Genomic DNA, 56,543 nt, shown 5'->3' with positions numbered 1-56,543 from the left:
GCCTCGGTGACTCGATCATGTCCGGGCGCATCGGCATCGCAGGCGGCGACGGCGCAGGCCCGCAACCGCAGGCTCCGCGCGGCGAACGGCCGGCGTTGTCTCGCGGGATGGCGCGTTGCGCCTATCTACGGATTTTAATTTTCGTTAAAAGATAATCGACTTTGTCGCCCGACTTTCAAAGGTAAATCTGATCCGAACTACTGGAAACATCTACAGTCAGGTTACGTTCGAATGAACCCCGGACAATATATCGACGCACACGAAGGATATTCAATCAAACTGAAACAAGATTATCCGAATCGTAAGTGTTTACTCGTCTTGCCCGATCCTCCACCATTAAGCAACATGGAAACTAAGCTACGACTTAAATGTAATGGAGGGCAACCAACGATGACTCCGCTCAATCGCTTCACGCATTGGTTGAAATCGTTCGCCGCGCCATCGATCACGCCGACGACTGAGAGTGCTTCATCGCTCGCTTTCGATCGCGCCTGGCATGGCGATCACTGGCAGAACCTTCTCTCATCGCCCATGGATGCACGGCACTACGTGATGGAGGACTGGGCGACGCCGCTCGACGGCGACCTCGTGGCGGCCGAAGGCGCCCAGACGCGGTAACGCGACGGGGCAAAAAAAAGCGCGACCGGGAAGTCGCGCTGACAAAGTTTGGAGATCTTTTTCCGTCAACGAAAAAGTCTGCTTCGGAAAGCAGAAATGACAGTATAGCGATACGGCCCGCATTAATTACCTGCAAAAGCCGCAAACTTCTGTTTCAGAAATCTCAACAATCGATTTTCTGAAATTTTCAACGCGAATCATGTCGCGCATGCGCAACGTCATTTGGTTGACACCACTGCCCTTACGAGTTTATTCCCAGATAAATCATTGTATATAAAGAAAAATATACGTTGAGACGATCATTGTCACATCAACAATGGTTTATTGCGGAAATTGGAACGCCCTGCCTGTAACACCGTCTTTACACTTCGTCTGGTCCGGAAACAAATGTGTCGCATCGCCGGCGCATTGCTCCTCCGCCCGCGCCTCTCGCAGCGCGCCGGAGCGAGGTTTCCCTCAAAGCCTGGGTCCCCGGCCCAATCTGCTCTCGGAGTTACAAAGATGAAAAAGACTCTCGTGGTCGCCGCCCTGTCGGGCGTTTTTGCTACCGCCGCTCACGCGCAAAGCAGCGTCACGCTGTACGGCCTGATCGATGCCGGCATCACCTACACGAACAACCAGCAAGGCCATAGCAACTGGAAGGCGACGAGCGGTTCCGTCAACGGCAGCCGTTGGGGCCTGCGTGGTTCGGAAGACCTCGGCGGCGGCCTGAAGGCGATCTTCACGTTGGAGAACGGCTTCAACATCATGAACGGCACGAATGGCCAAGGTGGTCGCGAGTTCGGCCGTCAGGCATTCGTCGGTCTGTCGAGCAACCAGTTCGGCGCCGTGACCCTCGGCCGTCAATATGACTCCGTGGTCGACTTCCTCGGGCCTCTCGCTCTGACGGGCACGCAATACGGCGGCACGCAGTTCGCCCACCCGTTCGACAACGACAACCTCGACAACACGTTCCGCGTCAACAACTCGGTCAAGTACACGAGCGCGAACTACGCCGGCTTCAAGCTGGGCGCGATGTACGGCTTCTCGAACGAGGCAGGCGGCTTTGCGGATAACCGCGCTTACAGCGTCGGCGCATCGTACAACTACGGTCCGTTGAACGTTGCGGCCGCGTACATGCAACTGAACAACGTCGGCTCGCCGACGAACAACGTCAACGGCGCGATCACGACCGACAACACGCCGTTCGTCGCTGGCCGTCAGCGCATCTTCGGCGGCGGCGTGAACTACGCGTTCGGCGCGGCAACCGTCGGCTTCGTGTTCACCCAAACGATGCTGGACAACGCTTCGTCGATCACCAACGTCGGCTCGCAAGGCGCTGGTTCGATCAACCTGACCGACGGCCACGTTCGCTTCACCAACTACGAAGTCAACGGCCGTTACAACCTGACGCCGGCTCTGTCGCTCGCGGGTGCTTACACCTACACCGACAGCCGTATCGACGGCGAAAAGCCGAAGTTCCACCAGTTCAGCCTGCAAACGGCGTACGCGCTGTCGAAGCGTACCGACGTGTACCTGCAAGGCGAATACCAGCACATGACCGACCAGGAAGGCCTGCCGTTCGGTGCGGTGATCAACGGTGTGGGCATGTCGTCGAACGGCAACCAGGTTTCGGCGACGGTCGGCATGCGTCACCGTTTCTAAGCTTTACAGGCAGTCTTGTTGTAGAAAAGCCGCTCTTCGGAGCGGCTTTTTTTCGTCTGTACGGCGACGTTCGATCAGTCCGGATAGCGCACGTCCAGAATGTCGATCTGCTGCACGCCCGCCGGCGTATGCAGCGCGACCGTGTCGCCGGTCTTCGCCTTCAACAGCGCCCGCGCGACCGGCGAAATCCAGCTCACGTAGCCGATGTCCAGATTCACCTCGTCCACGCCGACGATGGTCACCGTCTTCGTATCGCCGTCTTCGCCCGCGTAGTCCACCGTCGCGCCGAAGAACACCTGATCGACGTTCTCCTGCTTGCTGCTGTCCACCACTTCCGCGAGATCCAGGCGCTTCGTCAGAAAGCGGATACGGCGGTCGATTTCGCGCAGCCGCCGCTTACCGTAGATATAGTCGCCGTTCTCCGAGCGATCCCCGTTGGAAGCGGCCCAGGAGACGAGCTTGACCACTTCTGGGCGCTCCGTATCCAGAAGCTGCAGAAGTTCGTCACGCAGCCGCTTGTGGCCCGCCGGCGTGATGTAATTCTTCGTGCCGGCCGGGACATCGGGATGGCCGAGCTCGAGGTCGTCGTCGGTGTCATCCGACTCTTTGACAAATGCCTTGTTCATGATGCGGGTCGATGCCGAGTGAAGTCCGATTGCGTGGGGTACTTGCGTGCCAGATACCAACTTACCACGCCGGAAGCCCCTTTCGTCGAACGCTTTCTGATGGAAAATTCGATAGTCTGGCCAAAACCCCTTCCTTTTCGGAATGGACTTGGCTATAATTCCGCTTCTGCGTGCGGCTGTAGCTCAGTTGGATAGAGTACTTGGCTACGAACCAAGGGGTCGTGGGTTCGAATCCTGCCAGCCGCGCCACCTATTCTGATGTTTTCACGCCCGGCGGTCGCGCCGCTCGATGAAAAGATCAAGCGCTTAACCAGAAGCGCAGTGCTGTATAAGCAGTACCGTTTTGCGTGCGGCTGTAGCTCAGTTGGATAGAGTACTTGGCTACGAACCAAGGGGTCGTGGGTTCGAATCCTGCCAGCCGCGCCATCTTTCGAAGGGCCTTCCATACGGAAGGCCCTTTTTGTTTCCGGCGGCCCTGAAGCGTCGTCTATTGACGCGGCACCGAGCCGATATCGCCGATGTGCAATTCCGGCCTCGGCACGTCCTCCACCGACGCCACCGCGCTCGACTCCCCGATCGCCTCCGCGCGCGCACCGAGCAAGGTCTGCGATCGGCGCGGGAACTCATCATCGACGTTATCGCCGAATGTGTGCCGCACGAAGGCGCGCAGCAATGCGATCCGCAGCGACGCGCCCCGCCCTTCCATCGGCTGGCCGTCCTTGCCGAAGCTCACGGTGCAGACTACCTCGCCGCGCCCGTGATCGTGCATCTCGAGCTTGCAGGCACGCTCCAGAACGACCGCTGCCGCCTCCCACGAGGTCGACGGCAGGAAACGTCCGTCCCAGGGCTTGCCGCGGTCGTTGCCGCGTATGGAGAGCGTCTCTCCGCTGTCGGTGAAGTGAATCTCTCGGATGAATTCGTGCAGTCCGCGCGCGACCCAGTAGTCGAGCGTGGCGCCTTCGAGATCGGAAGTGTTCATTGCGGCGCGTTCTCCTGTTCGTCGATCGACGACAGGCATGCACGCCGCATACCACGCCGCGTCAGTAGTCGGCGCGCTCGCGGTCGATGCGCATGCCGCCGTCCTGATTGCGGTGATGCGGTTCGTCGCTCGGACGCTCGCGCGCGATGCGCATCACGTCCGGATTGGTGCGCACGCGGCGCATGACATTCGCCAGGTGCACACGATCGCTCACCTGGATCACGAAGCGCAAGAGCTTCGCTTCCTGCGACACGTCTTCGTCCATCGCGATATGCACGATGTTCGCGTCCGCCGATGTGATATCCGCCGCGACGCGCGCGAACACGCCCTTCGTGTTTTTCACGAGCACCTTCACGGCGACATCGAAGAGACGTCCCGGCTGCGGCGCCCACGCGACATCGATCCAGCGGCCCGGATCGCGCCGATGAATCCGTTGCGCGACGCGGCATTCGGTCGTGTGAATCGCCATGCCGAGGCCGATGCCGATATAGCCCATGATGTCGTCGCCGGGAATCGGCCGGCAGCACGGCGACAATTGCACCGACATGCCTTCCGTGCCCGTGATGACCACCGGCGGCGCGGTATTGGTGTTGTGATGCTCGCGCGGATGCTCGTCGTCATCTGCGATGCCGTTCATCAACACCTCGATGCGCTTGGCCATCACCGCGGCCACGCGACGGCCGAGACCGATATCCGCGAAAATTTCCTGCCGCGTCTTGTTGCCGGTCCACTGCACGAGTCTTTCCCAGACTTCCGGCGTGACGTCCGACAGCGCGAGCCCGTAGCCCTTGAGACTCTGATCGACGAGCCGCTCGCCGAGTTGAACGGACTCGTTCAGACGCATCGTCTTCAGGTAATGGCGGATCGCCGAGCGCGCCTTGCCGGTGCGCACGAAGCCGAGCCACGCGGGATTCGGCTTCGAATACGGCGCGGTGATCACTTCGACGATATCGCCGCTCTTCAGCTCCGTGCGCAGCGGCAGGAGCTCGTTGTTGATCTTCACCGCGACGCATTGATTGCCGAGGTCGCTGTGGATCGAATACGCGAAGTCGAGCGCGGTCGCGCCGCGTGGCAGCGGCATGATCTTCGACTTCGGCGTGAATACATAGACCGCGTCCGGGAACAGATCGATCTTGACGTGTTCGAGGAATTCGCTCGAATCGCCTGCTTCGCTTTGAATATCGAGCAGCGATTTGAGCCATTGATGCGCGCGCTTCTGGACATCGTTCAGGTCCGCGCCGCCATTCTTGTATAGCCAGTGCGCCGCGACGCCGGCCTCGGCGATCTCGTGCATCTTGCGCGTGCGGATCTGGAACTCGATCGGCGCGCCGAACGGACCGACGAGCGTGGTATGCAGGGACTGATAGCCGTTCACCTTCGGAATGGCGATGTAGTCCTTGAACTTGCCCGGCACGGGCTTGTAAAGCGCGTGCAGCGCGCCGATGCACGTATAGCATTCCAGCGCGCTCTCGACGACGACGCGAAAGCCGTAGACGTCGAGCACCTGCGAGAACGACAACTGCTTGTCGCGCATCTTCTTGTAGATGCTGTAGATCGTTTTCTCGCGGCCGGTGACTTCCGCATTGATCTTGGCATCCGCGATGGTGCGTTGCACCGCTTCGAGAATCTTGCCGACCACTTCGCGCCGGTTCCCGCGCGCGGCCTTCACCGCTTTTTCGAGCGTGGCGTACCGGTTCGGATTGAAGTTCGCGAACGACAGGTCCTGCAGCTCGCGATACGTATTGTTCAGCCCGAGCCGATGCGCGATGGGCGCGTAGATATCCAGCGTCTCGCGCGCCACGCGCCGGCGCTTCTCCGGCGGCACCGCGCCGAGCGTGCGCATGTTGTGCAGCCGGTCGGCGAGCTTGACGAGAATGACGCGCACGTCGCGCGCCATCGCGAGCAGCATCTTGCGGAAGTTTTCCGCCTGCGCTTCTTCGCGATTGCGGAATTCCATCTTGTCCAGTTTGGACAAACCGTCGACCAGTTCCGCGACCTTCGCGCCGAAGCGCTCCGCGATCTCGGTCTTGGTCACGCCCTGATCTTCGATCACGTCGTGCAGCAAGGCCGCCATGATCGATTGGGCGTCGAGCTTCCAGCCCGCGCAGATTTCCGCGACCGCGACCGGATGCGTGATGTACGGCTCACCGCTCTGACGATACTGCCCGAGGTGCGCTTCGTCGCTGAAGTGGAAAGCCGCCTTGACTTCCTTGATCTCTTCCGGAGTGATGTAGCTCGCGAGCCCGTTCGTCAGTTTCGCGATGGAAACGACGTCGTGCTTGCGCGGCTGCTCCGGCGTGGCGGTCGGGCCGAACAGATGGCGGAAGGACTGTTCGAGGACCGCGTCGATGTATTTGCGCGCCGCATGCGGCTTGTCGGCATCGAGCAGGGAATCCTGATCGATTTCGAGGTCGGGGTCCACGGCGGCGGAGATGGGCAACGGTGTCTGACTCATCTTCCCCTCCGTGGTGGTGTGACGCGCTGGGTTGTCGGTTGCAAAAAGACCGGGCGATACGGCAGCCCTTAGACGGGCACCTTCTTCAACATTTCGATGCCAACCTGGCCGGCGGCGATCTCGCGCAGCGCGACGACGGTCGGCTTGTCGCGGCTCTCGATTTTCGGCGTGTGGCCCTGCGCGAGCTGGCGCGCGCGATACGTTGCCGCAAGCGCGAGCTCGAAGCGATTCGGGATTTGTTTCAGGCAGTCTTCGACGGTGATGCGGGCCATGTTTGTTTCCTTCTCAATATGGGTTTTATTCTACCTTATGTGACCGAACGACCCGGCCACTGCAGTGCGTCATGCTTGCGGCGTCGAGTGGATGCCGAGGTCCACGAAAAGCTGCGTGTTGCGCGCGTATTGCGACGTGAAGCGCAGGCGCGTCGCGGCGACGAGACAGCGCAGTTCGTTGAGCGCTCGATCGAAGTTCTCGTTGATGACGACATACTCCGCTTCCGACGCATGCGCCATCTCGCTGCCGGCCGCGAGCAGGCGTCGCACGATCACCTTTTCGGAATCCTGGCCGCGTTTCTTGAGGCGGTCTTCGAGCGCATCGAGCGACGGCGGCAGAATGAAAATCTCCACTGCGTTGCGGAACTGCTTCTTCACCTGCTGCGCGCCCTGCCAGTCGATTTCGAGCAGCACGTCGTGGCCCTGCTTCATCTGGTCCGCGATCCACAGCTTCGACGTCGCGTAGTAGTTGCCATGAACCTCGGCGCTTTCGAGAAACTCGCCCTTTTCGCGCCGCTCCATGAATTCGTCGACGGACACGAAGTGATATTGCACGCCGTTGGTTTCCTTCGAACGCGCCTCGCGCGTCGTGTACGAAACCGACAGGAGAATGTCCCGGTCCTCGGCGAGCAGTGCGTTCACGAGCGTGGACTTGCCCGCGCCCGAGGGCGCGACGACCATGAACAGATTGCCCGGATAGATGCCCGTATAATGACTATGCGAGCGGTGCGTGGTATTCGGCATGATGGTGCGTTACTCCAGATTCTGTACTTGCTCGCGCATTTGCTCGATGAGCAGCTTGAGCGTCATCGATGCGTCCGCGAGTTCCTTCGCGGCCGCCTTCGAGCCGAGCGTGTTCGCCTCGCGGTTCAGCTCCTGCATCATGAAGTCGAGCCGCTTGCCGACCTTGCCGCCCTTTTGCAGCACGTGGCGCGTCTCGGCGAGATGCGCGGTGAGGCGCTGCAATTCTTCCGCGATATCGATGCGGATGCCGTACATCGTCACTTCCTGACGGATGCGTTCGGCGATTTCCTCGCGCGGCACGTTCGTCGTGACCGTCGCGCCGCCTTCGGTGGTCGCGATGCCGAGCGCGTCCTGAAGCCGCTCGACGATCTTCTGCTGATGCTTCGCGATGAGCTCCGGCACGAGCGGCGTGATGCGCGCGACGATCGCTTCCATCTCCGTCACGTTGTCGATGAGCACACGGCCGAGCGCCGCGCCTTCACGCGCGCGCACTTCGATGAGATCGGCGATCGCCTGCTTGCCGCACGCGAGCACCGCTTCGCGCAGCGTTTCCTGCGACACCGCGCTTTCCGCGAGCACGCCGGGCCAGCGCAGGATTTCGCCGGTGCGCATGCGCTCGGCGCCGTCGAAGACATCGAGCACGGCGCGTTCGAGCGTGGCGAGCTGCGTGAGCGCCTCGCGATTGAGCGCGCCCGCGTTCGCGGTCTGCTCGACGCGATTCAGGTTGATGCGGATATCGACCTTGCCGCGCGAGAGCTTCGTCATCAGCATTTCGCGCAATTGCGGCTCGGTCGCGCGCACGTCTTCGGGCATACGGAAATTCAGGTCGAGAAAGCGCGAATTCACCGTGCGCAATTCCACCGATACACCGACGCCCGAACCGCCCGCGCCATTGGGTCCCGCGCCATTCGCGACGACTTCGCGCGTCGCGCTGGCATAGCCTGTCATGCTGTAGATCATGGTACGTCTCGCGATGTGCGCCTTCATTGCGAAGGCCGATTCAACGATACGCCCGGCGCTCTCGAAAGTGCTTTGGGATTGGCACGCGTTGGCTGCCGGGCGAAGAATCCGCATTATCCCATTTTTGGCGCGAAGCCCGCCCAGACGCCGGGTGCGCGACCGACGCCCGATGGTGAATGACGATAAAATCGTCGGGTTCCGCCGGGTATTCCCGTCCAATTCTCTCGAACTCGACCCATGACCGACTCTCCCTTGCTCAAGCCTTCTCCCCCGCGCCCGAGCGGCCGCCGCGCGAATCAGTTGCGCGACGTGCGCATCACGCGCAATTACACGAAGCACGCGGAAGGCTCGGTGCTCGTCGAATTCGGCGATACCAAGGTGATCTGCACGGCGAGCGTCGCCGAGCGCGTGCCCGAGTTTTTGCGCGGACGCGAGCAAGGCTGGCTCACCGCCGAATACGGCATGCTGCCGCGCGCCACGCATACGCGCAGCGACCGCGAAGCCGCGCGCGGCAAGCAGACCGGCCGCACGCAGGAAATCCAGCGGCTGATCGGCCGCGCGCTGCGTTCGGTGTTCGACCTGAACGCGCTCGGCGCGCGCACGCTGCATATCGATTGCGATGTGATCCAGGCCGACGGCGGCACGCGCACGGCGAGCATCACGGGCGCGTTCGTCGCCGCGCACGACGCCATCGGCAAACTGCTCGCGGCGGGCAAGATCGCGAAGACGCCGGTCAAGGAATTCGTCGCGGCGATCTCGGTCGGCATCTTCGAAGGCTCGCCCGTGCTCGATCTCGACTACGACGAAGACTCCCAATGCGACACCGACATGAACGTCGTGATGACGGGCGCGGGCGGCTTCGTCGAAGTGCAGGGCACGGCGGAGGGCGCGCCCTTCACGCGCGACGAGATGAACGAGCTGATCGCGCTCGCCGACAGCGGCATCAAGGCGCTGATCCTGAAGCAGAAGGAAGCATTGGGGATTCACGGTGTCTGACGCATTGGGTCTGGGCCGCGTGGTGCTCGCGTCGAACAACGCGGGCAAGCTGCGCGAATTCGCATCGCTCTTGGATGCGGCGGGCATCGAACTGATCGCGCAAGGCGAGCTCGGCGTGCCCGAAGCGCCCGAGCCGCATGAGACCTTCGTCGAGAATGCGCTGGCGAAGGCGCGACATGCGTCGACGCTCACCGGACTGCCCGCGCTCGCCGACGACTCCGGCCTTTGCGTGCGCGCGCTGAACGGCGCGCCGGGGGTGTATTCGGCGCGCTATGCGTCGATGGACGGCGGCGAGAAAAGCGATGCCGCAAACAACGCGCGCCTCGTCGCCGATCTCGCCGGTGCAACCGATCGTCGCGCGTACTACTTCTGCGTGCTCGTGCTCGTGCGTCACGCGGACGATCCCGAGCCGCTCATCGCGGAAGGACGCTGGCATGGCGAAGTGATCGACGTTCCGCGCGGCGCGAACGGCTTCGGCTACGATCCGCACTTCTTCCTGCCGACGCTCAACGCGAGCGCCGCCGAGCTCGATCCGGCGCGCAAGAACGCGCTGAGCCATCGCGCGCTCGCGCTGCGCGATCTGCTGCAACGACTGAAGGAACTCGCGTGAGCGCCGGACCCAAGACCATCAACGTGGTGCAGGCTTTCACGTCGCCGGGAAGCATCCGACTGACGTCGTTGCCGCCGCTCTCGCTGTACGTGCATTTCCCGTGGTGCGTGCGCAAATGCCCTTATTGCGACTTCAATTCGCATGAATCGAAGGACGACACGTTCCCCGAGGAACGCTATCTCGACGCCTTGCGCGCCGATCTCGAAAGCGCGTTGCCGCTCGTGTGGGGACGGCAGGTGCATACGATCTTCATCGGCGGCGGCACGCCATCGCTCTTGTCGGCCAAAGGTCTGGACCGGCTTCTCTCCGATGCGCGCGCGTTGCTGCCCATCGACGCCGATGCCGAGATCACGCTCGAAGCCAATCCCGGCACGTTCGAAGCCGCGAAATTCGCATCGTTTCGCGCGAGCGGCGTGAACCGTCTGTCGATCGGAATCCAGAGTTTCAACGAAGCGCATCTGAAGGCGCTCGGCCGCATCCACGACGCGACGCAAGCGCGCAAAGCCGTCGAGATCGCCGCGAAGCACTTCGACAACTTCAATCTCGATCTGATGTTCGCGCTGCCGCAGCAATCGCTCGACGAATGCCGGCATGACATCGACACGGCCATTTCCTTCGCGCCGCCGCATCTGTCGCTGTATCACCTGACGATGGAGCCGAACACGCTCTTCGCCAAATATCCGCCCGCCCTGCCCGACGACGACGCCTCCGCCGACATGCAGGACTGGATTCACGAACGCACGCGTGAAGCCGGCTACGGGCGCTACGAAGTGTCGGCGTATGCGAAGCCGCATCGGCAGAGCCGGCACAATCTGAATTACTGGCGCTTCGGCGACTATCTCGGCATCGGCGCAGGCGCGCATACGAAGCTGTCGTTTCCATCGAAGATCCTGCGGCAGGCGCGCTTCAAGCATCCGGCGACGTATATGGATCAGGCGCTCTCGCCTGCCGAGACGGCGATTCAGGAAGAGCGCGATGTCGGCCCGCGCGATCTGCCGTTCGAATTCATGCTGAACACGCTGCGCCTCGTCGAAGGCTTTCCGGTGCATTCGTTCGTGGAGCGCACGGGCTTGTCGCTGTCCGCGATCGAGCCCGCGCTCGTCGAAGCGGAGAAGCGCGGCCTCATCACGCGCGATATCGAGCGCATTGCGCCGACCGAGCTCGGCCAGCGCTTTCTCAACGATTTGCAGGAGCTGTTCCTGAAGGATCCGCAAAATTGAGCGCGCCGACGATGGCGCGAGACTCGGTGATGCGGCATCGCCCGTTTGCGCTTTTCTGGACCGCGCGGGTGATGTCGTCGGTGGCGTTTCAGATGATGTCGGTCGCGATCGGATGGCAGGTCTATTCGATCACGCATAGCGCTTACGCGCTCGGTCTCGTCGGCCTTGCGCAATTCCTGCCGATGTTCGTGCTGACGCTGGTCGTCGGGCACGTCGCGGATCGTTACGACAGGCGCACGATCGCGTTCGTGTGTCAGACGATCGAAGGCGTCGCCGCGCTCGTGCTGTGTCTGGGCGCATGGCACGGCTGGCACGATGTCGCGCCGATCTACGCGATCGCCGCCATTACCGGCGCGGCGCGCGCGTTCGAATCGCCGTCGATGGCCGCGCTTCTGCCGAACCTCGTCGCACGCAATCAGTTGCAGCATGCGAGCGCGTGGTCGACTTCCGCGAACCAGACCGCGCAAATCCTCGGTCCCGCGATGGGCGGCGTGCTCTACGGGCTCGGCGCGCTGACGGTGTACGGCGCGGTGACGGTCGCGTTTCTCGTCGCGGCGTGCGCGGTGGCCGCGATCAAAATCGACGAAGCGGTGCGCATGCGCGCGCCGTTGTCCATCGAGGCGCTCTTTTCGGGCATCGGCTTCATCCGCAGCAAGCCAGTGATTCTCGGCGCGCTGTCGCTCGATCTCTTCGCGGTGCTGCTCGGCGGCGCGACCGCGCTTCTGCCGGTGTACGCGCGCGACATTCTGCACACCGGGCCGTGGGGACTCGGGATTCTGCGCGCGGCGCCCGCTGTCGGCGCGCTCGCCGGATCGATCTGGCTCGCGCATTTTCCGTTGCGGCAGCGCGCGGGCAATGCGCTGTTCGGCGGCGTGATCGCCTTCGGCATCGCGACCATCGTGTTCGGGCTGTCGCGCAATATCTATGTGTCGCTCGTTGCGCTCGCGGTGCTGGGGGCGTCGGATGTGATCAGCGTCGTCGTGCGCATGTCGCTCGTGCAGTTGCAGACGCCCGATGAAATGCGCGGGCGCGTCGGCGCAATCAATTCGCTGTTCATCGGGACGTCGAATCAGCTCGGCGAGTTCGAATCGGGGATGACGGCGGGATTGTTCGGCGCGGTGCCGGCGGTGCTGATCGGCGGGATCGGCACGATCGTCGTCGCTGTTTTGTGGATGCGGCTTTTTCCCGCGCTCAAGGCGACCAAATCGCTCGAAGGATGAGCGTTTCTCCGCGACGATGAGTTGCGCTACAATACGCGCCTTGCTGGAGGTGTGGCCGAGCGGTTTAAGGCACCGGTCTTGAAAACCGGCGAAGGAGCGATCCTTCCGTGAGTTCGAATCTCACCGCCTCCGCCAGACCCCCTATCCCCGCTTGTCCCCTTCCGTCTGAAACAATCCCCGAAACGCCCGCCGGATAAAGCTCTGCGCTCAAGCGCACAAACGCCTGGCCAACGGCCGCCGTCGATGCACGCACTGTGGCCGCCCGTATTGCTGCGCTTCCAACGAGTTCCAGACAGCGCTCTCGCAACTCGGCGGGAAACAAACCGATTCCCGCCGCCTGGCGGACGTAGAAAAGAACATGCCGAGCCGATAGATCAAGCGCACGAAGTTCATTCCCGGATGACCCGGCCGGTTCCTCAACATGGCGCTCTAGATTCGCATGCTGGCTGCGCTGATCGAACCGCCCAAGACGTAATCGCGTCGACGCCGAACCTCGGGAAGGCCCGTCAATTCAAATTTCGCGAGTACACCACGCGCGCGAGGGAGTGATCGTGGCGTGGGCTGCCCGCACCTCGGCCGCACTGCGCTAGCGGCGCGACACCTCGGCCTGCAGCGCATCAGAGAGCGTTCGACGACGCCCGCCGATCTTTACCGCTGCCTATCGGTATTCGTCAATCTCGATGGTTCCACCGATCGCATCCACCATCGCGCGAATATCTTCCGGTACGTCCGGAACACGATCGCCAGACTCGTTGTCCCAGTAACACCAGAACCGCACCTTCACTTGTTGGCGCTCCAGCAATTCGCGAAGTCCCGACCGGGATAGGTGTAGGCGTTCGGCAAGATAGCGAAGGTGCGGTTCGAGTTGATCGCTTCGAATAGAAGCCTTGCTTCCGATACCCCATAGACCGACTCGTCCCGGCGTGCGGCTGGGTCGGCCCGAAGGCGTGATGAAGTAGTCGCCTTTGGTAATCGCTGTGTCTGGCTCAACGCCAAAATAGTCGGTCCAGAATGCAGGCGTTACTGAGTCGCCCATAACATGAAAAGTCACGTGCGCAAGTTGATGCTCACTCATCGAAGATCATCCTGTCAGTTAGCCCAGTCGTGAAAGTTGGCAACGAAATTGCCATCAAAATAGACATCGCCGTTGTCATGCCAGATAACGTTATCAGCTGGTCCAAGACCATTGTCGGGTTTAAAGTCGTGAAGAATATCGCCGAACTTTTTCGAGTCGTACCCGAGCATTTTTGCTGCGTACTTCGGGTTGTTTGTGCTCGCGGCTAGATCCATCGTATTGCCGCTCAAATCGTCCGGCACGTACTCGAACGGCTGCGCGTCACCGAGCGACAAGCCGCCCTTGCCTGAGTTGCCCAAACTGTCCAGCACCGTGTCGCCACCGCCATCGCGTAGCAAGTCGCCGGGCTTGGCGAGCCAAGCCGCCATGCAATCGTCCGCGAAAAGTCGCGGTTGAACCGGGCGGTCATAGTATGAGCCTGTGCGCGTTATGCGCGGCGCGCCCTTGAAAAGCTGCGACGGGGTGAAAGTCGCCGAGCGCGGCCTGAGGGCATCGGCATCGCGTCCGCCTCGCAGTCCGCTGCTCGGTCGGTCCGGAATCGTCACGACCTCGCCCAACTCGAAGGCGCGTTGCACCTTCCAACGCACATTCGCGGGGTCGGTCTCGTCAATGCTGAGCAGCGCTTTCAGCTTCGACATGAAAGCCTGATCGCGCATCCAATCGAACGAGCCAGCGAGAAACTCTCGCCCGGCTTTTTCGGCGCGCCGCTCTTCGGCCCTGCTTGTGAAATGAACGTCGCGCCGACGACGCAATGTCAGCGACCGGTTCGTCAGCCGGATCTCCTGGATCAATTTCTGCCTCTCTCTGTGCGAGGGAGGGTATTGGTAGCATGACTAAGCTGTTGAGCGTTTATCCTCGCACAGAAAGACACATTCTTTTAAAGGGGCTGATTAGGCGGCGGTAAAGCTTCCCAACAAGTTTCCGCTAGCTGATTTTCGCTTCGATATCCTTATTATTAACGATACGCCCCGAAAATTCAGCAATGCGCCATTCTCAAATTAAGACAATCCGCCTACTCCGTGCACAACGAGCCGTGTATCTTCGCCCTGCCTCCTTTTCCCGAGTTCCCCATCTCGGTCGAAGGGGGTATCGATGGGTATGGAAGGGTTTTGGCCTCGCATCGAGCGAGGCTCTTTTTTTGCCGGTTCAGCGCGAAGCATCCCCGCTTCAAACAAAATCGATGTGAACACAATGGCCCGAACGCCATCTAACCGCCTCATCGATCAATAACGCGGAGAACCGCCCATGAAGCCAGGCCGCATCCTGCCCATCCTCTTCGGCTGCGTCGCCGCCGTAAGCCTGCCGGCGCATGCCCAGCCTCAGCCGAACGCGCAATGGCGCCCAACCGAAGCAACTCTCTTCGACCTGATTCAAAACGGTTATGGGATCGCTGCGGTGACGAGCGTCGCCGCACGCAGCACCGGCCTTCCCGAAGACACCTACGTGCTTCAGAAAACCAATAGCCTCTATCGCTGCGTGGAAACGCGCGCGGCGGAAACCGGAACAGTCCGCGCCGCCGCGCCGATACGCTGCGCCGAACTCGTCAAGCCATACACCGACTGACGAGCGAACCGGCGCGCCTCAGTTGTCGTCGGATCTGACGGGCGGCCGAACATGCGGAACCGGCTCTGCCTTGGCCGCGTCCGGTTTAGGCGCGGCGCGTTTCGATTCGCTCTTCGAATGCGCCGCGGCAGCCGGTTGTTGTTGCCGTGCAGGCGCGCCCGACGGTGCAGGATGGTTCTTGCGTGACATGGCTCTCTCCCGAAAACCGGGGACATCCCCTATCTACAGTAGCACCGCCTCGCCGATGCCGCTCACGTGCCGAACGGCGCAACGGCTCAACCGACCGGCGCCTCGCCTTCTCCCGACTGCTTGCCCGGCCTGTCGTTCGGGCCTTGCTTGCGATTTTCGTCATCGCGATCCGGCAACTTGCTTTTCTCGTTGTCGCTGTGATCGGTGCTCTTGCCGTCGTCCGGACCATTCGTTTGGGTATTCATGGCGCCCTCCTGGAGTGCTTTCGAATGACAGCATCAGCAGCAAGTCCCGCGCCCGAGCGCGCGGTAGCGCACGCATTCGTTCCGCCACCCGCCTCCGCAGCGACTACCATTGAAGTAACGCCAATCTCGCCATCACCTGCGATGTCCGCGTCACGTTCCTGCTCGATCGCCGTTGCGCTTATCGGCGCGCTCGCGATGAGCGCCTGCACGATCACACCGCCACCCAGCGTCGTGGCCACGCGCGCTGCCGCGCCCGCCGTGTCCGGTCCGACGCTCGACGAATACAAGGCACACATCGCCCAGCGCATTTTCGAGCGCAATCCGTCGCTCGTGCTGAAGGGCACGCCGCAGGCCATGCTGCGCTCTTTCGTGCTCGTGTCGTTCACGGTGGATCGCGGCGGACGGGTCGTCGATTCGTCCGTGTATCGCACCAATGGCGACGACGAAGCCGAAGCCACCGCGCTCGCCTCGCTGCGCCGCGCATCGCCGCTGCCCGCGCCGCCCGCGCGTCTTCTGAACGGCAAAGGTCAGCTGGAGCTTTTCGAAGGCTGGATGTTCAACGACAACGGCCAGTTCCAGTTGCAGACCTCGCACTCGCCGCAGGCGACGACCATCGATTGATTGGCGTCCTACCCGCACGCTCGTTATAATTTTTTGCACCCCTGCCGGACCCGCTTCCGGCGCGGCCTTCGCCTCGCGCCCATCCCGCGCGCTGCGCGAAGCGCCTGAGCGCAGTCGAACTGCGCCGCGACACCGCGCGCCACTCACGCGCGCCGTCAACCCCGGCTTTACAGCCATCGCAGTGCAATCCCTACAGAAAGCTGACGCGCAGCGAGCGACGATATCGCTCGTCATTTCGATCGCTCTTGCCCGGCGATGCGCGCGACAATGCTCCGCACCAAGGCAACACGACAACGGAGACGATATGTCCTCACCCTCGCTTTCCGCCGCCAAGCCCGGCGACGGATCCCAAAGCGCTTCTCGCGTCATTTTCGCGAGCTTCATCGGCACCGCGATCGAGTTCTACGATTTCTATGTCTATGCGACCGCCGCCGCGCTCGTCATCGGACCGGTGTTCTTTCCGCACGACTCGCCCGCCGCACAGGCGCTCTCCGCATTCGTCACGTTCGGCATCGCGTTCTTTGCGCGGCCGATCGGCTCGTTCATCTTCGGTCACTTCGGCGACCGGATCGGCCGCAAATCGACGCTCGTCGCTTCCCTGCTCGTGATGGGCGTCTCGACGACGCTCATCGGCTTCGTGCCCGGCTACGATTCGATCGGCAGCCTCGCGCCGATCCTCCTGTGCGTCCTGCGCTTCGGGCAGGGCATCGGTCTCGGCGGCGAATGGGGCGGCGCCGCGCTGCTCGCGACCGAATATGCGCCCAAAGGCAAGCGCGGTCTCTTCGGCATGTTTCCGCAGCTCGGACCGTCGATCGGCTTCCTCGCGTCGAACGGCCTCTTCTTCGGTCTCGCGCTGTCGCTCTCCGACGAGCAGTTCCGCAGCTGGGGCTGGCGCGTGCCGTTCATCGTGAGCGCCGTGCTGGTCGCGCTCGGCCTCTATGTGCGCCTGAAGATCGCGGAGACGCCGGCGTTTCGCGCGGCCGTCGAACGCGACGAGCGCGTGAAGGTGCCGGTCGCGACGCTGCTTTCCAGCCATCTCGTGCCGACGCTGCTCGGCGCGTTCGCGATGGTCGTCTGCTACACGCTCTTCTACATCTCGACGGTGTTCTCGCTGTCCTATGGCGTCGCCAAGCTGCATTTCGCCCGCGAGACGTTTCTCGGACTGCTGTGCTTCGCCGTGCTGTTCATGGCGATCGCCACGCCGATTTCCGCGATCGCGAGCGACCGCTTCGGCCGCAAGCCCGTGCTGATCGTCGGCTGCCTGCTGGCGATTCTGTCCGGCTTCGCGATGGCCCCGCTTCTCGGCAGCGGCGACACGATCCATGTCGCGCTCTTCCTCACCATCGAACTGTTCCTGATGGGCGTGACCTTCGCGCCGATGGGCGCGCTCCTGCCCGAACTGTTCCCGACCAACGTGCGCTACACGGGCGCGGGCGTCGCGTACAACCTGGGCGGGATTCTGGGTGCGTCGGTCGCGCCGTACATCGCGCAACTGCTCGCCAATCGCGGCGGTTTGACGTGGGTGGGCGGCTACGTGTCGGCGGCGGCGGCGGTGAGCCTCATCGCGGTGCTGTGCATGCGCGAGACTCGCAGCATCACGCTGGAATGAGCTAGCGGTCGCGCTGGTTCGTGACATGGGCAGGCACCGGCCTGCCCTCGATGACCGGGATGCGCGGCGCCGGCCGCTCGACGCCCTTCGCGCGCGCCGCTTTCGCCGCCTTGCGGTCGGCCCAGAAGCGCGCGAGCGTCAGCAGACTGACGATGGCGATGCCATCGGCGATGAGCCCCAGAATCCAGTGCGACGGATAGCGCCCGAGCCCGAGCACGCCCATCGCGCGAAGCGCCGAATCCAGCACGAGCGATACGCACGTTCCCGCGATGAAGCACACGAGCCCTTGCTGGCCGATCGTCACGATGCCGGGCAGCTTGCGCGCGAGCCTGCCGATCCATCCCGCATACACCCCGCGCGCGACGATCCACGCGATCGCCGCGAAACTCACGATGCGCAGTGTCGCGAGGTTCTGCTTCATGTATCCCGGCGGCGCCTGGGTTTCGAGGAAGAGCTTGTAGAACGCGAAAGTCAGCGCGATGGCGATCGCGCCCGCGGTCAGCCAGCGCGCGGCGCGGCCGGCGTGAAATTCATCGCTGATCGGCTGGACGCGCGAAAGAATGCCGGTCATGAACATCAGTTGCCAGGCGAACGGGTTGAACGACCACGCTTCGCCGTAGGTGCCCGGCAGAAAGCGCAAGAGCGGCATGGCCGCGAGCCACACGAGCAGGCTGCCGAACATCGCGATAACCGGCTTTTTCTGCGCCAGCGGGACGATCACCGGCACGGCGAGCGCGAACACCGAGTACATCGGGAGCACCGCGGAAAGATACGGCTGCTGACGCAGCAACGCGATATCGACGGTCAGCCCGAACGGTCTCATGAGAAAGTTCGGCCATTCGGTGTACTGGACCATCGGCGTGTCGACCTTGAGCGCCATCAGAAGCGCGCCGCCGATCAACATCAGGAACGCCGTGAACAAATAGGCGCGGTAGATTTCCCAACTGCGTTTGAAAAAGCGTCGGCGCGCGGCTGAATCGCTACGGCGAGTCGCAAGCGCCGTATAAGCCGCCGCCGACGCATAACCGCCAAGAAACACGAATACTTCTGCGGAATCGCAGAAAGCATATTGATGCAGCGTAAAGCGGGACAGCACACTTCCCGTTATATGGTCCACCGCGATAATGAGCAGCACGATTCCTCGAAAGAAATCGACTTCGAGAGAACGTGTCGTCGGGGAAGTCATCTGGCGAATGCTCCACGGACTTGCGGTTTCGGCGCGCCGCCACAACGGCCTCGCGCACATACGGGGTTTGTACCTAGCCTGAAAAGAAAATTCCCTGAATCAACGAGTATTTAAATTAACACTCGATGGCAGTCGGCAAGCTGGCGGCAAAATGACTTTTTTGTCCGCTTTCCAGTAAATTTGCCGGTGCCTATACTCGAAACAAGTTCGACAAAAACGGTTCGCGGAAACGAATGCCGCGAACCCGAGAATGGAGGCCGCCATGCGCATTCATCTGCAGAGTGCTCATCTCGTCGCGATGATCGCCATCGCGCTTTTGACGGCACTGCTGCTCGCGGTGAAATTCCGTCCTTCGACGTGGCGCGGCGTGCTTTTCGAGGCTGTCATCGCGAACGTGGGCGCCGTCGTCGCGGTGCTCGCTTTCGAAGTGCTTACCGCCTGATTCGATGCGCCCGGTTTCGCACACCGGACCTACAAAAAAATTTCAGATCGATTGAACTTTCCCGCGCGGGCCTGCTCTGAGCAGGTAATGCTGTTCGTGAGGCTCGTTCTGCGGGCTGAGCTGACAGCTCACTTCTCCTCTCCGCTCCTGCTTATGGCGGGAGCGTTTCTTGGGCGCCCGGCGAAAGCCTCGCGCCTGTTCTTTTTTTCAGACCCCGCTGCACACCCCACACGCGCCGTATTGCCGACGGACATCGCATGATCCGCGCGCTGCGTTCCCTCTCGGCCATCACCGCACGACGCACACGCGGCCTGTGGCGACGCTATGGCATCTTCTGGCTCGGTGCGATCCTCGTCGGGCTCGTCGCCGTCTACTACGCGCGGCTGATCGACTGGGGCTTCGCGCTCTTCTCCGCTGTCCGCAGCGAACATCCCTGGCTGCCGCTCGCGATCACGCCGGCCGCCGCCGCACTCTGCGTCTTCGTCACGCGACGTTTCTTCCGTGGCTCCGAAGGCAGCGGCATCCCTCAGGTCATCGCCGTGCTGCATGGGCCGACAGCGGCGGCGGGCGGACGGCTGCTCACCTTGCGCATTCTCGTCGCGAAGATCGCCGTGTCGTTCGTCGCGATCGTCGGCGGACTGACGATTGGCCGCGAAGGTCCCACCGTGCAGATCGGCGCGGCGCTGATGTTCAACATGCGGCGCTTCTACCCGCGCTCCAATTCGCTGATCGAACGGCAACTCGTGCTCGCGGGCGCGGCGGCCGGGCTGTCGGCGGCGTTCAATACACCGCTCGCGGGCATCGTGTTCGCGATCGAGGAACTCACGCGCAGCTTCGAAGCGCGCGCAAGCGGCGTGCTCATCACGGGCATCATCATCGCGGGCGTCATCGCGCTAGGCCTAAGCGGCAACTACACGTACTTCGGCACCATCCAGGCCGGCGCGCTGTTCCCGCGCTTCTTCCTCGTGGCGATCATCGTGACGGGCATCGTCACCGGCATCGCGGGCGGCGTCTTCTGCTGGCTGCTGCTCAACACGAGCAAATGGATTCCCGTGTCGCTGCGACATCTCCATGCGTCGCGGCCGGTCGTGTTCGCGGCGCTGTGCGGCTTCATCATCGCCATTGTCGGGTTGCTGGCGGGCGGCACGACCTTCGGCAGCGGTTATGCCGAGGCGCGCGGTCTGCTCGAAGGGCACGAGCAACTGTCGATGTTCTATCCGCTCCTGAAGATGATCTCGATGATCGGCTCGTATCTGCCCGGCATTCCGGGCGGCATTTTCGCGCCGTCGCTGTCGATCGGCGCGGGCTTCGGCAACGTGCTGCACACGCTCTTCCCGCGCATGTCGCTGCCGATGCTGATCGCGCTCGGGATGGTCGGCTATCTCGCGGCCGTCACGCAGTCGCCGATCACCGCGTTCGTCATCGTGATGGAGATGATCGACGGCCACGCGCTCGTGATCTCGCTGATGGCGACGGCGCTGATTTCGAGCCGCGTGTCGCGCCTCTTCGCGCCGCCGCTCTACGAAGCGTTGTCGGAACGGTATATGACGCCGCTGGAAAAGCTCGCGCCGTCGCCGGAAGTGCCCGAGGGCGGAGAAAAGGCGCCCGCCGGAACGCAGGACGAGGCGCCGCAAAAATAGGCCGTCAGTACACGTAGACGTGCGCCGGCCGATACGCGTAAGGGTGCTCGGGGACAACGATGCAACCGGCGAGCGCATCGGCGAGCAAAACAGTCATGAGGACGAGCAGGAGTCGTTTCATCGCGCGCTCCCGCCTCATGCCCAGTGAGCCGGCACCCAGCGATATTGCGCGCCGTGTCCGACCCATTCGCCCGGCACCCACCGATGACCCACGCGTTCCGCTTCCCAATGACCGCCGGCCCATACGTAGCGGCCATGCTCCCAGTTCCAGTGACCGCGATCCCAGACATAACCCACGCGAGCCGGCGGCGCGGCCTCGTAGCGCGGCGCGGGCGGCGCGCTCGGCGCGACGATCACGAATTCGGCGGCGGACGCGGCCGTCACGGTGATCGCGCCGGCGACGACCAGCGCGGTTTGAGCGAGCAGTGTACGGAGGGATGTTTTCATGGTGTACCTCTTCATTGTTCGAGACATTGAATGCCGCGTGGCGCGGATACGCATTCAATGCGCGAGGACATCAGAAGGAGGACAAACCGCGTATTACGAAGACACCCGATGTGCAACCGAATGTTGATGAAAGGCGCGCACACGCTCACCAAACCGCACGCGCAAACGATAGCGCGCAAAGAAAAAAGCCAGGATCGCTCGATCCTGGCTTCGCATTTTTCGCACGGCGATCGCGCGGCCAGAGCCGACGCGATGCCGCACACGCAGGCGCTACGCGTTACGCCTGCGGAATCTCGATCTTCACTTCCAGCACTTCGAGGTCGTCCTGACGTTCGAGGCTCACTCGAATATCGTCATCGGAAATCTTCACGTACTTTGAAATCACGGCAACGAGTTCCCGTTGCAACGCCGGCAGGTAATCGGCGGCGGCTTTGCCACCCGCGCGCTCGTGCGCAATGATCAACTGCAAGCGTTCCTTCGCGACCGAAGCGGACTTTCTTTTCTCGCCCAGCAAAAACGAAAGAATCGACATTGCGTCCCCTTACTTGGTGCCGAAGATGCGTTGCAGCAGACCGGGCTTGTGATAGTCGGTGAAGCGCAGCGCCGTTTCTTCCCCGAGGAAGCGCGACACCACGTCCTTGTACGATTCGGCGACATCCGTGCCATCCAGATGCACGGCCGGCAAGCCCTGGTTCGATGCATGCAGCACCGCTTCCGACTCCGGAATCACTCCGATCAGTTCGATACGCAGGATTTCCTGGATGTCGGAGAGCGACAGCATTTCGCCCTCGCTCACACGCTTCGGGTTGTAACGCGTGATGAGCAGATGTTCCTTCACGGGATCCTTGCCTTCGATCGCGCGCTTGGTTTTCGACGACAGGATGCCGAGAATGCGGTCCGAGTCGCGCACGGAGGACACTTCCGGATTCGTCACGATGAGCGCTTCATCGGCGAAATGCATCGCCATCAGCGCGCCGGATTCGATGCCCGCCGGCGAATCGCAGACGATGTACTCGAAATCCATCTTGATCAGTTCGTTGATGACCTTCTCGACGCCTTCGAGCGTGAGCGCGTCTTTATCGCGCGTCTGCGAGGCCGGCAGGATATAGAGGTTCTCGCACTTCTTGTCCTTGATGAGCGCCTGATGCAGATTGGCTTCGCCCTGAATGACGTTGATCAGGTCGTACACCACGCGGCGTTCGCAACCCATGATGAGGTCGAGATTGCGCAGACCGACGTCGAAGTCGATCACGGCCGTCTTGTGGCCGCGCAATGCGAGCGCCGATGCGAAGCTCGCGCTGGTGGTCGTCTTGCCGACGCCGCCCTTCCCCGAAGTCACCACAATGATTTTTGCCATACAAGTACCTTGTGTTCGTCAATAGGTCCGCTCGCGTTGCTTTCGGGCGCGCGCCAGGGCATCGGGCGCGCGAGTCGATCCGACCCGTCAGGTCAGCCGCAGCGGTTCGATCATGAGTTTTTCTTCGTTCAGCCAGATCTGCACCGGCTTGCTGAGCACGTCGGCCGGCAGCGGGTTCTCGGTCGTCCGATAGATACCCGCGATGGAGATGAGTTCCGGCTCGAGACAGGTGCAGAAGATTCGCGCGTCGAGATTGCCGTGCACGCCCGCGAGCGCGCGGCCCCGCAACGGCGCATAGATATGGATATTGCCTTCCGCGATCACCTCGGCTCCGTACGACACGAGCCCGAGCACGATGAGATCGCCCTTCGCATAGACCTGCTGGCCCGAGCGCAGCGGCCGGTCGATGATGGTCGCGAGCGCGGGCAGCGCCGCGGGCGCCGGTTCCTTCGCGACGGCCGCCTCGATCACGGCGGCGGCTTCGGTGTTCGGCTTCGCCTCGTCCACGGACGGCTTCGGCGCGCCGCGCCGGTCGCGCGCTTCGAGAATCGGCAGGCCGCCTTCGTTCGCCCATCGAATCGCCCATGTCTGCGCGGGCAGCGCGACGACGCCGATCGGACGCATGCGCACGCTCTTCAGCAGCGTTTCGAGCTCCGCGAGCGACACGCGTTCGCCCTCGCCGCCCTTCGTGGAATCAGCGAGGCGGCGCACGTCGATTGCGACGACATCGCCTGCGAAGAATTCGGGAGTTGCTTCGAAGCGCCGCGTGAGTTCGGTACGCAGGGCATCGAGGTCGGGAGTCTTGACGACGAAGAGAAGCGTGTCGACGGAGCCGCTGCGCAGTTCGAAGAAGGGCGTTTTGTTGAGCGACATAGGAACGGCCAAAAATTTTGCGTATTTTACAGGCGTTGCCGCACACGGCCATAATTTTTAGGATGGATTTCGGCTATCGAATACGCGAAATGTGGGCCGCGCGTGCGCACGACGGGCACGCGAGAAGCGGGCGACGCGGCCCAGACTAACGTATGTTAGACGTGCTGTCCGGCGTACATGTGCCGCACGAAGAGCGACTCGGCTTCTTCTTCGTGCGACGGCATGGCGCGACGATCGCCGGTGGGGCCGAAACCGAGATGCTCGTAGAAGCGCACGGCGGAGCGGTTCACTTCCGAGATCCACGCATGCACTTCGGCTGCGCCCTGCTGGGCGAGCCATTGCGATGCGACGTTCACGAGCAGTTCGCCGCCGCGCAGATGCCGCACGGCCGGCGCGACCCACAACGCGCTCACGAACGCCCGCGCGCTCTGCGCTTCTTCGATATACGCGTGCACGAGACCGCAGGGATGACCTTCCGTGTAGAGCAGAAACGTCGCGAGCCGGGGCGCGCTCGCGTGCAGCGCCGCGGTGTCGCCGAACGACGAAGGATCGACGAGCAGCGTATCTTCGAGCGTTTCGCCGAATGCGTAAGGCGCTTCGCGCAGCGCTGCCGTGCGAAGCTCGCGCAGAACCGGTCCTTGGTGCGCGGCGATCCGGCTGACGGTCAATGAGGGACTCATGCGGGCTATTTCTCTCTGGCTCTCGGGCTCATGCGCGTGCGGCTCTGTTGGCCGGTCCGGCGCTCGGGCCATAAACATAGCTTCAACCGAACGGGCGTACCCGTCAATTCCTAAATCCGGGAAAGTGCTTTACAGCGCACACGACAAGGCGAACGCGCGCTCATGGCGCCGCATAGCTTCCCGTGCCGTCCGGCCACGGCGTCAGCACTTCGAAGCCGTCTTCGGTGACGGCGACCATGTGCTCCCATTGCGCGGACAGCGAGCGATCTTTCGTCGTGACGGTCCAGCCGTCGCGCGACTGCTGGGTGGCGGCGCGTCCCGCGTTGATCATCGGTTCGATGGTGAAGACGAGACCCGGCTTCAGACGCAGGCCCGCGCCGCGCTGGCCGTAGTGCAGCACTTGCGGATCCTCGTGATACACGCGGCCGATGCCGTGGCCGCAATACTCGCGCACCACCGAGAAGCCTTCGCGATGCGCGACGCCCTGGATCGCCGCGCCGATATCGCCGAGCGTCGCGCCCGGGCGCACTTCGCGCATGCCGGCAACCATCGCCTCGTAGGTCGTTTCCGTGAGGCGGCGCGCTTCGGCGCTCGGCGTGCCGGCGTAGTACATACGGCTCGTGTCGCCGTAGTAGCCGTCCTTGATGATCGCGACATCGATGTTGATGATGTCGCCGTCCTTCAGTTCTTTCGGCCCGGGAATGCCGTGACACACGACGTGATTCACCGAGGTGCAGACTGTCTTCGGAAAGCCCATGTAGCCGACGTTGGCGGGAATGGCCTTCAGTTCGTCGACGATGAAGCGATTGCAGATGGCGTCGAGTTCGTCGGTGGTGACGCCCGGGCGGACGTGTTCACCGATCATCGCGAGGACTTCGGCGGCCATGCGGCCGGAGATGCGCAACTTTTCGATGTCGGCGGGTGTCTTGAGCGTGATGGCCATTGAGCAATGCGATGGGTTCGTGCCGCCTCGCGCACGCGTTTTCGCCGGTGTTCGAAGCGGTCGGCGCGCGAGGACAATGGGCCCGATGATAGCACTCCCGCGCAGGGCAGCCGCTTGGAAAGCCGCACGGGCATTGCATTTCGAAGCTTCGGGCGTGCTTTTTCGGGATACGGCGCGATCGTTTTTCGCCCTTGTGATGACCGCGCGTTTGTGTTTTAGTGGCCCGATTTCGAACCTGCCGGAGTGTTATGAACGTGTATCGATTTACGCTGATTTGCGCTGTGTTGTCGGGCGTCGCCGCCCTCGCCGCCTGTAGTTCGACGAGCGATCCCGAATTGCGCGCGTCGAAGCCCGTGATTCACGTTTCGTCGGCGCGGGCCGCGTCGGATATATCGAGTTGTCTGCAACGCATGATTCCCTCCGCGCAAACGCGGCGCGATCAGGGGACGACGGAGTTGCTGGTCGGGTCGAATGCATGGCTTGTGACGCTGACGCCTTCGGCTTATGGATCGATCGTGAAGGTGCAGCAGTCTTCCAGCGACGATGGCGGCGTGCCGGAACCGGAACTGCGATTCGATATCGCACGTTGTACGACCTGAGGCAACGCTCCGCTCGACGAAGCGGAGCGTCATGCGAAGACCCAAAAGCAAAACCCCGCAAGTCTCACGACTTGCGGGGTTTTAGTGTCTTGGCGGAGAGGGTGGGATTCGAACCCACGGTACGGGAAAACCGTACGCCTGATTTCGAGTCAGGTACATTCGACCACTCTGCCACCTCTCCGTCTACCCTTTCGGGTCTTCGTGAACCGGTCGTTGCTCAACGAAGAACGAAAGTATATCGAACTCTTTCGCGCTTTCCAAGCCTCTTTTTGGAAATAAACGTCACACTGCTGCCGAAACTTCGATTCTTTCGGCGCCGCGCATGTACGGTCGCAGTACCGCCGGAATCGTCACCGAGCCGTCCGCGTTCTGGAAGTTCTCCAGCACCGCGACGAGCGTGCGCCCGACCGCCAGCCCCGAACCGTTCAGCGTGTGCACGAACTCCGGCTTGCCCTGCGCATTGCGGAAACGCGCCTGCATCCGACGCGCCTGGAAGGCCTCGGTATTCGAGCAGCTCGAAATCTCGCGATACGTGTTTTGCGCCGGCAGCCACACTTCGAGATCGAACGTTTTCGCCGCCGAGAAACCCATATCGCCCGTGCACAGCGTAATCACGCGATACGGCAGTTCCAGCTTCTGGAGAATCGTCTCCGCCTGCCCGACCATCTCGTCGAGCGCGGCATAGGAATGCTCCGGCGACACGATCTGCACCATCTCGACCTTGTCGAACTGATGCTGGCGAATCAGGCCGCGCGTATCGCGCCCGTACGAGCCCGCTTCCGAACGGAAGCACGGCGAATGCGCGGTGAGCTTCACCGGCAGCGCGCTGGCTTCGAGAATGCTGTCGCGCACCGTGTTCGTCAGCGAGATCTCGGATGTCGAGATGAGGTACTGCGTGACCGTGCTTTCGTCGCCGCCCTTCTCGACGCGGAACATGTCATCGGCGAACTTGGGCAACTGGCCCGTGCCGTACAGAATCTCCGGATTCACGATATACGGCGTGTACGCCTCCGTATAGCCGTGCTGCTCCGTGTGCGTGTCGATCATGAACTGCGCGAGCGCGCGATGCAGCCGGGCAATCGGCCCGCGCAGCAACGTGAAACGCGCGCCCGAGAGCTTCGCGCCCGTTTCGAAATCGAGACCGAGCGGCGCGCCGACATCGACGTGATCCTTGACCTCGAAGTCGAACGAACGCGGCGCGCCCCAGCGCCGCACTTCGACGTTCTGCGTCTCGTCGTTGCCGACCGGCACGCTCTCGTGCGGCAGATTCGGCACGGTCAGCATCAGGTCCGACAGACGCTTCTGGATATCGTCCAGCTTCGCCGCCGATTCCTTCATCGTGTCGCCGATGCCGCCCACTTCCGCCATCACCGCGGACGTGTCCTCGCCGCGGCCCTTCATCGCGCCGATCTGTTTCGACAGGCTGTTGCGGCGCGCCTGCAGTTCTTCGGTGCGGGTCTGGATCTCGCGGCGCTCGGCTTCGAGCGCGGCGAAGGCGGCGACGTCGAGCGTGTAGCCTCGATCGGCGAGGCGCTTCGCGACGCCGTCCAGGTCTTTGCGGAGGGTTTGGATGTCGAGCATGGCGGGGGGGCAGCTTTGTTAAGTAATCGGAAACACCGATTTTAGCGCACGGTCATTGCGCGCCGGTGCGATCGGCGAAACGCGGTTTGCCCGCGCGCGAAACGAACGCCGTGGTTTTCATCGCTTCTTGTCGTCGCGATGTTCGCGCCGCCAGGCTTCGTCGAGTTCCGCGAGACGCGCGAGCTTTTCGCCGATCTTGCCTTCGAGTCCGCGCGGCGTCGGCTGATACCAGTACGGATCGCGCATGCCGTCCGGCAGATAGGTTTCGCCGGCCGCATAGGCGTCGGGCTCGTCGTGCGCGTAGCGGTATTCGTGTCCGTAGCCGAGTTCCTTCATCAGCTTGGTCGGCGCGTTGCGCAGATGCACCGGCACGCCGCGCGACTGGTCCTTGCCGACGAAGCGGCGCGCCTCGTTGTACGCGTTGTAGCCCGCGTTCGATTTCGGCGCGACCGCCAGATAGATGAGCGCCTGCGCGAGCGCGAGTTCGCCTTCCGGCGATCCGAGGCGCTCGTACGTTTCGGCCGCATCGAGCGTGATGCGCGCGGCGCGCGGATCGGCCAGCCCGATGTCCTCCCACGCCATGCGCACGATGCGCCGCGCCATATAGCGCGGGTCCGCGCCGCCGTCGAGCATGCGGCAGAACCAGTAGAGCGCTGCGTCCGGATTGCTGCCGCGCACAGATTTGTGCAGCGCGCTGATCTGGTCGTAAAACGCGTCGCCGCCCTTGTCGAAACGGCGCAGATTCTCCGCGAGCGCACTGCCCAGCAACGCACCGTCGACATCGGTCTGCTTTTGCTGCGCCGCCGCGCGCGCGACGATCTCCAGGTTGTTCAGCAGTTTGCGGCCATCGCCGTCGGCGGAACCGATCAGCGCGTCGCGGGCTTCGTCGGTGAACGTCAGCCCGCCGAGTTCCTTCGACGCGCGTTCGAGCAGTTCCTTCAGTTCGTCGGCGTCGAGGCTTTTCAGCACGTAGACTGCCGCCCGCGACAGGAGCGCGCTGTTCACCTCGAACGACGGATTCTCCGTCGTCGCGCCGACGAACACGAACAAACCCGACTCCACGTGCGGCAAGAACGCGTCCTGCTGACTCTTGTTGAAGCGATGCACTTCGTCGACGAACACGAGCGTCTGATGCCCGTTCGCGCGATGGATCTGCGCGGTCTCCACCGCCTCGCGGATATCCTTCACGCCCGAAAGCACCGCCGAGAGCGAGATGAACTGCGCGTGGAACGCATCGGCCATGAGGCGCGCGAGCGTGGTCTTGCCGACGCCGGGCGGACCCCAGAGAATCATCGAATGCGCCTCGCCCGATTCGAACGCGACGCGCAACGGCTTGTTTGGACCGAGCAGATGTTTCTGGCCGATCACGTCGTCGATGGTGCGGGGGCGCAGGCGCTCCGCGAGCGGAACGTTGCCACGGTTTTCTTCGAACATGTGCTGTGCGATGCAGGTTGACGCGGTTGGGTGGATCGCGGCGATAATCTCGCCCTTCAGGAAGGCGCGGCGCGGCCGCGGAATCGGGTCATTATGACAGCCTGACAGCGGCGGTCTCGCAGGAAGCGGGCCACGCGCCCGCAAACCTCGCTTTCACACGACAAGGACGCAATCCGATGGGGCAAGAGCACACCACGAACGCCGCGGCGCACGGCGAGACTTCGACCTACGCGCCGCTTACGCCGGTGCCGCCCGAGCGGCGCGCCTTCGGCACGAGCGATGCCTTCGCGCTGTGGTTCTCGCTCGGCATCGGGCTTTTGGTCGCGCAGGCGGGCGCGCTGCTCGTGCCGGGATTGTCGCTGCCGCACGCGCTGATGGCGATCGCCATCGGCACGGCGATCGGCGTCGTGCTGCTCGCGCTGGCGGGCGTCGTCGGCACGGATACGGGGCTCGCGGCGATGTCCTCGCTGCGCCCGACGCTCGGCGTGCGCGGCGCGTCGGTGCCGGCGGTGCTCAACGCGATCCAGCTCGTCGGCTGGGGCTCATTCGAGATCATCGTGATGCGCGATTCCGCCGATGCGCTCGCGAAGCAATCCTTTCATCTTTCGATGCCGCTCGTCTGGACGCTCATCTTCGGCGCGCTCGCGACGCTGCTCGCGATCAGCGGCCCGCTCTCCTTCGTGCGGCGCTTTTTGCGCACCTGGGGCATCTGGCTGCTGCTCGGCGGCGCGGGCTGGCTCACCTGGAATCTGCTCGCGAAGCACGATCTCGCCGCGCTGCTGGCGCGTCCCGGCACGGGCGAGCTGGCGTTCGGCGCGGGTATCGACCTCGTCGTCGCGATGCCGCTGTCGTGGCTGCCGCTCATCGCCGATTACACGCGCTTCGGCAAGAGCGCGGGCGGCGCGTTTCGCGGCACGCTGCTCGGCTATGGCATCGCGAATCTGTGGTTCTATGCGCTCGGCGCGATCTACGGACTCGCGGCCGGCGGCGGCGATGCGCTCCTCACCACCGCGCTCGCGCAGGCCGGCGGCGGCATCGCGCTGTTCCTCATTCTGATCGATGAAATCGACAACGCCTTCGCCGATATCCACTCCGCCGCCGTATCGACGGGCACGTTCTGGGCGCGCGCCGGCGTGCCGATGCTCTCGTGCGCGTTCGGCGCGCTGTGCACGCTCGTCGCGCTCGTCGTGGAAATGGGCAAGTATCAAAACTTCCTGTTGCTGATCGGCTCGGTGTTCGCGCCGCTCTTCGGCGTCGTGCTGGCCGATCACTTCATCGTGCGCAAACGCCGCATCGACACGGCCGCGCTCGGGTCCATCGACGGGCGTTACGGCTTTTCCGGCGGCTGGCATGTGAGCGCGTTCATCGCGTGGGGCATCGGGATCGCGGCGTATCACGCGATCAATCAATGGCTGCCGAATCTCGGCGCGACGCTGCCCGCGCTCGCGCTCGGCGCGGTGTGCTATCTGCTGCTTCTGTCGGGACGGCGACGCGCCTACGCGTGATCGCTCAACGAAAAAGCCGCCATTTCTGGCGGCTTTTTCACATCAGCTTGCAGAACTCAAGCCCTGCGGCACCGAAGCGCGCGTCTCGCCGCGCTCCTCGAAATCGCCCGCCGCCTCGCGACGCGCAAGCCATCGCACGCAGACGAGCGAGAGCAGCGCGAAGGTCGAATAGAACAGCGCCATCGGCACCCAGCTCGGCGAATAGCGTTCGGCGAGCATCGTCGCGAAGAGCGGCGTGAGGCCGCCCGCGAGCGCGCCGCACACCTGATACGCGAGCGAGATCGCCGTATAGCGGATGCGCGCCGCGAACATGCCGGTGACGAAGCCCGCGATCACCGCGTAATAGCCCGACTCGGCGATCGTCGCGAGCCCGACGCCGAGCGTCACCGAACCGAGCGTGCCCATCCGCACGAGCGGCAGCATGATGAACGGCACGACGATCGCCCACACGGCCGCCATCGTCAGCACGCGCGCGGTGCCGAAGCGCTGCGCGACGAACGCCGCGCCCAGTTGCACGAAGAACTGCAGCACGGCGACATAGAACATCGCGTCGAGCACCATCGAACGATCGAGCGACAGATACTGCGTCGCATACGTGATCATGAAGATGTTGCTGAAGTACACGCCCGCGATGCCGTACACGTTCGCGCCCAGCACGACGAGCACGAGCCGCCATTGCTTCATCGTCTCCTTCAGCGGATGCTCGGCGAGTTCGCGCTCTTCCTTGAGCGCCTCGAATTCCGGCGATTCGTCGACGCCCGCGCGGATCACGAAGCCCACGATCAGCAACACGATGCTCGCGAGGAACGGCACGCGCCAGCCCCACGACATGAAGTCCGCGTTGGGCAGCTTGCTCGCGACGCCGAACGCGAGAATCGAGAGGATCAGGCCGCTCGCGCTGCCGAGTTGCGCGAACGACGCGAAAAACGTGCGCTTGCCTTCGGGCGCGTGTTCGCCCGCGAGCAGCACCGCGCCGCCCCACTCGCCGCCGACCGCGACGCCTTGCAGCAGGCGCAGCACGACCAGCAGCACCGGCGCGATCGCGCCTGCCTTATCGAAAGTCGGCAGACAGCCGATCGCGACCGTCGATACCGCCATCAGCATCAGCGTGAGCATCAGCGAGCGTTTGCGCCCGACGCGATCGCCGATATGACCGAACAGCACGCCGCCGAGCGGCCGCGCGAAGAAGCCGATCGCGAACGTGCCGAACGACGCGAGCAGGCTCAGCAGGCGGCTTTCGCCGGGAAAGAACAGCGGGCCGAACACGATGGCCGCGGCGGTTGCATAGCTATAGAAGTCGTACCACTCGATCGTGGTGCCGATGAACGAGGCGAGCGCCGCGCGCTTCGGTTGCGCGCGTGACGCGTTTTTTGCTGCTGTCATGAAACGATGTCTCCGTTATTGCTTTGGTCTTGATGCGAGTCTTACTTTGCTGCGCGGTACTCGACGCCCGGCAGCACGCACAGCAGTTCGAACGCGAGGTTCGCGCCCAGGAGCGCCGTGGTGCCGAACGGGTCATAGGGCGGCGCGACTTCCACCAGATCCGCGCCGACGATATTCAGCCCACGCGCGCCGCGCACGATTTCGAGCGCCTGCGGCACGGTCAGTCCGGCGATTTCCGGCGTGCCGGTGCCGGGCGCGAATGCGGGATCGATGCCGTCGATATCGAACGTGATGTAGACGGGGCCGTCGCCCATTTGCGCGCGCACTTCGTCCATCAGCGGCGCGAGCGATTTGTTCCAGCACTCTTCCGTCTGCACGACGCGGAAACCCTGCTCGCGGCACCAGTCGAAATCGCCGGCTTCGTAACCCGTGCCGCGCAGTCCGATCTGCACGACGCGCGAGCAATCGAGCAGGCCCTCTTCCACCGCGCGCCGAAACGGCGTGCCGTGCGCGATCTTTTCGCCGAACATCGTGTCGTTGACGTCCGCGTGGGCGTCGATATGAATCAGCCCGACCTTGCCGTGCTTCGCGTGGATCGCGCGCAGGATCGGCAGCGCGATGGTGTGATCGCCGCCGAGCGTGAGCGGCTTGCAGCCGTGCTTCAGGATTTCGTGGTACGCGCGCTCGATGCGGTCGATCGAATCGAGCAGGTTGTACGGATTGATCGCGACATCGCCGATATCCGCGACGCGCAGCGAATCGAAAGGCGCGGCGCGCGTCGCCATGTTGTACGGGCGCAGCAGCACGGATTCGCTGCGCACCTGACGCGGACCGAAGCGTGCGCCCGTGCGATTCGACGTGCCGAGATCGAACGGCACGCCGACGAAACACGCATCGAGCCCTTCGGCCGACTGGACATGCGGCAGGCGCATCATCGTCGTGATGCCGCCGCAACGCGGCATCTGGTTGCCCGACAACGGCTGCGGACGCTCGGCGCGCTGTTCGACGAAGTGCGAATCGAAGTGTTCGGCGGGGGCGAAAAGTGAGGATGTATTCATGGCGTCAGATGGGTTCGCGTTGACATCTGACAATTAATAGCGAGTTCTGGATAAAAATAAAATGGCGATAAAATTAACTTAACATCGATATTTTTCGATGTATCGGCGGCGCCCATGTTCACTCACCTTTCCGATCTCGATCTGCGCCTCATCCGCGTGTTCCTCGCCATCGCCGATGCGGGCGGCGTTTCGTCCGCGCAGGCGACGCTGAATGTCGGGCAATCGACCATCAGCACACAGCTCGCGACGCTCGAAACGCGCCTCGGCTACCGGCTCTGCGAACGCGGGCGCGGCGGCTTCGCGCTGACTTCGCGCGGCGAGCAGTTCGTCGAGGCGTGCCGGACGCTGCTCGCCGCCATCGACACGTTCGATTCGACCGCGCGCAATGTCGGCAAGAAGCTCGTCGGCTCGCTCACGCTCGGGATGATCGGCAATACGCCCGTCAGCGCGAACGCGCGCGTCAGTCAGGCGATCGCGCGTTTCCGGCAGCGCGACGAATCCGTGCGCTTCGCGGTGCTGGTGCGCTCGCCGGGCGAGCTTGAGGAGATGCTGCTGTCGGGGCGCATCCAGATGGCGATCGGCTACTTCTGGCATCGCGTGCCGTCGCTCGAATACACCGAAATCTTCGCGGAAGATCAGCTCGCGTACTGTGGACGCGAGCATCCGTTGTTCGCGCGTGCAGGCGAAGTAGGCATCGCGCAGGCATTCGAGCACGACTGGGCGTGGCGCAGCTATCCGCTGCCCGAGGCCGGCGAGCTCACGCCGCGCAATATCGGCGCGGTGGCGGACAACATGGAGGCCGTCGCGATGCTCGTGCTATCGGGCCGGCATCTCGGTTATCTGCCCGAGCACTTCGCCGCGCCTTATGTGAAAGACGGCGTGCTCGCGGCGCTCAATCCGCAGGCGATGCGCTATCGCGTCGCGTTTCAGATGGTCACGCGCGCGGAACGCGTGAGCGGCGCGCGGGGCGCGAAGCGGGAAATAGTGGAGGCGTTTCTCGAAGACATGGCCGCGGCGCACGCGGCCATCGAATGAAAAAGGGCGCTTTCGTCGCGCCCTTTTCGGATCAGCCGTTGATCACGTCCGCGCCCTTCGGCACGGTGAACTTGAAGGTATCGCCCTTGATCGGCGGGTTCTTCTGGATATTCGAGAACGTGAGCAGCGTGACGTTGCCGAACACGTCGTGCAGTTCCATCGCTTGCAGATTGCCGTCCCTGAAGCCGATGCCGACCGTCTCGAACTGCGTGTCCTTCGCCTTGGGCGTGAGTTCCAGCCAGTCGATGCCGCCCTTCTCGCCCGCATCGCGCAGGTTGAAGTTCTTCTCCAGATCGTTGCTGCCGAAGAGGATCGCCGCCGGACTCGCGCCGAGCGCGCCGCCGAGCGTGCGCACGGTGACCTGATTCAGGTCTTTGTCGTAGACGTAGAGCTTGTCGCCGTCGGCCTGGAGGATCTGCGCGTACGGCTTCTGATACGACCAGATGAACTTGCCCGGCCGCGCGAACATGAAGGTACCGCTGGAGGTCTGGCCTTTGGTCGGCATGGCGTTCGAGGTCGCGCCGTTGTTGGTCTTGCCGGGCGCCTTGATTTCCTGCTGGGTGAAGTCGCCGCGCGCCGCGTGGACTTGCGACACGAACGCCTTCAATTGCTCCGTGCCGCTCGCGAATGCGTGCGATGCAAACAGCATCGTCGCCGAAAAGATCGCCGCACCGAATGCCTTGGTGAGCGGGTTCCCCGTAAATTGCTTCATCGTTATGTTCTCCATTTGGACGTGCGCGTCACTCCGCGTCGCGCGCCGGCGTCAGGATTTCGCGGTTGCCGTTCGACGACATCGCCGACACGAGCCCCGAGTTTTCCATCTGTTCGAGCAGACGCGCCGCGCGGTTGTAGCCGATGCGCAAATGCCGCTGCACGAGCGAGATCGACGCGCGCCGGTTCTTGATCACGACCTCGACCGCCTGATCGTATAAAGGATCGGACTCGCCGTCGGCGCCGCCGGTTCCGCCCGCGCCCGCCGAGCCTTCGTCGCCGTCGCCGGCGAGGCCGCCTTCGAGAATGCCCTCGATATAGTTCGGCTCGCCGTGCTCCTTCAGTTTGTCGACCACGCGATGCACTTCCTCGTCCGACACGAACGCGCCGTGCACGCGCACGGGCAGCCCGGAGCCCGGCGGCAGATAGAGCATGTCGCCCATGCCGAGCAGCGATTCGGCGCCCTGCTGGTCGAGAATCGTGCGCGAATCGATCTTCGACGACACCTGGAACGCCATGCGCGTCGGCACGTTCGCCTTGATGAGGCCGGTGATCACGTCGACCGAAGGCCGCTGCGTCGCGAGGATCAAATGGATGCCCGCCGCGCGCGCCTTCTGCGCGATCCGCGCGATCAGCTCTTCGACCTTCTTGCCGACGACCATCATCAGGTCGGCGAGCTCGTCGATCACCACGACGATATTCGGCAGGCGCGTGAGCGGCTCGGGATCGTCGGGTGTGAGGCTGAACGGGTTCGGAATCTTTTCGTCGCGCTTCTTCGCTTCATCGATCTTCGTGTTGAAGCTCGCGAGATTGCGCACGCCCATCTTGCTCATCAGCTTGTAGCGGCGCTCCATCTCGGCGACCGCCCAGTTGAGCGCATGGCCGGCCTGGCGCATGTCCGTCACGACCGGACACAGCAAATGAGGAATGCCTTCGTAGACGCTCATTTCGAGCATCTTCGGGTCGATGAGGATCAGGCGCACCTGATCCGCGCTCGCCTTGTAGAGCAGCGAAAGGATCATCGCGTTGATGCCGACCGACTTGCCCGAGCCCGTCGTGCCCGCGACCAGCAAGTGCGGCATCTTCGCGAGATCCGCGCAGACCGGATTGCCGCCGATGTCCTTGCCGAGACCCATCGTCAGCGGCGACGCGCCGTTCGCATAGACCTCGGAGCCGAGAATCTCGGAGAGCTTGACCGTCTGACGGCGCTGGTTCGGCAATTCGAGCGCCATGTAGTTCTTGCCCGGAATCGTCTCGACGACGCGAATCGACACGAGCGACAGCGAGCGCGCGAGATCCTTACCGAGACCGACGATCTGGCTGCCCTTCACGCCCGTCGCCGGCTCGATTTCATAGCGCGTGACGACCGGCCCCGGATACGCGGCGATCACGCTCACCTCGACGCCGAAGTCCTTCAGCTTCTTTTCGATGAGCCGCGACGTGTATTCGAGCGTATCGGCGGCGATGGTTTCCTGGACCTTCGGCGGCGCATCGAGCAAGGCGAGCGGCGGCAACGTGGAATCGCCCGGCAGGTCCTTGAAGAGCGGCACCTGCTTTTCCTTCTCGGCGCGTTCGGAGCGCGCGGGCGCGGGCGCCGCGGGCACGATCATCACCGGTTCGTGATCCTCGCTCTTCTCGCGCGAACGCACGACCTTGTCTTCGCGCTTGACCGCGGCCGCTTCGCCGAGCTTGCGGTCGCGTCCCGCTTCGCGGCGCAGTTGCGCGCCGGTGATCGCGTTGAGAATGCCGTCGCCGAGCTTCTCGCACACGGACAGCCACGAGAAACGGAAATAGAGCGACAGGCCGATCGCGAGCGCGATCAAAAAGAACAGGGTCGCGCCCGTGAAGCCGAGCGCATGCGAAACATGCCGCGCGACGACATCGCCGACGACGCCGCCCGGCGCACGCGGCAACTGCACCTTGAGCGACCACATGCGCAGCGCCTCGATGCCGTCGCTCGCGAGCAGCACGAGCACGAACGCGAACGCTTCGGCGAGCCAGGTGCGATCGCGCGGCGCGTCTTCATCGACGGCGGGCGGCTGCGTCGTGTGCTGAATGAGACGCCGGTAATTCGCGACGATGCGCCGCGCTAGCAGCACGACCAGCCAGTAGGAAGACAGCCCGAAGACGAGCAGCAGGATATCGGACGTGTACGCGCCGACGCGCCCCGCCCAGTTCCCGATGCGATCGACGCTCACCGCATGGGTCCAGCTCGGATCCTTGCGGCTGTACGAAAGGAGCGCCATCACGAGGAACAGTCCGAGCGCGACCTGGAGAATCCAGCGAATTTCGGTGAAGAGCCGCGACATGCGGTGCGGCAACGCCTGCGGGCTCGCGGAATAGGTAGCTTTGGCCATTGATTCGGTGTCGCTTTGTGTCGCTTTTTTGCGGCTCACGCCTCTACGCAAGGACCGCATGGAACGGTGGCCTATTGTAAACGCTGCATTGCGGTGAAAGGCGCAAAACGGACGCGTTCTTGCAACCTGTAACACTCGTCACGAGCAAATCATGCGGCGGTCCTCGCTATCCACGGCTATCAAACCGATTGAAAGGTTCACTCGGGAAGGCTTTTCCAGCGGCCTTTATAATCCCCTTTTTGCACCTAAATTTGGATCATCGGGAGCGTCGCGCGCATTCTCCGGCCACGAGCAGCGTCGATATCGCTGCATTGCAGGCCACGCGTACTTCCGAGCCGACCATCAATAACGGACCATCATCATGTCTTCGCCCAAACACGCCAAAGTGCTGATTCTCGGTTCCGGCCCCGCCGGCTACTCCGCCGCCGTGTACGCCGCGCGCGCGAACCTGTCGCCGCTGCTCATCACCGGCCTCGCGCAAGGCGGCCAGCTGATGACCACCACCGACGTCGAGAACTGGCCGGCGGACCCGTCGGGCGTGCAGGGCCCGGAACTGATGCAGCGTTTCGAAGAGCACGCGCGCCGCTTCAACACCGAGATCGTGTTCGATCACATCCACACCGCGAAGCTCAACGAGCGCCCCTTCCGGCTGATCGGCGATTCGGGCGAGTACACCTGCGATTCGCTCGTCATCGCGACGGGCGCATCGGCGCAATATCTCGGCGTGCCGTCGGAAGAAGCGTTCATGGGCAAGGGCGTGTCGGCCTGCGCCACCTGCGACGGCTTCTTCTATCGCAACGGTGAAGTCGCGGTGATCGGCGGCGGCAATACGGCCGTCGAGGAAGCGATCTATCTCGCGGGCATCGCGAAGAAAGTGACGGTCGTGCATCGCCGCGACAAGTTCCGCGCCGAGCCTATCCTCATCGACCGCCTGCTCGCGAAGGAGAAGGAAGGCATTGTCGATATCAAGTGGAATCACGTGCTCGACGAAGTCACCGGCGACAATTCCGGCGTCACCGGCCTGCGCATCAAGGATACGCAGTCGGGCAAGACCACGGATATCGCGCTGCAGGGCGTGTTCGTCGCGATCGGCCACAAGCCGAACACCGATCTCTTCGTCAACCAGTTGGAGATGAAGAACGGCTACATCATCACCAAGGGCGGCACCACCGGCGACGCCACCGCGACGAGCATCCCCGGCGTGTTCGCGGCGGGCGACGTGCAGGATCACGTGTATCGCCAGGCGATCACGAGCGCGGGCACGGGCTGCATGGCCGCGCTGGATGCGCAGCGCTATCTCGAGACCATCGACGAAACGCCGACCCCGCATTCGATGAGCCACGAAGCGGATCGCTGATCGGACGTCCATCCGGGCGCGGCCGAGCGCGGCGAACCGCTAGAATGGAGTTCGTCCGCTTCTGGCGCGTCCGATAGCGCTGACTCGCGATAAAAACGGGCCACGGTTCACGCCGTCGGCCCGTTTTCGATTCGAGGCGCGCCTCGCGTCGAGCCTGATTCCTGTCGATTTCCGCTGGCCGAACGATGCCGAAGAATCTCCCTCACCCGAACGAACCGAAAGTCCGGCGCAGAGAAGCGGCGCGACCGGCCACGCCCGCGCCAGCCGTGCCAGTCGATGCGCGCGACGTCGCCGCCGCCGTGAAGCGCGACGGGCTGTCGGGCCTTTCGACGCTCAAGCGCGCACTGAAAGCCGACGCCGAGAAGCGCGAAGTGCAACGCGTCGCGGCGGCGCGCGCCGAACGCGAAGCCGTCGTCGATGCCGACGAGTTCCGTCGCGCGATCGGCGAAGTCGAACCGCTCAAAACGCCGCCGCGCTCGACCATCACGCGCGTGCCGCCTCCGCCGGTGCCGCTGCAAAGCCGTCGCGACGAAGAGGCCGTGCTGCAGGAAGCGCTCTCCGACGAATACGATCCCGAAAGCCTGCTCGACATCGACGAAACGCTGTCCTTCCAGCGGCCCGGCATCAGCCAGGAAGTCGTGAGAAAGCTCAGGCGCGGCGCGTGGATCGTGCAGGCGCAGCTCGATCTGCACGGCATGCGCCGCGAAGAAGCGCGCGAGGCGCTCGCGGAGTTCATCCGCGAATCGGTGAAGCGCGGGCTGCGGTGTCTGCGCGTGATTCACGGCAAGGGGCTCGGCTCCATCGGCAAGGAGCCCGTGCTCAAGGGCAAGGTGCGCGCGTGGCTCGTGCAGAAGTCGGAAGTGATCGCGTTTTGTCAGGCGCGCCCGCACGACGGCGGCGCGGGCGCGGTGCTCGTGCTGCTGCAGCCGGGCGGCGCGGCGCGCCATCACAACCATCCGCAGGACAAGAGCCTCGGCAGGAATCACGATCCGGGGCCGGACAGTGCATCCTAGGCTCACCCTCGCCATCACCATCATGGAGGCGCTCGCGATATTCGCGTACGCCTTCTCCGGGCTCATCGAAGCGCGCAAGCGCAGGCTCGACGCGGTCGGCGCGTTTCTCGTCGCGCTCGTCACCGCGTTCGGCGGCGGCACGGTGCGCGACGTGCTGCTGTCGCGCCGGCCGTTCTATTGGGTCGAGCATCAGGATTACGTGCTGCTCATCTTCGCGATGGCGATTTTCGCGCCCATCTTCCTGCGCGTCACGTCGCGGCTTTTCGACCAGCGCGCGCTGCTCATCACCGATGCGATCGGGCTCGGCCTTTTCAGCGTGTCCGGCACCTCGATCGCGCTCGATGCGCAGATGCCCGCCTTCACCGCGACGATGATGGGCGTCATCACCGGCGTGTTCGGCGGCGTGCTGCGCGACGTGCTCTGCAACGAAATTCCGCTGATCCTGCGCGACTCGCGCCCCTACGCGGTGTGCGCGTTCGCCGGCTGCTGGATCTATCTCGGGCTGGAGCGGCTCGACGTCGACACGATCTACAACGTGCTGATTTCGACGGCGTTCATCCTGATCGCGCGGCTCATCACCTTCAAGTTCGATATCCGTCTGCCGCACTAGGTCCGTCGCCGGCACGCGCGCGAAACGGGCGGGAAAACGCGTCCATTTGCTACAATCGCATAGTTTTCAAGCCCCGCATCCGGCCGCGATGCAGCCCGCTCCGGTCGCCATCACGCACATAGAACATGAACATCGAGCAAGCGCGTTTCAACATGATCGAGCAACAGATTCGTCCGTGGGAAGTGCTGGACCAGGACGTGCTGAACCTGCTTGCGATCGTCAAGCGCGAGAACTTCGTTCCCGCCGCGTACCGCAACATCGCTTTCGCGGACCTCGAAGTTCCGCTGCCCGGCGGCGAGCGCATGCTCTCGCCCAAGGTCGAGGCGCGCATCCTGCAGGAGCTCGCGGTTCACAAGGGCGAGACCGTGCTGGAAATCGGCACCGGCTCGGGCTACATGGCGGCGCTGCTCGCGCATCGCGGGCGCAGCGTGACGACGGTCGAAATCTCGCCCGAACTCGCCGGTTTCGCGAAGCAGAACCTCGCCGCGAACGGCGTAACGAACGTGGACGTGATCACCGGCGACGGTGCGCTCGGCTGGGATCAGGGCGCGCCTTACGACGTGATCTGCGTGTCGGGCGGGCTGCCGGTCATGCCGCAGGAATTTCTCGAGCAACTGAAGATTGGCGGACGCATCGCGGCGTTCGTCGGCGCGGCGCCGGTCATGAAGGCGCAGATCATCACGCGCGTCGACGAAAAGCAGTTCCGCGTGTCGGACGTGTTCGAAACGCTCGTCGCGCCGCTGCAGAACGCGGTGCATCCGTCGCTGTTCAAGTTCTAAGCCGAAAGCGCGATGCCGGTTGTGCCCGGCCTCGCGCGTCTTGCCAGGATCTCCATGCAAAACCTCACCGCACCCGAACTCGCCGCGTGGCTCGCGGATGCCTCGCGCCCCGCTCCCGTTCTGCTCGACGTGCGCGAGCCGTGGGAAATCCAGACGGCGAAGATGGATAACATCGTGACGATTCCGATGCGCGATATTCCCGCGCGCAGCGAAGAACTCGACGACGAAGCGCAGATCGTCTGCATCTGCCATCACGGCGCGCGCAGCGCGCAGGTCGCGATGTTCCTCGAATCGCGCGGCTTCACGAAGACGTTCAACCTGTACGGCGGCATCGATGCATGGTCGCGTCAGGTCGATCCGTCGGTTCCCACGTACTGACCGCTTTTCGGGCCGCACATCGCGCGCGGCCCGCACGCTTTTCTCATCCCTCGCTCGACCACAGCGCCGTGCCGCGCGCCGAGAATATGACGAGATATCCGTTCGGAAGGATATTCGCATAGGCACCCGGATTGCCCGACGTGTGCGTCTGCCAGACCATCGCGCCGTTGCTGTCGTACATCACCAGATTGCCGTCCTCCAGCATGCGGACTTCGACGCCCGGCGTGCCGCTCACGCGCGATGACCAGATCGTCTGGCCATTCCTCACCGCGACGAGATAACCGTCGCCCTGCAAGTTCACTTGCACACTTGCGCCGCACGCCGCGACCGATCCGCCGACGCCGAAGCCCTCGCCCATCGCGATACGTCCGCACGCCGTCGGTGCGTTGACCGGCGGCAGCGCGGCGAACCAGGACAGAGCGACGGCATTGGCGATCGCCAACATGCCGGCATCGTCCGGATGCAGATCGTCGCCGCTGTTGTAGGCACGCGCGTACGCGGTGGAATCGGTCGAACCCAACGGATTGCCCAGCGCCGCGGCCTGATCGAGCACGGCGTCGCAGCCACTTTCCTTGGTGCGCAGGTAGGCATTCACCGTCTGACGCGTGTTCTCGATTTCGGGCGTCCACTCGTCCAGGCCCTGAAAAGGCGTGAGCGTCGAACAGATCAGGCCCACTTTCGCGGCGCTCGTTTGCTGGACCAGTTGCTGATACGCGCCGATGAGCTGCTGCGCGCTCGGCGGATTGCCGCTGATGAGATTGTTCACCGCATCGTCGGAGACGATGACCCACTTCACGTTGGGCTGCCCGAGCACGTCGCGGGCGAAGCGCTTCAGTCCGGCCTGGCCCGACCCGTCCGTGAAGAAATCGTTTCCGCTGATGCCCTGATTCAGCACGCCGACCGTCATGCCCGAGCGGATCAGCCGCTCCGCGAGCCGGTTCGGCCAGCGCCGGTTCGTGTTGGGCGTCGATGAAAACCCGTCCGTGATCGACGCGCCGAACGTGACCACCGCGCCCGTCGCCGCGGCGTTCATCACATCGACATTGGTGAGGAAATAGTACGACTGCTCGCCCGCCGCGTTCACGACGCCGCCCGCGAACGCCGGGTCCGCGCTGACGTCGCCCGGCGCGATCCAGTTGTCCTGCAGGCCCTCGATATGGCCGGTCGCCCCCGGCTGCGTCTGCGACGGAATATGGAAGCTCACGGCGATATCGGCGAGTGCCGGCACCTGAAACGGGACGGCGTCGGTCTGCACCGTGCCGCCCGCCGGAATCGTCACGTAGGGCTGGCCGTTGAAGGTCGCGGCGCGATCGGTGCCGGCGATCGTCCGCGCCCCGCTCGCCCGCCGCGCGATATGCACGTCGCCGAGCGTGACCGGCTGCGAGCCGAACAGATTGGAAAACGTCAGGCGCGCCGCCGTGCCGCCGATGCTCGTATGCACGACGTGGCGAATCGTCTGGTTGTTGAAGCCGGGATCCGCCGTGACGTCAGGCGCGGCCGACCACGTTCCGGTCCACGGTGCGCTCGTGATGACCCCCTGCGCGAAGTAATGCGATGTATCGGGCCATGACAGAAGAACGACGAGCGCCAGGCCGACGAGCTTGTGTAACCCTCGTTTCACGTTCGCCTCCCTGTTCTTCGAATTGGTGGAAGCAAACTAGACCACGTCGGGCGCGTCGCCGTCGTGCGCTAACGTACAGACAACGTCAAACGCCATTCCCGTGGACAAAAAACAGAAAGCCGCATGAAAGTTTCTCTCATGCGGCTTTTTGCGGATGTTCGACGATTCGCGGATCAGACGACGTTCATCGCCAGCGCGCTCGCACGATAATGCTCCGCGGCCTTTTCGGTGTCGCCCAGTTGCTCGTGCAGACGCGCGAGCGCGCGATGCGTGCGGATCTTGAGCGGTTCGTTGTCGGCGAGTTTCAGCGCCGATTCGAGGAACGCCTGCGCCTTGCCCCACAACTGCTGATGCAGACACAGCCGCCCGAGCGTGAAGAGCAGATCGGCGTCTTCGGTGCGTTCCTTCTGCCACGCTTCGGCGCGCTGGATCAGCGGGAACGCGTCGCCGCCGACGATGCAATCCGGATAGCGTCGCAAGAGCCGCGCGTCCCAGTTGTGCGCGAGCGCATCCTCGACGATCTTCTTCGCCTCCGCGCGGCGATCGAGCGCGATCAACAGCTCCGCGGCGAGATCGGCAAGACGCGGCGACTGGCGCTCGGTCGTCGAAAGCGACTGCCACAGTTCGAGCAGCGCGTCGGGATTGTGACGCCGGTCGCGCAGCAGGTTTTCCGCTGCCACCTGACGCAGCCGCACCGCGACCGCCGGATGCAGCGCCTCGCGTTTTTCCAGCATGCGCACGAGCTTCAGCACTTCGCCCCAGTTCTTCAACTGCTGCTGCGCACGCAGCGCGATCTGCTGCGCGTGGATGCGCCGGCCGCCCTGCGCCTGCATTTCAGTGAGCGCGACGAGCGCGCCGTCGGCATCGCGGCCATCGGCGCGCATGTCGGCGGTCGCCATCAGGCGCGCGTCCTGCCAGTCAGTGCCGGAAACCTGCGCGAGCCATTCGTCGCGGCGCGCGTATTCGTGCAGGCGATGCGCCGCGTTTGCGCCGATGAGCCCGGCCGCGCCCTTGTTGGCGTCGACCGAGAGCGCATCGCGCGCGGCCTTCTCGGCCTTCGAGAAGCGTCCGGCGTAGAGGTGCCCGACCGCATCGCGCAGCGACGCATTCGCCTTCGCGAGCTTGCTACGCGTGCGATACGCGGCGACGCGCGACGGCATCTTCCACACGCCGCGCACCGCGCGAATGACCGCGTAGAGCACGATGAACAGCACGACGAGCGCCACCGCGAACAGGTTGAGCGACATGTCGACCCGATACGGCGGAATCACGAGCAGAATCTGCCCGCCGTTGAAACCGCCGACCGTTGCGACGATCACCGCTACCGCGAACAGCAGCGCGAGCCAGATCAGTCCACGAATCGTCATCATCCGCCTCGCTTGAACTGATGGACGGCGGCGAGGCTGGCGTTCAGGTTCGGCACGGCGACGGCGAGCGACGCCTGATCGACCTGCTTCACGAGATCGCGCACGGCCTGCACCTTCCTGGACGATGCATCGAAGTAGCGCGCGAGCGCGGCATCGGCGGCGTGCAGATCGGACTTGAGCGTCGGCTCACTGCGCGACAGGAGCGACAGACGCGCGGACAGCAAACGCAGCTTCACGTTCTCGCGCACGAAATAACCCTGATCGGGCGACGTGAGCATTGCGTCGGCGTTATCGATGCGCCGCACCGACACGAGGCTCGACAACTGCTGGCCGATGCCGTTCGTGATCTGATGCCACAGCACCTTCCAGCGCGGCTCGCCGGTCGCCGCGGCGATCGACGCGCTGTTGGCCGGCTCGGCCGTCTGCGCGCGGGCGCGTGCGATGGGCGCTTCGCCCGACAGCGGCAACTGGTCGATCTGGTCGATGGCGGTGTCGAGCTTGATCGCGAGACCGGTGAGATCGGTGGTGGGCGTGGCCTTCAGCTTGTCGATGTCCTGCGCGATCGCCTTGCGGATCGCGACGACCTGCGGACCGGTGCTCGCGGCAAGCCGCGTGTCGGCGCTTTGCAGCGCGAAGAGCGCGAGCTGCACGTTGCCGGTCAGTTGCAGTTGCTGGCTCGCGCTCGACAGAATCTGCTCGACTTCGGCGATGGTCCAGTCGTCGCGATTGCTCGCGAGATCCTGATATTGCTGCTGCAACGCCTGACTGTGCGTTTCGGCATCGGTGAGCTTGCCTTGCAACTGGATGATCTGCGTATTGAGCGCGGTGGTCGCGCTCGCGGCCTGATCGGCTTTTGCGCGCAGATCGGCGTTCTGCTCGTCCGACTGGGCGAGGCGTTGCGACAGTTGCGCGTCGGCGCGGTCGAACTTGCGGTTCAGGACGAACGCGCCCGCGCCCGCCGCCACCGCCAGAATGACGATGACGAACCACAACAACACGATGCCCGCGCCGCCGCGGCGCTTCTGCTGCTCGAAAGGCGTGAAAGGCGTGTTCGGCGGCAAGGGCGGTGTCACGTTCGGCTGAGGTGAAGCTTTTTTGGAATCGTTCGAATCAGTCATGCGTGATTGAGCCGTTTGGTGGGCCGGCGCGGTGGCCGGATGGGCGTCCGTCGGCGCGGATGAGGAATGGTTCGAGCTCGATGCGCTCGCCGCAGCGCTCGCGTATGCGTGGGCCTCCGGATCGCGTGTGTTGCGTTGTGGCTCCGCCTGCGCGGCTGCTGCGGCGGTGTCGGACGGAAACAGCGCTTCCAGCGAGTGTGCGATGCGTTCGTCGCCCGCGCCGGACACCGTAATCCTATCAAAACCCGCTCCCCGCGCGGCTTCGGCGATGCGCGGGTGCGGGCAGACGACCGGCGTGCGTTTGAGCAGCACGATTTCGTCGGCGGTGAGGTGCTCGTGCGCGAGCTCGTCGAGATTGCGCACGCCTTCGGAACTCGTCAGCAGCCACGCGTGCGGCTTTCCCGCGAGCAGTTCGTGGATGCGCTCCCACTTTTGCATCGACGGCTCGGGCAGCACACGTCGATACGCGGCGGCTTTCTCGACCCGCGCGCCCGCCTCGGCCAGCCGTTCGGCGAGCCATTCGCGGCCGCCGTCGCCGCGCACGATCAGCACGCGCTTGTCTTCGAGACCGTTCGTGCCGAAATGCGCTTCGATCGCGGTGTAGAGCGCTTCCGAGTCGAAGCGGGGATCGGCATCTTCCGTCGATGGACTGATCACGCGATGCGCGGGCGCGTGCACGCCCTGCCGCGCGAGCGCCGCGACCGATCCCGGACCGACGACCGCGACGGGGAGATCGGCGGGCCACGGCGCGCCGAGCCGGCCGAACGCATGATCGATCGCATTCGGCGACACGAACACGACGAGCGCATAACGCCCAGGCGCGTCGGGCGGCAGAAAGAGCTCGTCGAGCGCGGCGCGCAGCGGTGCATCGTCGGCGACGGGCGCGATATCGATCAGCGGGAATTCCAGCGTGTCGAAGCCGGCGCTTGCGAGGAGCGCGAGCAACGCGGACGACTGTCCGCCCGGACGCGTGACGATGACGGTGGCGCGGCGCTCGCTCGCCATCAGGACTTCGGCCCCGAGGGCGCGGCGTTGGGGGCGTCGGCGCGGCTCATCGTGGTGAGCGCGTTGACGATATCCATTGCGCCCTGTGCTTCGAGATCCGACGACACGCGCTTGCCGAGCGCGAGCGCACCGGCGAGATCGGGCGAACGCACGGCTTCTTCGGCGCGCAGCACACGCTTGCCGTCGGGCATCGCCACCGCGCCGCGCAGATGCAGCGCGCCGTCGCGCCACACGGCATGCGCCGCGAGCGGCACTTCGCAACTGCCGCCGAGCGCACGCGACACCGCGCGTTCCGCCTCGACCGCGAGCGCGGTGTGCTCGTCGTGCAACGGCGCGAGCCACGCGGCGAGATCGGCGCGATCCGCGCGCATCTCGATGCCGAGCGCGCCCTGCCCCGCAGCCGGCAGGCTCTCCGACGGATCGAGCAGCGCACGGATGCGCGCTTCGAGACCGAGCCGCTTCAGTCCGGCGGCCGCGAGGATGATCGCCGCGTATTCGCCGCGATCGAGCTTGGCAAGACGCGTGTCGAGATTGCCGCGCAGCGGACGCACTTCGAGCGCGGGAAAGCGCGCGCGGATCATCGCTTCGCGGCGCAGGCTCGACGTCCCGACGATGCTTCCCGCAGGCAACGCTTCCAGCGCTTCGTAGTGCGGCGACACGAAGGCGTCGCGCGGATCTTCACGCTCCAGAATGGCGCCGAGCGCGAAGCCTTCGGGCAGTTCCATCGGCACGTCTTTCAGCGAATGCACGGCGAGATCGGCGCGGCCATCGGCGAGCGCGGCTTCGAGTTCTTTCACGAAGAGACCCTTGCCGCCGACCTTCGACAACGTGCGATCCAGAATCTGATCGCCACGCGTCGTCATTCCGAGGATTTTTACGTCACAAGATGGATATAATTTGTGCAGCGCACACCGCACATGCTCGGCCTGCCACATCGCAAGCCGGCTTTCCCGCGAAGCGATGGTGATGCTCGCGGGCGGTGTCGTTGAATGCGTCTCGGAATTCATTGATGCTCGATCGAATGACGGGATGGATGAATAGACATTAGCGAACAATGGTAGCACGCACGCCAGAGTCCACAGACACATGGGCAGCGCGCGAGAGCCTTGTCCGATGCGCCTTTCGGGGCGTCCGTGGCGCGTTTGTATCCGGGTGAACGACGGCGCAGGCCGCTTCGCGCGCGATGACCGCTTCGGGGCCCGCTAAACGCCGCGGCATGCTGTCGCCGGTTTGACGCACGGTCGTTCGCGCGGCCTGCGGTTTCCTGCCCGATGCGGCGCCCGTCCGGGTTGCATCACGTCGATGTGGTCCCTGGCTTCGCAGCTTCTGAGAGGAACCCAACGTGACGTCTTCTGGATCGGCTCGCCCGGCGCGCCGCAACGCCGCATTGCCCAAGTCTTCCTCCTCCGACGCGCCCCGCCCGGCGTCGTCGCCCATCGTCACGAAGGCCGCCACGGCGGCGAAGGCATCGAAAGCGGCGATCGCGCCGAAACCGAGGCCGGGCGTCAAGGCCGCGGCCAAACGCGTCGCGACCAAAGCGAAAGCGCCGCGCGCCAACGGCGCAGCCGCCGCGAAACCCGCGAGCCGCACGCGCGACGACAAGGACCGCCCGCTCTTCGAGGACATCCGCTTCCTCGGCCGTCTGCTCGGCGAAGTGCTGCGCGAGCAGGAAGGCGACGCCGTGTTCGACGTGGTGGAAGCCATTCGTCAGACGGCCGTGAAGTTTCGCCGCGAAGACGACAGCGAAGCCGCGCAGACGCTGGAGAAGAAGCTGCGCGCGCTGTCGCCGGAGCAGACGGTGTCGGTCGTGCGTGCGTTCAGCTACTTTTCGCATCTGGCGAATATCGCGGAAGACCGCCATCACAATCGCCGCCGCCGCATCCACGCGCTCGCGGGCTCCGTTTCGCAGCCCGGCACGATCGCCTATGCCATCGAGCGGATGCGCGAGCACAAGAACATCAGCGCGACGCGCAAGCTGCTGGACAAGTTTTTCGGCGATGCGCTGATCGTGCCGGTGCTCACCGCGCACCCGACCGAAGTCTCGCGCAAGAGCATTCTCGATGCGCAACACGACATCGCGCGCCTGCTCGCCGAGCGCGATCAGGAACTGACCGTCCGCGAACGCGCCCAGAACGAAGCCGTGCTACGCGCGCGGGTGACGTCGCTGTGGCAGACGCGCATGCTGCGCGAAACACGGCTCTCCGTCACCGACGAAATCGACAACGCGCTTTCTTACTATCGCGCGACCTTCCTCGCGGAGATTCCCGCGCTCTATGCCGATATCGAAGGCGCGCTCGCCGAGCACGGCCTGCCCGTGCGCCTGCCGCCGTTCTTCCAGATGGGAAGCTGGATCGGCGGCGACCGCGACGGCAATCCGTTCGTCACCGGCGAAACGCTCGAAACCGCGATCACCCGTCAGGCGATCGTGATCTTCGAACACTATCTGGAAGAGACGCACAAGCTCGGCGCGGAATTGTCCGTGTCGAACCTGCTCGCCGGTTCGAGCGATGCGTTGAAGGCGCTCGCCGATGCCTCGCCGGATCAGTCGCCGCATCGCACGGACGAGCCGTACCGGCGCGCGCTCATCGGCATGTACACGCGGCTTGCGGCGAGCGCTCGCGTGCGGCTCGGCGAAGGCGTCGTCGCGGTGCGCAGCGCGGGCGCCGGCCAGCCGCAGATTCGCGCGAAGCCCTACGCCGACGCGTCCGAATTCGTGCGCGACCTGCACGTGCTGATCGATTCGCTCGCGGAGCATCACGGCGCGTCGATGTCGACCCTGCGTCTTTCGCCGCTCGCGCGTGCCGCCGAAGTGTTCGGCTTCCATCTCGCGAGCATCGACTTGCGGCAGAGCTCGGATATTCACGAAGCGGTCGTGACCGAGTTGCTCGCGCGTGCGGGCGTCGTCGCGGATTATGCGTCGCTGTCCGAAGAGCACAAGCGCGACGTGCTGCTGAAGGAACTGGCGCAACCGCGTCCGCTGCGTCTGCCTTACGCGCAGTATTCCGATCTCGCGAAGAGCGAACTCGGCGTGCTCGAAGCCGCGCGCGAGACGCGTCAGAAGTTCGGCGCGCGCGCGGTGCGCAACTACATCATCTCGCACACGGAAACCGTCAGCGACCTGCTGGAAGTCATGTTGCTGCAGAAGGAAACCGGCGTGCTGCAAGGCTATCTGGGCGCTAAAGACGATTCACCGCGCGACGGCCTGATGGTGATTCCGCTCTTCGAGACCATCGCCGACTTGCGCAATGCGCCGGTCATCATGGGCGAGTTCTTCGCGCTGCCGGGCATCGACAAGCTGATCGAAAATCAGGGCAACGAGCAGGAAGTGATGCTCGGCTATTCGGACAGCAACAAGGACGGCGGCTTTCTCACGTCGAATTGGGAGCTGTATCGCGCGGAACTGGCGCTGGTTACGCTCTTCAAGGAACGCGGCACGACCTTGCGACTGTTCCACGGCCGCGGCGGCACGGTCGGACGCGGCGGCGGCCCGACCTATCAGGCGATTCTGTCGCAGCCGCCCGGCACCGTCGACGGGCAAATCCGTCTGACCGAGCAAGGCGAAGTGATCGCGAGCAAGTTCGCGAATGCGGAGATCGGGCGGCGCAATCTGGAGACGGTCGTCGCGGCGACGCTCGAAGCATCGCTGCTGCCGCACGAGAACGCGCCCGCGCAGTTGCCGCAATTCGAAGCGACGATGCAGACGCTCTCCGATTCCGCGATGGCCGCGTACCGTGCGCTCGTCTACGAGACGCCCGGCTTCACCGACTATTTCTTCCTGTCGACGCCGATTTCGGAGATCGCGGAGCTGAATATCGGCAGCCGGCCGGCGTCGCGCAAGCTGCAGGATCCGAAGCAACGCAAGATCGAGGATTTGCGCGCGATTCCGTGGGGCTTCTCGTGGGGGCAATGCCGTTTGTTGCTGACGGGCTGGTACGGCTTCGGCAGCGCGGTGACGGCCTATCTCGACAAGTCCGGCTCCGACGATGAACGCGCGAAGCGGCTCGCGACGCTGCGCAAGATGCACAAGACGTGGCCGTTCTTCAAGAACCTGCTGTCGAACATGGACATGGTGCTCGCGAAGACCGATCTCGCGGTTGCGTCGCGTTATGCGCAGCTCGTCACGGACAGGAAGCTGCGCAAGACCGTGTTCGACAAGATCGTCGCGGAGCATCAGCGCACGTCGGACGTGCTCGCCGAGATTACGGGGAAGAGCGATCGTCTTGCGGATAATCCGCTGCTCGCGCGGTCGATCAAGAACCGGTTTCCGTATCTCGATCCGCTTAACCATTTGCAGGTCGAACTGTTGAAGCGTCATCGCGCGGGAGATCAGAACGTGCGCTTGCGGCGCGGGATTCATTTGACGATCAACGGGATTGCGGCGGGGTTGCGGAATACGGGGTGATGGTACGGTGTGGCGGGGGGTTTTCGCTGGATCCCGTCAGCGTGTCGGTCTATTAGCACTGCCCCTCCCCGGGGCGGGGGTCACTTTCTTTGCTGCTGCAAAGAAAGTAACCAAAGAAAGCAGCTTCTCACCGCCCGCGGTCACACGCACGTTGGCCATGCTTGCCAGCCGTAGGCGGCACTCGCCTAAGTGTCGCCCTCACAGGCCCACTCGGGCTTGGCTCGCGCACGGTCTGACGCGCTAGAAGTTTTAGCGCGCTGGTTCAGCACGAAAGAGTTCCGGCACAGCGCTACGCGCTGCCGTTGGGTATGCAAGGGAAACAGTCGAAGAAGAAGCACGCGCAAACCCGATTGACCCATCGGCCGCGAAGCGGGCTGGAGCTATTTGGTGCTGAACCAGTTTGTTCTGTGGTGCGATGTGTCAGACCGTGCGCGAGCCAAGCCCGGTTGGGCCTTTGGGGGCGACACTTAGGCGAATGCCACCGCGGGCTGGCAAGCATGGCCAAACTGCGTGTGACCGCGGGCCTGAACGAGCTGCTTTCTTTGGTTACTTTCTTTGCAGCAGCAAAGAAAGTGACTGCCGCCCCGCACAGGGGCAGTGCCAATAGACCGACACGAAATCGGGATCCAGCGAAAGCCCAACACCCTTCACCCCCTCCGATTCCCCTCGATCATCACCGCATCCAGCTCGAACGAGCAATCGTCCTTCACCCCAAAGTACTGCCGGACTTCATCCGGCGCACTGGTCCACATCGATCTGATCGCCGTCACACGCTCGGCCGGCGTGCGCATCCGCGTCACCCACGACTCAAATTCCAGCGGAATGCGCCAGCGCTCGGTCACCTGCGCGTCGAAACCGGCGTCATCGAGCATCGCGATCCACTCATCGGCGCGATAGTCGCGGATGTGCGACGCATCGCGCAGAAGTTCTATCGCCTGAATATGCGTGTCGTAAAGCGGATCGTCGATACCCGCGATATCGATGAACCTGAGCCGTCCGCCCGGCTTCAGCACGCGATGCGCTTCCTTCAACGCGGCCGGCACGTCGCGCCAGTGATGCGCGCTCATACGGCTCACGGCCCAGTTGAACGTGCCGTCGGCGAACGGCAACGTTTCGGCGGCGCCCTGCTGCGTGCGGATCGTCGTCAGGCCGCGCTCCTTCGCGGCGGCATCGACCGTCGCGAGCATCTGCGGCGCGATGTCGTACGCGACGACCTCCCGCACGTGCGGCGCAATCGCGAAGCTCGCGTGCCCCGCGCCGCAGCCCATGTCCAGCACGACCGCGTTGCCGCATGTGGCCGCGAAAGTCGCGGCGAGGCTCTGAAGATCGGCGCCGCTCGCGTGGACGGCGCTCGTGAGATAGGCGGCGGCAGTGCTGCCGAATGCGTCTGCGACCTGGTCGTGGTGTTTCATCGCGCTCTCCGGTTCGATGTGGGGAAGGTCTGCCCGCTACAATAGAGCCCACGTTGTACCAGTACAAGTTGTGCAGATATTCTGGTATAGAAACCACCTGTCGACGTTTGAATGAATCACACCGACAAAACCGAACCCCTCGCCGATACGCCCGCCCATGCGCTCGGCGAATTCATCCGCGCGCATCGCGAACGGCTCTCGCCGCAGGCCGTCGGTCTCGCGGCCGGTCCGCGCCGCCGTACGCCCGGCCTGCGCCGCGAGGAAGTCGCGCAACTGTGCGGCGTCAGCCCGACCTGGTACACGTGGATCGAACAGGGCCGTCCCGTGTCCGCTTCCGCCGATGCGCTCGCGCGTATCGCCGTCGCGTTGCAGTTGTCGCGCGCCGAACGCGCGTATCTGTTCGAGCTCGCCGCCCAGCGCGATCCCGCCGAGCCCGATCCCGCCAGCCAGGACGCGCCCGCCGCGCTGCTGCAAACGGTCGCGCTGATCGGCGCACCGGCCTACGTGCTCGACCGTCAGTGGAACGCGCTGCGCTGGAACGAGCATGCATCGGCGTTGTTCGTCGGCTGGCTGGACGGGGAGCATGACCGCAATCTGCTGACCTACACGTTCACATCGCCGGCGGCGCGCGCGTTGATCGTCGATTGGGAAACGCGCGCGCGTCGTCTCGCCGCCGAATTCCGCGCCGATTCGATCCGCCATCTGAACGATGCGCCGACCCGCACGCTCATCGACGATCTGAGCGCCGCGAGCGCCGCCTTCGCGCGATTCTGGGCGTCGCAGGACGTGTTCGAGCGCGAAGGCGGCGAGCGCGCGTTCAATCATCCGTCGCGCGGGACCGTCGTGTTCAACCAGATCACGTTCAAGCCGGCGCATCGGGAGGATCTGAAGCTAGTCATCCTCGTCGGGTCCGAATAGTGCCGAATGTTAAAATTTTCGTCTTCCCGAAGCCGAATTGAAGCCAAACCCTCCGCTGAGAAAATCACCATGACGTCCCAACTCCACAAAAAAGGCGAAGCCTGGTCGGCTCGCTTCTCCGAGCCGATGTCGGAGCTCGTCAAGCGCTATACGTCGTCGGTGTTCTTCGACAACCGGCTCGCGCTCGTCGACATTCAGGGCTCGCTCGCGCACGCGTCGATGCTCGCGGCGCAGAAGATCATCGGCGCCGACGATCTCGCCGCCATCGAGCGCGGCATGGCGCAGATCAAGGGCGAAATCGAGCGCGGCGAGTTCGAGTGGAAGCTGGATCTGGAAGACGTGCACCTGAACATCGAAGCGCGGCTGACGGCCCTGATCGGCGATGCCGGCAAGCGCCTGCACACCGGCCGCTCGCGCAACGATCAGGTCGCCACCGATATCCGCCTGTGGCTGCGCGGCGAGATCGACCGTATCGGCGGACTGCTTACGGATCTGCGTCTCGCGCTCATCGACATGGCCGAGAAACACGCCGACACCATCATGCCGGGCTTTACGCATCTGCAAGTGGCGCAGCCGGTGACGTTCGGTCATCACTTGCTCGCCTACGTCGAGATGTTTTCGCGCGACGCCGAGCGCCTGCGCGATCTGCGTAAGCGTGTGAACCGCCTGCCGCTGGGCGCAGCGGCGCTCGCCGGCACGAGCTATCCGATCGATCGTCACGCGGTCGCGAAGACGCTCGGCTTCGACGGCATCTGCGCGAATTCGCTCGATGCGGTGTCCGACCGCGATTTCGCAATCGAATTCACGGCGGCGGCCGCGCTCGTCATGACGCACGTATCGCGCTTCTCCGAGGAACTCGTGCTGTGGATGAGCCCGCGCGTCGGCTTCATCGATCTGGCGGACCGTTTCTGCACGGGTTCGTCGATCATGCCGCAGAAAAAGAACCCCGACGTGCCCGAACTGGCGCGCGGCAAGACCGGCCGCGTGAACGGCCATCTCATGGCGCTGCTCACGCTGATGAAAGGCCAGCCGCTCGCGTACAACAAGGACAATCAGGAAGACAAGGAACCTCTGTTCGATACCGTCGATACGGTCGCGGACACGCTGCGCATCTTCGCGGAAATGGCGGCGGGCATCACGGTCAAGCCGCAAGCGATGCGCGCGGCGGCGCTGCAAGGCTTCTCCACCGCCACCGATCTCGCGGACTATCTCGTGAAGCGCGGCCTCCCCTTCCGCGACGCGCACGAGGCGGTCGCGCATGCGGTGCGCATTTGCGTGGATCGCGAGTGCGATATCGCCGATTTGTCGCTCGACGAGATGCGCCGCGAACTGCCGAACGTCGCGCATCTGATCGGCGAGGACGTGTTCGAATATCTGACGCTCGAGGGCTCGGTCGCGAGCCGCAATCACCCCGGCGGCACTGCGCCGGATCAGGTGCGCGCGGCGGCGAAGGCGGCGCGCGAATCGCTTTGATCGTGCCGCCCGCCACGATTGCCTCGTGACATCGAAGGCCGTTCGCAAGGACGGCCTTTTTCGTTGCAGAACGCGTCGTCATGTCTCTGCGCGACGGCACGTATTTTCGGGATAATCGGATGTTGCTCACTCGCGCTCATCGAAACGCTCGGTCATGATCATCCGCCCCAAGCTCAACTGGTTTCGGCTGCTGTTCGTGTGGCACGGCTCCGTGCTGCCGCAACTGCTGCCGCGCCTCGGGTTGATCTTCGCGCTGTCGGTGGCGGCGATTTTCATGCACGACCACATGCGCCATTATCCGATCGGCCTCGGCACGCCGCCCTTCGCACTCGTGGGTATCGCGCTTGCCGTGTTTCTCGGGTTTCGCAATGGCGCCAGTTACGAGCGCTGGTGGGAAGGCCGCAAATTGTGGGGAACGTTGCTCAACACGTCGCGCGCACTGGCGCAGCAGGTGTTGTCGCTGCCGGAGCCACGGGACCGTGCTCAGACGCGGCCTTTCCTAGCGGCGCTTGGTGCACTGGCGCATGCGCTTCGGCATCAGTTGCGCGGCACCGATGCGCTCTCGGACCTGGCTCCGCGATTGCCGTCCGATTTGCACGCGCGCGTCGCGGCGGCGAAGTATCGGCCCGCGCTGATTCTGCTCTGGCTCGGCGAATGGGTCGCCGAGCGCAGGCGCGAAGGCACGCTCGACGGCTATGCGATGCTCGCGATTCAGCACAATCTGAACGCGCTTTCCGATGTGATCGGCGGATGCGAGCGCATCGCGACCACGCCGCTGCCGTTTTCGTACTCGGTGATGATCCATCGCACGATCTACCTCTTCTGCGTGATGCTGCCGTTCGGACTCGTCGATGGCGCTGGTGTGCTTACGCCGCTGTTCGCGCTGCTGGTGGCGTATGCGTTCATGGCGCTGGAAGCGATCGCCGCGCAGATCGAAGATCCTTTCGGGCTCGAAGAGAACGACCTCGCGCTGAACGCGATGTGCGAGAGCATCGAGATCGCGCTGCACGATATGGCTGCCGATGCCGGGTTTGCGATGCCGCCGGCTGGCGGCCCGACGTTGCCGCGAAAGTTCGTGATCGATTAGCGAGGCGTTGGGTTGGAGCATTGAAACTCAATCGTATATTTTGTAATCCAGAATAAACGCACGAAGAATCCGATTCGTTGCAAGGATTTATCTCCACCCACGACACAGACAATTTCACAATCCGGTCAGCCACGCACAAACGACTTCCTTCATAATCGTGCCGACTCACCCTGGAGAAATTGTTTTGAAACTGTTCTACAAAGCAGGCGCCTGTTCCCTCGCATCGCATATCGCTCTCGAAGAATCCGGACTGGCTTTCGAAATCGAAGCCGTCGACCTCAAGACCAAGCTCACCGCGAGCGGCGCGGATTTCAACAAGATCAACGCGAAGGGCTACGTGCCCGCACTCCTGCTCGACAACGGCGAACTGCTGACCGAAGGCCCTGCGATCATGCAGTACATCGCCGACCAGGTGCCGGCGAAGCATCTCGCGCCGCTCAATGACGGCATGGCGCGTTATCGCCTGCAAAGCTGGCTGACGTTCATCGGCACGGAACTGCACAAGAATTTCTCGCCGTTCTTCAATCCGGCCGCAAGCAGCGACTCGAAAGCAGCCGCGATGGCCAATCTCGAACGCCGTCTCGCCTACGTCGCGCAGCAAATCGACGACAAGCAATTCCTGCTCGGCAACGAATTCAGCATCGGCGATGCTTATCTCTTCACCGTGCTCGGCTGGGCGAAGTACATCGATCTCGACCTCGGCAAGTGGCCGGCGCTCGTCGCGTATCAGGAGCGCGTCGGCGCGCGTCCGGGCGTACAGGCAGCGTTGAAGGCGGAAGGCCTGATCTGAACGATCGGCGTTCCTGAAATGACAAACGGCCCTTTCAAGGGCCGTTTGTTTTTGCAGCAGCGAATCAGGCGAACATCAATTGCGCACGCAATCGACGAAATACTCGATGCGCCCGTTGATCATCTCGCCGACGAGCCCGTGTATATCCGTGTGGAAGCCCGGGAAGCGCTCGTTGAACTCGCGCGCGAAACGCAGATAATCGACGATCGTCCGATTGAAACGCTCGCCCGGAATCAGCAACGGAATGCCCGGCGGATACGGCGTGAGCAGAATCGACGTAACGCGGCCTTCGAGTTCGTCGATCGGCACGCGGTCGATCTCGCGGTGCGCGAGTTT

The 56,543-nt window shown here is 63.8% G+C and carries 52 protein-coding genes and 4 tRNA genes (1 of these 56 running past the window's edge); 27 read left to right on the top strand and 29 right to left on the bottom strand.

The annotated features are described in order from the left end of the window. Positions 1 to 390: 390 nt before the first annotated feature. The gene (locus QCE73_RS03710) at positions 391 to 618 is read left to right on the top strand and encodes a hypothetical protein (RefSeq protein ID WP_309879828.1); all 228 of its coding nucleotides are present in this window, start codon (positions 391 to 393) and stop codon (positions 616 to 618) included. 501 nt (positions 619 to 1,119) lie between these two features. Continuing rightward, positions 1,120 to 2,262: a porin gene (locus QCE73_RS03705; RefSeq protein ID WP_035505317.1), complete on the top strand. Its 1,143-nt coding sequence runs from the start codon at positions 1,120 to 1,122 to the stop codon at positions 2,260 to 2,262. Positions 2,263 to 2,336: 74 nt separating this feature from the next. Here the strand turns inward: QCE73_RS03705 and greB are convergent, their stop codons facing one another. Next, positions 2,337 to 2,888: a transcription elongation factor GreB gene (gene greB / locus QCE73_RS03700; RefSeq protein WP_035505314.1), complete on the bottom strand. Its 552-nt coding sequence runs from the start codon at positions 2,886 to 2,888 to the stop codon at positions 2,337 to 2,339. Between the two features lie 172 nt (positions 2,889 to 3,060). On the opposite strand from greB, the gene QCE73_RS03695 reads away from it, so the two are divergent. Then, a tRNA-Arg gene (locus QCE73_RS03695) sits at positions 3,061 to 3,137 on the top strand. Between the two features lie 100 nt (positions 3,138 to 3,237). Then, a tRNA-Arg gene (locus QCE73_RS03690) sits at positions 3,238 to 3,314 on the top strand. Positions 3,315 to 3,375: 61 nt separating this feature from the next. Here QCE73_RS03690 and QCE73_RS03685 read toward each other — a convergent pair. The 5 genes from QCE73_RS03685 to QCE73_RS03665 form a co-directional block, all read right to left on the bottom strand. Beyond that, a complete protein-coding gene (locus QCE73_RS03685; protein WP_309879826.1) occupies positions 3,376 to 3,867 on the bottom strand; it encodes a phage protein NinX family protein in 492 nt (163 codons plus the stop codon). Between the two features lie 61 nt (positions 3,868 to 3,928). Beyond that, a complete protein-coding gene (locus QCE73_RS03680) occupies positions 3,929 to 6,322 on the bottom strand; it encodes a bifunctional (p)ppGpp synthetase/guanosine-3',5'-bis(diphosphate) 3'-pyrophosphohydrolase (protein WP_035505310.1) in 2,394 nt (797 codons plus the stop codon). Positions 6,323 to 6,390: 68 nt separating this feature from the next. Continuing rightward, positions 6,391 to 6,594, bottom strand: coding sequence for a DNA-directed RNA polymerase subunit omega (rpoZ, locus tag QCE73_RS03675; RefSeq protein ID WP_006999799.1), 204 nt, complete (start codon positions 6,592 to 6,594; stop codon positions 6,391 to 6,393). 69 nt (positions 6,595 to 6,663) lie between these two features. Continuing rightward, positions 6,664 to 7,338, bottom strand: coding sequence for a guanylate kinase (gmk, locus tag QCE73_RS03670; RefSeq protein WP_035505308.1), 675 nt, complete (start codon positions 7,336 to 7,338; stop codon positions 6,664 to 6,666). 9 nt (positions 7,339 to 7,347) lie between these two features. Beyond that, a complete protein-coding gene (locus QCE73_RS03665) occupies positions 7,348 to 8,298 on the bottom strand; it encodes a YicC/YloC family endoribonuclease (RefSeq protein ID WP_035505469.1) in 951 nt (316 codons plus the stop codon). 237 nt (positions 8,299 to 8,535) lie between these two features. Between QCE73_RS03665 and rph the strand changes: the two genes are divergently transcribed. The 5 genes from rph (at position 8,536) to QCE73_RS03640 (ending at position 12,479) form a co-directional block, all read left to right on the top strand. After that, positions 8,536 to 9,294: a ribonuclease PH gene (rph, locus tag QCE73_RS03660; protein ID WP_035505306.1), complete on the top strand. Its 759-nt coding sequence runs from the start codon at positions 8,536 to 8,538 to the stop codon at positions 9,292 to 9,294. Next, positions 9,287 to 9,904 (top strand): RdgB/HAM1 family non-canonical purine NTP pyrophosphatase, encoded by a 618-nt coding sequence (gene rdgB / locus QCE73_RS03655; protein WP_309879824.1) that lies wholly within the window; start codon positions 9,287 to 9,289, stop codon positions 9,902 to 9,904. Before rph ends, rdgB begins: the two co-directional genes overlap by 8 nt. Continuing rightward, positions 9,901 to 11,124, top strand: coding sequence for a radical SAM family heme chaperone HemW (gene hemW / locus QCE73_RS03650; protein WP_035505302.1), 1,224 nt, complete (start codon positions 9,901 to 9,903; stop codon positions 11,122 to 11,124). Before rdgB ends, hemW begins: the two co-directional genes overlap by 4 nt. Before the next feature lie 11 nt (positions 11,125 to 11,135). Continuing rightward, a complete protein-coding gene (locus tag QCE73_RS03645) occupies positions 11,136 to 12,344 on the top strand; it encodes an MFS transporter (protein ID WP_309881901.1) in 1,209 nt (402 codons plus the stop codon). Between the two features lie 45 nt (positions 12,345 to 12,389). After that, positions 12,390 to 12,479: transfer RNA gene (locus QCE73_RS03640), tRNA-Ser, on the top strand. A gap of 523 nt (positions 12,480 to 13,002) precedes the next feature. Here the strand turns inward: QCE73_RS03640 and QCE73_RS03635 are convergent. Next, entirely contained in the window at positions 13,003 to 13,419 is a 417-nt protein-coding gene (locus QCE73_RS03635) for a DUF4279 domain-containing protein (protein WP_309879822.1), read from the bottom strand. Between the two features lie 14 nt (positions 13,420 to 13,433). Then, a complete protein-coding gene (locus QCE73_RS03630) occupies positions 13,434 to 14,210 on the bottom strand; it encodes a hypothetical protein (RefSeq protein ID WP_309879820.1) in 777 nt (258 codons plus the stop codon). A 454-nt stretch (positions 14,211 to 14,664) separates the two neighbouring features. Between QCE73_RS03630 and QCE73_RS03625 the strand changes: the two genes are divergently transcribed. Beyond that, complete coding sequence (locus tag QCE73_RS03625) at positions 14,665 to 14,982, top strand: hypothetical protein (protein WP_309879819.1); 318 nt, start codon at positions 14,665 to 14,667, stop codon at positions 14,980 to 14,982. Between the two features lie 275 nt (positions 14,983 to 15,257). On the opposite strand, the gene QCE73_RS03620 is transcribed toward QCE73_RS03625, so the two are convergent. Beyond that, entirely contained in the window at positions 15,258 to 15,416 is a 159-nt protein-coding gene (locus QCE73_RS03620; protein WP_309879817.1) for a hypothetical protein, read from the bottom strand. A 141-nt stretch (positions 15,417 to 15,557) separates the two neighbouring features. Between QCE73_RS03620 and QCE73_RS03615 the strand changes: the two genes are divergently transcribed. Further along, a complete protein-coding gene (locus QCE73_RS03615) occupies positions 15,558 to 16,037 on the top strand; it encodes a TonB family protein (RefSeq protein WP_309879816.1) in 480 nt (159 codons plus the stop codon). A 304-nt stretch (positions 16,038 to 16,341) separates the two neighbouring features. Then, positions 16,342 to 17,646: an MFS transporter gene (locus QCE73_RS03610; RefSeq protein WP_309879815.1), complete on the top strand. Its 1,305-nt coding sequence runs from the start codon at positions 16,342 to 16,344 to the stop codon at positions 17,644 to 17,646. Between the two features lies 1 nt (position 17,647). Here QCE73_RS03610 and QCE73_RS03605 read toward each other — a convergent pair whose 3' ends face one another. After that, the gene (locus QCE73_RS03605; RefSeq protein ID WP_309879814.1) at positions 17,648 to 18,832 is read right to left on the bottom strand and encodes an OpgC domain-containing protein; all 1,185 of its coding nucleotides are present in this window, start codon (positions 18,830 to 18,832) and stop codon (positions 17,648 to 17,650) included. Between the two features lie 262 nt (positions 18,833 to 19,094). Here QCE73_RS03605 and QCE73_RS03600 point away from each other — a divergent pair, with 262 nt between their 5' ends. Together QCE73_RS03600 and QCE73_RS03595 are read left to right on the top strand one after the other, a co-directional pair. Further along, positions 19,095 to 19,274: a hypothetical protein gene (locus QCE73_RS03600; RefSeq protein WP_035505462.1), complete on the top strand. Its 180-nt coding sequence runs from the start codon at positions 19,095 to 19,097 to the stop codon at positions 19,272 to 19,274. 257 nt (positions 19,275 to 19,531) lie between these two features. Further along, complete coding sequence (locus tag QCE73_RS03595; protein WP_051627056.1) at positions 19,532 to 20,914, top strand: chloride channel protein; 1,383 nt, start codon at positions 19,532 to 19,534, stop codon at positions 20,912 to 20,914. Between the two features lie 135 nt (positions 20,915 to 21,049). On the opposite strand, the gene QCE73_RS03590 is transcribed toward QCE73_RS03595, so the two are convergent. The 6 genes from QCE73_RS03590 to map all read right to left on the bottom strand — a co-directional run bounded on the left by QCE73_RS03590 (position 21,050) and on the right by map (position 25,214). Then, a complete protein-coding gene (locus QCE73_RS03590) occupies positions 21,050 to 21,361 on the bottom strand; it encodes a YXWGXW repeat-containing protein (RefSeq protein WP_035505458.1) in 312 nt (103 codons plus the stop codon). Positions 21,362 to 21,638: 277 nt separating this feature from the next. Continuing rightward, positions 21,639 to 21,893, bottom strand: coding sequence for a cell division topological specificity factor MinE (minE, locus tag QCE73_RS03585; RefSeq protein WP_006999197.1), 255 nt, complete (start codon positions 21,891 to 21,893; stop codon positions 21,639 to 21,641). Between the two features lie 9 nt (positions 21,894 to 21,902). Then, positions 21,903 to 22,718, bottom strand: a complete 816-nt coding sequence (gene minD, locus QCE73_RS03580) for a septum site-determining protein MinD (protein WP_187607244.1) — start codon at positions 22,716 to 22,718, stop codon at positions 21,903 to 21,905. A gap of 87 nt (positions 22,719 to 22,805) precedes the next feature. Continuing rightward, the gene (gene minC / locus QCE73_RS03575; RefSeq protein WP_309879809.1) at positions 22,806 to 23,591 is read right to left on the bottom strand and encodes a septum site-determining protein MinC; all 786 of its coding nucleotides are present in this window, start codon (positions 23,589 to 23,591) and stop codon (positions 22,806 to 22,808) included. Between the two features lie 155 nt (positions 23,592 to 23,746). Next, positions 23,747 to 24,271 (bottom strand): GNAT family N-acetyltransferase, encoded by a 525-nt coding sequence (locus tag QCE73_RS03570; RefSeq protein WP_309879807.1) that lies wholly within the window; start codon positions 24,269 to 24,271, stop codon positions 23,747 to 23,749. 160 nt (positions 24,272 to 24,431) lie between these two features. After that, complete coding sequence (gene map, locus QCE73_RS03565) at positions 24,432 to 25,214, bottom strand: type I methionyl aminopeptidase (protein ID WP_309879805.1); 783 nt, start codon at positions 25,212 to 25,214, stop codon at positions 24,432 to 24,434. Positions 25,215 to 25,462: 248 nt separating this feature from the next. On the opposite strand from map, the gene QCE73_RS03560 reads away from it, so the two are divergent. Continuing rightward, entirely contained in the window at positions 25,463 to 25,813 is a 351-nt protein-coding gene (locus QCE73_RS03560) for a hypothetical protein (protein ID WP_238288215.1), read from the top strand. A gap of 90 nt (positions 25,814 to 25,903) precedes the next feature. On the opposite strand, the gene QCE73_RS03555 is transcribed toward QCE73_RS03560, so the two are convergent. The 3 genes from QCE73_RS03555 to QCE73_RS03545 form a co-directional block, all read right to left on the bottom strand. Further along, positions 25,904 to 25,994: transfer RNA gene (locus QCE73_RS03555), tRNA-Ser, on the bottom strand. Positions 25,995 to 26,095: 101 nt separating this feature from the next. Then, on the bottom strand, positions 26,096 to 27,394 hold the full coding sequence (serS, locus tag QCE73_RS03550) for a serine--tRNA ligase (protein WP_309879802.1): 1,299 nt from the start codon (positions 27,392 to 27,394) through the stop codon (positions 26,096 to 26,098). Positions 27,395 to 27,511: 117 nt separating this feature from the next. Further along, the gene (locus tag QCE73_RS03545; RefSeq protein ID WP_035505277.1) at positions 27,512 to 28,828 is read right to left on the bottom strand and encodes a replication-associated recombination protein A; all 1,317 of its coding nucleotides are present in this window, start codon (positions 28,826 to 28,828) and stop codon (positions 27,512 to 27,514) included. Between the two features lie 176 nt (positions 28,829 to 29,004). On the opposite strand from QCE73_RS03545, the gene cytX reads away from it, so the two are divergent. Next, positions 29,005 to 30,333, top strand: coding sequence for a putative hydroxymethylpyrimidine transporter CytX (gene cytX / locus QCE73_RS03540; protein WP_035505274.1), 1,329 nt, complete (start codon positions 29,005 to 29,007; stop codon positions 30,331 to 30,333). Between the two features lie 42 nt (positions 30,334 to 30,375). On the opposite strand, the gene QCE73_RS03535 is transcribed toward cytX, so the two are convergent. Both QCE73_RS03535 and speB read right to left on the bottom strand, forming a co-directional pair. After that, positions 30,376 to 31,716 carry an MFS transporter gene (locus QCE73_RS03535; protein WP_309879799.1) on the bottom strand — a complete coding sequence of 447 codons (1,341 nt, stop codon included), beginning with the start codon at positions 31,714 to 31,716 and terminating at the stop codon, positions 30,376 to 30,378. Between the two features lie 41 nt (positions 31,717 to 31,757). Beyond that, positions 31,758 to 32,774, bottom strand: a complete 1,017-nt coding sequence (gene speB / locus QCE73_RS03530) for an agmatinase (protein ID WP_309879798.1) — start codon at positions 32,772 to 32,774, stop codon at positions 31,758 to 31,760. Positions 32,775 to 32,888: 114 nt separating this feature from the next. On the opposite strand from speB, the gene QCE73_RS03525 reads away from it, so the two are divergent. After that, positions 32,889 to 33,809, top strand: coding sequence for a LysR family transcriptional regulator (locus QCE73_RS03525; RefSeq protein ID WP_309879797.1), 921 nt, complete (start codon positions 32,889 to 32,891; stop codon positions 33,807 to 33,809). Positions 33,810 to 33,840: 31 nt separating this feature from the next. Here QCE73_RS03525 and lolA read toward each other — a convergent pair whose 3' ends face one another. Both lolA and QCE73_RS03515 read right to left on the bottom strand, forming a co-directional pair. Further along, on the bottom strand, positions 33,841 to 34,521 hold the full coding sequence (gene lolA, locus QCE73_RS03520; protein WP_309879795.1) for an outer membrane lipoprotein chaperone LolA: 681 nt from the start codon (positions 34,519 to 34,521) through the stop codon (positions 33,841 to 33,843). Positions 34,522 to 34,549: 28 nt separating this feature from the next. Then, complete coding sequence (locus QCE73_RS03515) at positions 34,550 to 36,877, bottom strand: DNA translocase FtsK 4TM domain-containing protein (RefSeq protein WP_309879793.1); 2,328 nt, start codon at positions 36,875 to 36,877, stop codon at positions 34,550 to 34,552. Positions 36,878 to 37,238: 361 nt separating this feature from the next. Between QCE73_RS03515 and trxB the strand changes: the two genes are divergently transcribed. The 5 genes from trxB (at position 37,239) to QCE73_RS03490 (ending at position 41,014) form a co-directional block, all read left to right on the top strand. Then, entirely contained in the window at positions 37,239 to 38,234 is a 996-nt protein-coding gene (trxB, locus tag QCE73_RS03510; protein ID WP_035505263.1) for a thioredoxin-disulfide reductase, read from the top strand. Between the two features lie 185 nt (positions 38,235 to 38,419). Next, a complete protein-coding gene (locus QCE73_RS03505; protein ID WP_309879791.1) occupies positions 38,420 to 39,247 on the top strand; it encodes a Smr/MutS family protein in 828 nt (275 codons plus the stop codon). Between the two features lie 22 nt (positions 39,248 to 39,269). Continuing rightward, entirely contained in the window at positions 39,270 to 39,857 is a 588-nt protein-coding gene (locus QCE73_RS03500; RefSeq protein WP_187607386.1) for a trimeric intracellular cation channel family protein, read from the top strand. A 125-nt stretch (positions 39,858 to 39,982) separates the two neighbouring features. Beyond that, on the top strand, positions 39,983 to 40,636 hold the full coding sequence (locus QCE73_RS03495) for a protein-L-isoaspartate O-methyltransferase (RefSeq protein WP_309879789.1): 654 nt from the start codon (positions 39,983 to 39,985) through the stop codon (positions 40,634 to 40,636). A 54-nt stretch (positions 40,637 to 40,690) separates the two neighbouring features. After that, entirely contained in the window at positions 40,691 to 41,014 is a 324-nt protein-coding gene (locus tag QCE73_RS03490) for a rhodanese-like domain-containing protein (protein WP_035505448.1), read from the top strand. Positions 41,015 to 41,057: 43 nt separating this feature from the next. Here QCE73_RS03490 and QCE73_RS03485 read toward each other — a convergent pair whose 3' ends face one another. The 4 genes from QCE73_RS03485 to hemC all read right to left on the bottom strand — a co-directional run bounded on the left by QCE73_RS03485 (position 41,058) and on the right by hemC (position 47,132). Further along, positions 41,058 to 42,635, bottom strand: coding sequence for a GDSL-type esterase/lipase family protein (locus tag QCE73_RS03485; protein WP_309879785.1), 1,578 nt, complete (start codon positions 42,633 to 42,635; stop codon positions 41,058 to 41,060). A 173-nt stretch (positions 42,636 to 42,808) separates the two neighbouring features. Continuing rightward, entirely contained in the window at positions 42,809 to 44,002 is a 1,194-nt protein-coding gene (locus QCE73_RS03480; protein WP_309881898.1) for a heme biosynthesis protein HemY, read from the bottom strand. Next, entirely contained in the window at positions 44,002 to 46,125 is a 2,124-nt protein-coding gene (gene hemDX, locus QCE73_RS03475; RefSeq protein WP_309879784.1) for a fused uroporphyrinogen-III synthase HemD/membrane protein HemX, read from the bottom strand. The genes QCE73_RS03480 and hemDX overlap by 1 nt, the downstream gene beginning before the upstream one ends. Next, positions 46,125 to 47,132: a hydroxymethylbilane synthase gene (gene hemC, locus QCE73_RS03470; RefSeq protein ID WP_309879783.1), complete on the bottom strand. Its 1,008-nt coding sequence runs from the start codon at positions 47,130 to 47,132 to the stop codon at positions 46,125 to 46,127. Before hemC ends, hemDX begins: the two co-directional genes overlap by 1 nt. A 335-nt stretch (positions 47,133 to 47,467) precedes the next feature. Between hemC and ppc the strand changes: the two genes are divergently transcribed. After that, entirely contained in the window at positions 47,468 to 50,527 is a 3,060-nt protein-coding gene (gene ppc, locus QCE73_RS03465) for a phosphoenolpyruvate carboxylase (protein WP_309879782.1), read from the top strand. A 647-nt stretch (positions 50,528 to 51,174) separates the two neighbouring features. Here the strand turns inward: ppc and QCE73_RS03460 are convergent. After that, the gene (locus QCE73_RS03460; protein WP_309879781.1) at positions 51,175 to 51,939 is read right to left on the bottom strand and encodes a class I SAM-dependent methyltransferase; all 765 of its coding nucleotides are present in this window, start codon (positions 51,937 to 51,939) and stop codon (positions 51,175 to 51,177) included. 111 nt (positions 51,940 to 52,050) lie between these two features. On the opposite strand from QCE73_RS03460, the gene QCE73_RS03455 reads away from it, so the two are divergent. The 4 genes from QCE73_RS03455 (at position 52,051) to gstA (ending at position 56,207) form a co-directional block, all read left to right on the top strand. After that, complete coding sequence (locus tag QCE73_RS03455) at positions 52,051 to 52,857, top strand: helix-turn-helix transcriptional regulator (RefSeq protein ID WP_309879779.1); 807 nt, start codon at positions 52,051 to 52,053, stop codon at positions 52,855 to 52,857. A 69-nt stretch (positions 52,858 to 52,926) separates the two neighbouring features. After that, positions 52,927 to 54,330 (top strand): argininosuccinate lyase, encoded by a 1,404-nt coding sequence (gene argH / locus QCE73_RS03450; protein ID WP_309879777.1) that lies wholly within the window; start codon positions 52,927 to 52,929, stop codon positions 54,328 to 54,330. 154 nt (positions 54,331 to 54,484) lie between these two features. Continuing rightward, entirely contained in the window at positions 54,485 to 55,417 is a 933-nt protein-coding gene (locus tag QCE73_RS03445) for a bestrophin family ion channel (protein WP_309879775.1), read from the top strand. 184 nt (positions 55,418 to 55,601) lie between these two features. Continuing rightward, positions 55,602 to 56,207: a glutathione transferase GstA gene (gene gstA, locus QCE73_RS03440; protein ID WP_309879773.1), complete on the top strand. Its 606-nt coding sequence runs from the start codon at positions 55,602 to 55,604 to the stop codon at positions 56,205 to 56,207. 75 nt (positions 56,208 to 56,282) lie between these two features. Here gstA and QCE73_RS03435 read toward each other — a convergent pair whose 3' ends face one another. Next, positions 56,283 to 56,543 carry the end of an arginine/lysine/ornithine decarboxylase gene (locus QCE73_RS03435; protein WP_035508355.1) on the bottom strand. It continues 2,025 nt past the right edge of the window, so only the last 261 of its 2,286 coding nucleotides appear in the window; its start codon lies off the right edge, out of view; the stop codon is at positions 56,283 to 56,285.

Source organism: Caballeronia sp. LZ029, from assembly GCF_031451275.1.
In the GTDB taxonomy this organism is placed as follows: Bacteria; Pseudomonadota; Gammaproteobacteria; order Burkholderiales; family Burkholderiaceae; genus Caballeronia; species Caballeronia jiangsuensis.
The sequence above is the reverse complement of the archived record's forward strand: the minus strand, read 5'-3'. Positions and strand labels throughout refer to the sequence as shown.

Coding starts and splice junctions, on each gene's coding strand:
- greB (WP_035505314.1), bottom strand. CDS start 2,888: ATGAACAAGGCATTTGTCAAAGAGTCGGATGACACCGACGACGACCTC.
- minE (WP_006999197.1), bottom strand. CDS start 21,893: ATGTCGATTCTTTCGTTTTTGCTGGGCGAGAAAAGAAAGTCCGCTTCG.
- QCE73_RS03445 (WP_309879775.1), top strand. CDS start 54,485: ATGATCATCCGCCCCAAGCTCAACTGGTTTCGGCTGCTGTTCGTGTGG.
- QCE73_RS03615 (WP_309879816.1), top strand. CDS start 15,558: ATGTCCGCGTCACGTTCCTGCTCGATCGCCGTTGCGCTTATCGGCGCG.
- QCE73_RS03635 (WP_309879822.1), bottom strand. CDS start 13,419: ATGAGTGAGCATCAACTTGCGCACGTGACTTTTCATGTTATGGGCGAC.
- QCE73_RS03525 (WP_309879797.1), top strand. CDS start 32,889: ATGTTCACTCACCTTTCCGATCTCGATCTGCGCCTCATCCGCGTGTTC.
- argH (WP_309879777.1), top strand. CDS start 52,927: ATGACGTCCCAACTCCACAAAAAAGGCGAAGCCTGGTCGGCTCGCTTC.
- QCE73_RS03680 (WP_035505310.1), bottom strand. CDS start 6,322: ATGAGTCAGACACCGTTGCCCATCTCCGCCGCCGTGGACCCCGACCTC.
- rph (WP_035505306.1), top strand. CDS start 8,536: ATGACCGACTCTCCCTTGCTCAAGCCTTCTCCCCCGCGCCCGAGCGGC.
- QCE73_RS03500 (WP_187607386.1), top strand. CDS start 39,270: ATGGAGGCGCTCGCGATATTCGCGTACGCCTTCTCCGGGCTCATCGAA.
- serS (WP_309879802.1), bottom strand. CDS start 27,394: ATGCTCGACATCCAAACCCTCCGCAAAGACCTGGACGGCGTCGCGAAG.
- QCE73_RS03645 (WP_309881901.1), top strand. CDS start 11,136: ATGGCGCGAGACTCGGTGATGCGGCATCGCCCGTTTGCGCTTTTCTGG.
- QCE73_RS03590 (WP_035505458.1), bottom strand. CDS start 21,361: ATGAAAACATCCCTCCGTACACTGCTCGCTCAAACCGCGCTGGTCGTC.
- QCE73_RS03570 (WP_309879807.1), bottom strand. CDS start 24,271: ATGAGTCCCTCATTGACCGTCAGCCGGATCGCCGCGCACCAAGGACCG.
- QCE73_RS03490 (WP_035505448.1), top strand. CDS start 40,691: ATGCAAAACCTCACCGCACCCGAACTCGCCGCGTGGCTCGCGGATGCC.
- QCE73_RS03480 (WP_309881898.1), bottom strand. CDS start 44,002: ATGACGATTCGTGGACTGATCTGGCTCGCGCTGCTGTTCGCGGTAGCG.
- minD (WP_187607244.1), bottom strand. CDS start 22,718: ATGGCAAAAATCATTGTGGTGACTTCGGGGAAGGGCGGCGTCGGCAAG.
- QCE73_RS03625 (WP_309879819.1), top strand. CDS start 14,665: ATGAAGCCAGGCCGCATCCTGCCCATCCTCTTCGGCTGCGTCGCCGCC.
- speB (WP_309879798.1), bottom strand. CDS start 32,774: ATGAATACATCCTCACTTTTCGCCCCCGCCGAACACTTCGATTCGCAC.
- QCE73_RS03600 (WP_035505462.1), top strand. CDS start 19,095: ATGCGCATTCATCTGCAGAGTGCTCATCTCGTCGCGATGATCGCCATC.
- hemDX (WP_309879784.1), bottom strand. CDS start 46,125: ATGGCGAGCGAGCGCCGCGCCACCGTCATCGTCACGCGTCCGGGCGGA.
- gmk (WP_035505308.1), bottom strand. CDS start 7,338: ATGCCGAATACCACGCACCGCTCGCATAGTCATTATACGGGCATCTAT.
- QCE73_RS03685 (WP_309879826.1), bottom strand. CDS start 3,867: ATGAACACTTCCGATCTCGAAGGCGCCACGCTCGACTACTGGGTCGCG.
- map (WP_309879805.1), bottom strand. CDS start 25,214: ATGGCCATCACGCTCAAGACACCCGCCGACATCGAAAAGTTGCGCATC.
- QCE73_RS03460 (WP_309879781.1), bottom strand. CDS start 51,939: ATGAAACACCACGACCAGGTCGCAGACGCATTCGGCAGCACTGCCGCC.
- QCE73_RS03710 (WP_309879828.1), top strand. CDS start 391: ATGACTCCGCTCAATCGCTTCACGCATTGGTTGAAATCGTTCGCCGCG.
- QCE73_RS03605 (WP_309879814.1), bottom strand. CDS start 18,832: ATGACTTCCCCGACGACACGTTCTCTCGAAGTCGATTTCTTTCGAGGA.
- QCE73_RS03455 (WP_309879779.1), top strand. CDS start 52,051: ATGAATCACACCGACAAAACCGAACCCCTCGCCGATACGCCCGCCCAT.
- trxB (WP_035505263.1), top strand. CDS start 37,239: ATGTCTTCGCCCAAACACGCCAAAGTGCTGATTCTCGGTTCCGGCCCC.
- minC (WP_309879809.1), bottom strand. CDS start 23,591: ATGTCGCTCAACAAAACGCCCTTCTTCGAACTGCGCAGCGGCTCCGTC.
- QCE73_RS03495 (WP_309879789.1), top strand. CDS start 39,983: ATGAACATCGAGCAAGCGCGTTTCAACATGATCGAGCAACAGATTCGT.
- QCE73_RS03515 (WP_309879793.1), bottom strand. CDS start 36,877: ATGGCCAAAGCTACCTATTCCGCGAGCCCGCAGGCGTTGCCGCACCGC.
- QCE73_RS03610 (WP_309879815.1), top strand. CDS start 16,342: ATGTCCTCACCCTCGCTTTCCGCCGCCAAGCCCGGCGACGGATCCCAA.
- QCE73_RS03665 (WP_035505469.1), bottom strand. CDS start 8,298: ATGATCTACAGCATGACAGGCTATGCCAGCGCGACGCGCGAAGTCGTC.
- cytX (WP_035505274.1), top strand. CDS start 29,005: ATGGGGCAAGAGCACACCACGAACGCCGCGGCGCACGGCGAGACTTCG.
- hemC (WP_309879783.1), bottom strand. CDS start 47,132: ATGAATTCCGAGACGCATTCAACGACACCGCCCGCGAGCATCACCATC.
- lolA (WP_309879795.1), bottom strand. CDS start 34,521: ATGAAGCAATTTACGGGGAACCCGCTCACCAAGGCATTCGGTGCGGCG.
- QCE73_RS03620 (WP_309879817.1), bottom strand. CDS start 15,416: ATGAATACCCAAACGAATGGTCCGGACGACGGCAAGAGCACCGATCAC.
- QCE73_RS03595 (WP_051627056.1), top strand. CDS start 19,532: ATGATCCGCGCGCTGCGTTCCCTCTCGGCCATCACCGCACGACGCACA.
- QCE73_RS03535 (WP_309879799.1), bottom strand. CDS start 31,716: ATGACAGCAGCAAAAAACGCGTCACGCGCGCAACCGAAGCGCGCGGCG.
- QCE73_RS03505 (WP_309879791.1), top strand. CDS start 38,420: ATGCCGAAGAATCTCCCTCACCCGAACGAACCGAAAGTCCGGCGCAGA.
- rpoZ (WP_006999799.1), bottom strand. CDS start 6,594: ATGGCCCGCATCACCGTCGAAGACTGCCTGAAACAAATCCCGAATCGC.
- QCE73_RS03705 (WP_035505317.1), top strand. CDS start 1,120: ATGAAAAAGACTCTCGTGGTCGCCGCCCTGTCGGGCGTTTTTGCTACC.
- QCE73_RS03545 (WP_035505277.1), bottom strand. CDS start 28,828: ATGTTCGAAGAAAACCGTGGCAACGTTCCGCTCGCGGAGCGCCTGCGC.
- QCE73_RS03560 (WP_238288215.1), top strand. CDS start 25,463: ATGAACGTGTATCGATTTACGCTGATTTGCGCTGTGTTGTCGGGCGTC.